This is a genomic window from Sinomicrobium sp., from assembly GCA_029266035.1.
In the GTDB taxonomy this organism is placed as follows: Bacteria; Bacteroidota; Bacteroidia; order Flavobacteriales; family Flavobacteriaceae; genus Sinomicrobium.
On the sequence record JAJUFH010000009.1, the window covers coordinates 1 to 57,671 of the forward strand.

The following is a 57,671-nucleotide window of genomic DNA, read 5'->3' on the forward strand; positions in this document are numbered from 1 at the left end:
CAGTGATTTACATATAATTTTCAAGTGAACGGACTTCAATTCATGAACTTGTAATTCAAAATTCAAAAGTGCGTTTTGGACATTCTAGAGTGTGATATTTGTTGGTTTTTAAACATCTTTTAATTTTATGGGACACTAGTGATTCTATTTCTCAAACAAAAATACAATATTAAACGATGACATGCTCCTAAGCTCAATGGAAAAACAACAACCTAACAAATAACGACAAAATGACACATTTTCTTTTTAAATAAATGACATTATGGCAGTTGAATAGCATTGGAACGAGAATTGACTACTCCAAATTCCGAAACAACAATTGATTAAAAACATAAAAAAGTATATATGAACTTGAACAATTTCACCATAAAAACCCAAGAGGCTATCCAACGGGCTCAACAAATAGCTCAGGGATATGATCATCAGCAAATAGAAAACGAACACATCTTTAAGGCCATATTTGAAGTAGACCAAAACGTACTTCCTTTTTTACTAAAAAAACTGCAGGTAAATATAGGTTTGCTACAACAGATTCTGGACAATACCCTAAATAGTTTTCCAAAGGTAGACGGCGGTGAATTAATGCTGTCGAGAGATGCCGGAGGTACTTTGAACGAAGCCAGTATTATAGCCAGAAAGATGGACGATGAATACGTCTCTGTAGAGCATCTCATCCTAGCGGTATTCAAATCGAAGAGTAAGATTGCCCAGATTTTAAAAGATCAAGGTGTGACAGAAAAAGGATTACGAGCAGCCATAGACGAATTGAGAAAGGGAGAAAAAGTCATTTCGGCAAGTGCAGAAGACAACTACAACGCACTGGACAAATACGCTATCAACCTCAATCAACTCGCCAACAATGGCAAGCTAGATCCTGTGATAGGTCGTGACGAAGAAATACGAAGGGTACTGCAGATACTTTCGAGGCGAACCAAAAACAACCCTATGTTGGTCGGCGAGCCTGGAGTAGGTAAAACGGCTATTGCCGAAGGAATAGCACATCGTATTATACAGGGAGATATCCCAGAAAACCTTAAGGATAAGGAAATCCGTTCGCTAGATATGGGTGCTCTTATTGCAGGAGCAAAATACAAAGGTGAATTTGAGGAAAGGCTTAAATCCGTTATTAAAGAAGTTACCTCCTCGGATGGTAGAATTGTACTCTTTATCGATGAGATACACACCCTTGTAGGTGCCGGAGGCGGTGAAGGGGCTATGGATGCAGCCAATATCCTCAAACCAGCACTGGCACGGGGAGAACTCAGAGCCATAGGAGCCACTACCTTAGACGAATATCAGAAGTACTTTGAAAAGGACAAGGCTTTAGAGCGTAGATTCCAGAAAGTATTGGTCGACGAACCCGATACTGAAAGTGCTATTTCCATACTCCGCGGAATCAAAGAAAAATACGAAACCCACCACAAAGTGAGGATCAAAGACGAGGCTATTATAGCTGCAGTAGAACTGTCACAACGCTATATCACAAATCGTTTTTTGCCCGACAAGGCGATAGATTTGGTAGATGAAGCGGCCTCTAAACTGCGAATGGAAATCAATTCTAAACCAGAAGAACTGGATGTACTCGACAGGAAGATTATGCAGTTGGAAATAGAGATCGAGGCCATAAAACGGGAAGATGATCAGGACAAACTGAAATCTCTAAATGCCGATTTAGCCAATCTCAAGGAAGAACGCAACGAGATCTATGCCAAATGGCAAAGTGAAAAAGAGGTGGTAGATCGTGTTCAGAACACCAAAGAAGCTATAGAAAACTACAAACTCGAAGCCGAGAAAGCCGAACGAGAAGGTGACTATGGAAAGGTAGCTGAGATTAGATATGGAAAAATAAAGGAAGCTCAAGAGAAGCTCGATGCCTTACAACTGCAGCTGGAACAACAGCAACAAGGAGGAAGTTCTCTGATTAAAGAAGAGGTGACCAACGAAGATATCGCCGAGGTAGTGGCCAAGTGGACCGGGATTCCCGTAACCAAAATGCTACAGACTGATCGGGAAAAATTGTTGATGCTGGAAGAAGAGCTTCACAAGCGTGTCGTGGGACAAGAAGAGGCTATACAGGCAGTGTCGGACGCTATAAGACGAAGTCGAGCTGGATTACAAGATCAAAAGCGTCCCATTGGTTCTTTCCTTTTCTTGGGAACTACAGGAGTGGGAAAAACAGAATTGGCCAAGGCCTTGGCCGACTACCTGTTTAACGACGAATCGGCCATTACTCGTATCGATATGAGCGAATATCAAGAACGGCATTCAGTGAGCAGATTAGTAGGTGCTCCTCCGGGTTATGTAGGTTATGATGAAGGTGGACAACTCACTGAGGCGGTGAGGCGAAAACCCTACTCTGTAGTGTTGCTGGATGAGATTGAAAAGGCACATCCCGACACCTTTAACTTGCTGTTACAAGTGCTTGATGAAGGAAGGCTTACCGACAATAAGGGAAGGCTTGCCGATTTTAAAAACACCATCATCATTATGACCAGCAACCTCGGAAGCCAAATCATACAGGAAAAATTTGAAGGTTCTCAAGATATACATACTGCAACAGAAGCCGCAAAAGTAGAAGTTCTCGGATTGCTAAAACAAACCATAAGACCGGAATTTTTAAACCGGATAGACGACATTATCATGTTTAGCCCGCTCACAGAAGCTAACATTAAGGAAATTGTAGAGTTACAACTCAAAAATGTCACGAAAATGGTTGCCAAACAGCATATTGTATTCGATGCTACACAAGAAGCTGTTTCCTATCTAGCTCGCAAAGGCTACGATCCTCAATTTGGTGCCCGTCCGGTGAAAAGAGTAATTCAGAGAGATGTGTTGAACGAACTTTCAAAGGAAATACTAGCTGGTAAGATCACTACAGATAGTATTATACTCTTAGATGAATTTGACGACCAATTGGTGTTCAGAAATCAGCATAGTGAAAGCGAAAAATAAGGACAAAAAAAAGCGGGGTTTTTTCACCCCGCTTTTTTAGTATCTCTTCGACAATAACTATTGCTCTAAGCCGTCTAGTTTAGTCTTTAACTCCTTGTATTTGCCATCCTCACCTATTGAACCGTAAATATTCATCAAGGTTTTGGTAGCATCATAACTCTTAGGATTCAACTCTAGAATCTTTTCCAAATAAGGGATAGCTTCTTTGTAAAGATCTTCGCGTTTCTTTTTTAACTCGTCGTAACGCTTGTTGTCGGCCTGTGAAGTACCCAAGCTGTTCATCTCATCTACAATCGATACTTCATCGCCCAATATCACCGAAGCCATATTCATATAGCTAGCTTCGTATGTATCGTCGAGTTCGATAGACTTTTCGTAATACTCTCTGGCCTTTTGCGTATCTCCTTGTTCGGCAGTAATAACCCCGAGGTTGTAATAAAGCATAGGGTTATTCGGATCCTTTTCAATGGCCTCCTCCATAATATCTTTAAACTTGTCTTTCTGATCGAGTTTAATGTAAAGGTTAGCTTCGGTCATCAGTAAATTAACGTCTTCAGGATCTACTTTTCTTGCCTCCTTCACGGCTTCTATTGCCTTTTCATTATCTCCTTTATCAGCGTAAATCAAGGCGATATTTTTAACGATCTCAGGGAAACGAGACTCTGTTTTCTCATCCTGAGGATTACTGTATGTTCCCGCTTTTACCATAAGATCTCTCTGTTCTTTCGGCAATTCTTCACGCTCGCCAGTATCCTTATTGGTCGCGTAGTATTTTACAGTTTCTCCTGTATACTTCAATTCCTTGAGCTTTTCATAGTACTCCAAGGCAGTGTCGAAATCCCTTCCATTAACAGCACTAGAGGCTGCATAGTAAAGGTAGTCTTGGTTGTTGGTATCCAACTGATAAGCCATATACAACTTTTTGGCAGCATCGGCATAAGCCTCGTTTTTGTTGTCTTCAACAGCCGAATTGACAAGGTCAACTGAAATCGTCTGTATGAGCTGTGAAGCTTCAGCAGTATACTTTTTGGAAGATCCCTTTTCTACATCGATAAGCTTATTAAAGGCATCTACAGCATTTTGGTAGGAAGATTCTACATTTTCCCCGTTTTTGGCCTGAGAATAATTCAACTTTCCTTCCAAGTAGTAATAGTGTGCCTTACTGCGATCGTCGGCAGATGCAATTGTACCTTCTATGCTCTGCAGTGCAGACTTCGCTTCGGCAAGACTCCCATTTTTCAACGCTTTTTCCGCATCCCTAAGCTCTTTCTTCTGAGCGATAGACAAAGAAGAAATCAACAGTGCAGCGGAAAAGATAAAAATCTTTTTCTTCATGAGTTTTGTGTTAAATAAATTTCTTTTTAATTAAACCTTCAAAAACGGTGTGAGATTAGGTTTTATTTCTAATTTTTAACAAAGTTAATTATTTGTCTCCACATTTTCATCACCCGAAGTATCAATATCATCCACATCTTCCTCCTCTTTCATCACCTTGGCCACTGCAGCGATGGAATCTTTTCCTTTAATATTGATAAGACGAACACCCTGTGTAGCTCTTCCCATAACGCGAAGATCACTAACTTTAAGTCGTATGGCTATTCCCGATTTATTAATAATCATCAGGTCGTCTGTGTCAGATACACTCCTTATGGCTACTAATTTACCTGTTTTTTCTGTAATGGAAATAGTTTTTACACCTTTACCACCTCTATTGGTAATTCGATATATTGGAGTACCATCTTCCGGATCGTCGATAAAGGTACGCTTTCCATAACCGTTTTCTGAGACGACCAGCACGCTCTCCTCCTGCGGATTGTTTATGGTAATCATACCTACTACCTCATCGGAATCGTCTGCGAGAGTAATTCCTCTCACTCCCGAAGCATTTCTTCCCATAGGACGGGTTTTCTCCTCTTCAAAGCGGACTGCCTTACCCGATTTTACGGCCAGCATAACTTGGCTATTTCCGGTAGTTAACCTTGCTTCTAACAGTTCGTCGTCTTCGCGAATGGTAATGGCATTGATACCGTTTTGTCTCGGACGAGAATACTGTTCAAGAGAAGTTTTCTTAACCACTCCCCTCTTAGTGGCCATAATTACATAGTGACTGTTGATGTACTCTTCGTCTTTCAAGTCTTTAGTACATATAAAGGCTTTTACCTTGTCGTCCTGCTCTATGTTTATAAGATTTTGTATAGCCCTTCCTTTAGAAGTACGCGTTCCTTCGGGAATTTCATAAACCCTCAGCCAGAAACATTTTCCCTTTTGGGTAAAGAAGAGCATATACTGGTGATTAGTTCCCACAAAAAGGTGTTCTAAGAAATCCTCATTTCTAGTAGTAGAAGCCTTCTGTCCTACTCCTCCCCTGTTTTGTGTCTTGTATTCTGTAAGAGGGGTTCTCTTGATATATCCGGCATGAGATATGGTGATTACCACCTGTTCATCCGGAATCATATCTTCTATACTGAAGTCTCCTCCTGCATATTCTATAGTAGACCTTCTCTCATCTCCGTATTTGTCTTTGATCTCCTGAAGTTCTTCTTTTATAATTTCCATCCTGCGCTCTTTTCTAGCCAGAATATCCTTCAGCTCTTCAATCAATTTCTTGATATCTTCATATTCAGCTCTCAGTTTGTCCTGTTCCAATCCGGTGAGCTGTCTCAATCTCATTTCAACAATTGCACGAGCCTGAATCTCGGAAAGAGAAAAACGCTCGATAAGTTTTTCCCTGGCTTCATCGGCATTGCTGGAAGCACGGATTAAGGCAATCACCTCGTCTATATTGTCTGAAGCGATGATCAATCCTTCCAAGATATGCGCTCTTTCTTCGGCTTTCTTGAGCTCATATGTGGTACGACGAACTACAACCTCATGGCGGTGCTCGACAAAGTGGTAAATCATGTCTTTGAGGTTAAGCAACTGAGGCTTACCATTGACCAGCGCAATATTATTCACGCTGAAAGATGACTGCAAGGAAGTGTATTTATACAGCGTATTCAATACTATATTAGGTATAGCATCGCGCTTGAGTACATAAACGATACGCATCCCTTTTCTATCCGATTCGTCTCGTATATTAGAAATTCCCTCCAGCTTTTTCTCGTTGACCAGTTCAGCGGTCTTCTTAATCATTTCGGCCTTGTTCACCTGATACGGAATCTCGGTAACCACGATACATTCTCGTCCTTGTACCTCCTCTATCTGGGCTTTCGCACGTATTACTACCCGTCCCTTTCCAGTTTTAAAGGCCTCGCGAACTCCGTCATAACCATAAATGACTCCGCCTGTTGGGAAATCTGGAGCCTTGACATACTGTATGAGTTCATCGATCTCAATATCGTTGTTGTCAATATACGCTATAGTACCATCTACTACTTCACTTAAATTGTGTGGTGGCATATTGGTAGCCATACCGACTGCAATTCCCGCAGCTCCGTTTACCAAGAGGTTCGGAACCCTTGTTGGCAATACTGTAGGCTCTCTTAGTGTATCGTCAAAATTGAGTCGGTGATCTACGGTATCCTTATCGATATCTGCCAGCAATTCTTCAGATATCTTGCGCATTCTAGCTTCGGTATAACGCATCGCCGCAGGCGGATCGCCGTCTACAGAACCAAAGTTTCCCTGTCCGTCTACAAGCATATAGCGCAAACTCCACTCCTGTGCCATCCTCACCATAGTATCGTAGACTGACGAATCTCCATGAGGGTGGTATTTACCCAATACCTCTCCTACTATCCTTGCAGATTTTTTATAAGATCTGTTGCTAAGTACCCCTAACTCGTACATCCCGAATAAAACCCTACGGTGAACAGGCTTGAGCCCGTCCCTTACATCGGGTAGTGCACGTGACACAATGACCGACATCGAATAATCGATGTAAGCCGACTTCATCTCATCCTCAATATTGATAGGGATCAGCTTTTCTCCTTCTGCCATATCAAAAAAATTAATTAATCATGTTAATTTTCAAATCGAGCCAATATACGCATTTTATTAGCTTTGGCCGTATTTGGCCTCAGGCTTTTTTAAGTATTTTATCAACATTAGAATAATCAAATAGCAAACGCTTATTCCCTCTGATTTCCAGAAACTTTCTCAATCGGACAATACGTCAGTCTCTACTGTCGTATGGTGTGGCATCGCTGTTGTTGGAAAGTTTCGCAGCGTTTCATCGAAATACTGAAGCCATTAATGGGAGAATAAGCCCGACAAATCAGTACAACAAGACCTACAAGCACTAATCGGTACTCCCTTTGTAAAGCCGTTGATAAATTGCCCTAGAAAAATTTTTGTTTTTCAGAGATTTTTCGTCTATTAGCAATACGGGCACTTCAAAAGGTACGGTTTTTGTAAATAGCACCGTAGTTTTATTTTTAATCCAAATTCCCGGCCACTATATGGCTTATTGGGAGAATATCGAAAGGAGATAAATCATGGATGACAATTTTTCACCAAGAGTAAAAGATGTAATTGCTTATAGCAAAGAAGAGGCGCTGCGTCTCGGACACGATTTTATAGGTACGGAACATCTTATGTTGGGACTATTGAGAGACGGAAGTGGTAAAGCGATCAATATACTCAGTTCTATGGAAATCGATCTGGATATGTTGCGAAGAAAAGTGGAAATACTGAGTCCGGCTAATTCCAGCACCTCATTGACCGCCAATAGCAAAAAGAACTTACACCTCACCAGACAAGCGGAGCGAGCGCTTAAAACGACTTTTCTGGAGGCAAAACTCTTTCAGAGCACCTCTATAAATACCGCACACCTTTTGCTGTGTATTTTGAGAAATGAAAACGACCCTACCACAAAGTTGCTGAACAAGCTAAAAGTGGATTACGACAGGGTTAAAGATCAATTCAAATTTATGAGTGCAAGCGAAGATGAATACATCGACCTCCCTACGGCAGAATCCTATTCAGATGAGTCGGGATCTTCAGAAGAATCGTCGAGAGACAATCCCTTCAACAATCCGACAGGGAGCAAACCCGGTAAGAAATCTAAGACACCTGTACTGGACAATTTTGGTCGCGACCTGACTCAATTGGCAGAAGAGGGAAAACTCGACCCTGTGGTAGGACGAGAAAAGGAAATCGAAAGGGTATCTCAAATCCTCAGTAGGAGAAAGAAAAACAACCCCTTGCTAGTAGGAGAACCTGGAGTGGGTAAAAGTGCTATTGCTGAAGGACTTGCGCTCAGAATTATAAAGAAGAAAGTATCGAGAATACTGTACAACAAGAGAGTAGTAACTCTCGACCTCGCCTCGCTCGTTGCCGGAACCAAATACAGAGGGCAGTTTGAGGAACGGATGAAAGCAGTGATGAACGAGTTGGAAAAAAACGACGACATCATCCTCTTCATCGATGAGATTCACACCATAGTAGGTGCCGGAGGTGCTACGGGTAGTCTCGACGCATCGAATATGTTTAAACCCGCCCTGGCTCGTGGAGAGATACAATGTGTTGGAGCTACTACACTAGACGAATACAGACAGTATATAGAGAAAGACGGAGCATTGGAAAGGCGGTTTCAAAAGGTAATTGTGGAACCTACCAGTGTGGAAGAAACTATCGAAATCCTACACAATATCAAGGAAAAATACGAGGAGCACCACAATGTAGATTATACCGACGAGGCTATCGAAGCCTGTGTAAAACTCACCAATAGGTATATGACCGATCGATATCTCCCGGACAAGGCTATAGACGCCCTCGACGAGGCGGGATCGCGAGTTCACATTACCAAAATGGAGGTGCCTAAACAAATCCTAGAATTGGAAAAACAACTGGAAGACGTAAGGGTGCTTAAAAACTCGGTAGTTAAAAAACAGAAGTACGAGGAAGCTGCCAAACTCAGGGACGACGAAAAACGACTGGAAAAAGAACTCGCTACCGCCCAAGAAAAATGGGAAGAAGAGAGCAAACTTCACCGGGAAGTAGTCACCGAAGAAAGCGTAGCCGACGTAGTTTCCATGATGAGTGGAATCCCCGTAAACCGCATTGCTCAGGCCGAGAGCAGCAAACTGGCACAACTGCCGGAACGCATCAAAGGCAAGGTAATTGGGCAGGACGAAGCGGTAGACAAAGTGGCCAAGGCCATTCAGCGAAACCGAGCCGGACTCAAAGACCCTAACAAACCTATAGGCTCATTTATATTTCTCGGACAAACCGGTGTTGGTAAAACACAACTCGCGAAAATACTCGCTAGAGAATTGTTCGACTCTGAAGATTCTCTGATACGGATCGATATGAGTGAATACATGGAAAAATTTGCCATATCTAGACTTATAGGAGCACCTCCCGGATACGTAGGTTATGAAGAAGGTGGACAGCTCACCGAAAAAGTGCGCAGAAAACCCTATGCCGTAATATTGCTAGACGAGGTAGAAAAAGCGCACCCTGATGTGTTTAATATGCTGCTACAAGTATTAGACGACGGTTTCCTCACCGACAGTCTCGGTAGAAAAGTAGATTTTAGAAACACCATTATTATAATGACCTCCAATATTGGAGCCAGACAGATTAAAGATTTCGGACAAGGGGTTGGTTTCGGAACTTCTGCGAGAAAGGCACAAGCCGACGAGCACCAGAAAAGCGTAATCGAAAATGCTCTGAAAAAGGCGTTTGCACCCGAATTCTTGAACCGTATCGACGACGTCATTGTATTTAACCCCTTGGAAAAAGAGGATATACACAAAATCATCGATATCGAACTGGAAAAACTCTATCAACGCATCAGCGATATCGGATACAAATTGGAACTCAGTGACAGTGCCAAAGATTATATCGCTGAAAAAGGCTTCGACAAGCAATACGGAGCAAGACCTTTGAAAAGGGCTATTCAGAAATATATTGAAGACAGCCTTGCCGAAGAGATTATCAACTCCAAAGTGTCGGAAGGCGACAGCATCTTTATGGATCTGGATTCAGACAGAGACGAACTCACTGTAGTCATTAAAAAGGCTGAAGAACCTACCAAGAGCTGATCGTAGAAATTAATCTCAAGCAATTTCTCAAAGAGGCTGCCAGAAACGGTAGCCTCTTTTTGTTTCTTAGTTTGAGATAAGTAACTGTACGTTCTTCGTTTAAGAAAAATATGTGACTTCGGCTTTAATCGTTTACGCTTAGGAACTATTTTGTCACCGTGCATTGCTCCTTTTCAAATAAAAAAATGAACTAGGTCGTTTTTCTGTAATTCCAAATGGCAAAACCATTTAAGGCTATGGCAAATAATGCCAAGTAAACTAATTCCCTCTTTAACTGTGCAAATTCAGCTCCTTTCAAAACAATTAGTCGGACAACCTTTATAAAATGAGTAACTGGTGTGAGGTTGGATACAGCAATTGCCCAATCCGGCATACTGTCAGTACTGGTAAAGAAACCACTCATCAGCATAAATATCATCATAAAGAAAAAGGCGATGAACATCGCTTGCAATTGAGTATCGGCAAAGGTTGAAATCAATAATCCGAAACCTAACAAAGCGATTAGATAAACTGCACCAAATGTATAGAGTATCAACAAACCGCCCTGTGGAGAAATACTGTAAACCAAATACATAACCAGGAGTCCGAGTGTAAATACGATCATACCGATCAGCCAAAAAGGGATAAGTTTTCCCAAAATAAACTGCCACTTCTGAATAGGTGTTACATTGATTTGCTCAATGGTTCCTATTTCCTTTTCCCTCACAATATTCAAGGCGGTAATAAAACCTCCTATCAGTGTTAACAACAGCACTAAAATGCCCGGAACCATATAATATTTGTATTCCGCTCTCGGGTTGTACCAATTGATGTTTTTTACCGAAATTTTTGCCCGTGGTACCGCTGTTTTACCATTGGGCGACTTTATGTTTACGTCAAGATTACGGTTGAATTCGGCAATAACTTGCATTAGATATACACTGCCTAAAGAAGATTTTGTACCGTTGATGGCGTCGACGGAAAGGTTTACTTTCTGGTATTTTTCACGCACCAGATTTCTTTCAAATCCGGATGGTATTTCGAGTACTAAATCGGCAGTACCATACTCAATCATTTCCAGTGCTTCTCCGTACGAACTACTATTTCCAAGCATTTTAAAATAGCCAGATGAGGCAATTTTATCAGCCAATTCTTTGGAATAACTACTGTGGTCGTGGTCTACATAGGCCACATTTACATTTTTTACTTCAAAATTGGCCGCCAAAGGCAATATAACTAACTGCATAATCGGCATGGCAAACATCATTGCCAATATGGTTTTGTCCCTCAAAATCTGACGGAATTCTTTCTGTAAAATAAAGCCTAATGTCTTCATTGCAAGCGGTTTTTAAAATTCTTTAATGCAATAAATAACAACACTGTGGACATTCCCACTAATACGAGGGTTTCTTTCCAAACGTAACTAAATCCAAGTCCTTTGAGCATTACGCCTTTCATAATGGCATAATAGTATTTTGACGGCAGTATATTGGAAATCCATTGAAAAATTTTTGGCATATTTTCCAAGGGAAACATAAAGCCTGTAAGTAGCATGGTTGGCAACATCATTCCCATCATTGAAATTAGCATAGCTGTTTGTTGCGAATTGGTTACATTGGATATGAGTAATCCGAGTGAAAGACAAGTGATGATAAACAGTGTGCTTTCCACAAAAAGTAAGGGAAGACTTCCCCATATTTCCACGTCGAGAAAGAATACCGAAAGCAATAAAATAATGATAAAATCAATCAATGAAAGCACCAAATAAGGTATTGCCTTGGCTAGCAGCACCAATACAGGCTTGAAGGGCGATACCAATAATATTTCTAAAGTCCCCATTTCTTTTTCCCTGACAACCGAAACCGATGTCAATGCCGTACTGACAATCATGAATATCAACGCAATAACACCCGGAATAAAATTGAGTGAGCCGTTCTGTTCTTCATTGTACAATTGTCTTATTTCAGGAATGATTTGGTAAGACAGTTGTGTATTGGGATTTAGTTCTCCTTGATAATTTCTGACAATGACATTCAAGTAATTGGCTACTGTGGTTGCGGTGTTGGGGTCGGACGCGTCGGCTATAACTTGTATCTGTGCGCCTTCTGCCTTGTATAGCTTAGAACCAAAATTTGCTGGAAACAAGACAGCACATTTTATTTCACCTGTTTTAAAGTGCTCTTCTATTTCTTTGTAATTCAGCTCATCTTCTTTTATCTCAAATTGGGCACTCGACCGTATTTTGGCAATAATCTGTTCCGATTGCACATCGCGGGCATTATCCATCACGGCAACACCAATATTCTTGACCTCGCTGCTCAATGCCAAACCAAAAAGTACGATTTGCACAATGGGCATCCCAAAGAGTATCAACAGTGTGCGTTTGTCCCGGAATACATGATAAAATTCTTTGCGTACAAATGCTAATAATTGTTTCATTGTTCTACTTTTAGCTATCGGCTCTTTTTGCTCCTCTTGCCAATTGGTAAAACACATTGTCCATAGTGTCAGTTTGAAACTTATTTTTCAAATTTGTGGGACTGTCCAATGCTTCCACACGTCCGTCTACCATTACACTAATACGGTCGCAATACTCGGCTTCGTCCATATAGTGTGTGGTGACAAAAACGGTAATTCCACTTTCTGCAGCTTGATAAATCATATCCCAAAACTGCCGCCTAGTCACAGGATCAACACCGCCTGTGGGTTCGTCCAAAAAAACAATTTTAGGACGGTGGAAAATAGCCACCGAAAAAGCTAGTTTTTGTTTCCAACCCAAAGGCAATTCACCTACCAGTTTTTTAGCTTCTTTTTCCAACCCCAATGTGCTAATCAATTCGTCGCTCCGGATTTTTATGTCCACTCTAGAAACGCCGTACACCCCACCGTAAAACACGATATTTTCCAATATGGTCAGATTGTCGTAAAGTGAAAACTTCTGACTCATATAACCGATATTTTTCTTGATCTGTTCCTGTTGTTTGTACACGTCAAATCCAGCTACGGTAGCTTCTCCTGATGTCGGAAAAGACAAGCCGCAAAGAATACGCATGGCCGTTGTTTTTCCCGCTCCGTTTGCTCCTAGAAACCCGAAAATTTCGCCCTGCTCCACATCAAAAGTAACACGGTCTACCGCTTTGAAATCTCCAAACTGTTTTGTCAAATTTTTACAGCTAATCGCTTTATTTTCCATCGGCTTTTTCTTTTGTGTTTTCCTTTACATTGTCTTCGTTCATCAGGCGGATAAAACTGTCTTCAATCGTCGGTCCTATCCGTTTCACTTCCAATCCATTTACAGTATCTTTTCCAGCAATCTGTTTGATACTATCGATGTCTGAAGTAGCTGTTTTCACGGTCAGATGAAGATATTCACCAAACGGATAACAGCTTTCCACTTCGTCAGCCGAACGCAAATCCTGTAAGAGGGTGTAAATATTATCGGCCTTAGCGGCAAATAGTGGTTTTGGAAAACTTTTTACGATATTATCTGGTGTATCAATAGACATTATACTTCCGTTCTGAATCAAAGCAATACGGTCACAAAGCGTAGCTTCGTCCATATAAGGAGTAGAAACGACTATCGTAATACCCTGCTTTTTGAGCCTATCCAACATTTCCCAAAACTCTTTCCGAGAAACTACATCTACACCAGTGGTCGGTTCGTCCAAAAACAGTACTGTAGGTTTATGGATTAAAGCGCAACAAAGTGCCAACTTCTGCTTCATTCCACCCGAAAGTTTCCCAGCTCGGCGATTGTTGAAAGGTTTTATCTGGTCGTAAATATCTTTAATCAACTCGTAATTGTCTTCAATGCTCGTTCCGAAAACCGTAGCGAAGAACCTCAGATTTTCCTCAACGGTCAAATCCTGATACAAGGAGAATTTACCAGGCATATACCCGACCATATTTCGAATTTCCCTATAATCGTTTGCAACATCCAACCCCTCTACCCTAGCGGTCCCGCTGTCTGCGAGTAACAAGGTTGTGAGGATGCGAAAAATAGAAGTTTTTCCTGCCCCATCGGGACCGATTAAACCAAACAATTCTCCTTTTTGCACGTCAAAGGAAACGGCATTCACGGCTTTGACTTCGCCTTTGTTGTAGGTTTTGACGATATTTTTACATATAACGGACAACTGAGAGTTGGCAGCTGACAAATGAGAATTATGTACTTCGTTTTTCATTTTTACATCCCTAATTAATGTTGTTTTCAATTGACGATTGAAAATTCTTTTTTCGTTGTCCAACTCAATTACATTCTCAACAGTTCACTATTTCACGTCAATCTCTTTCGATCTTACCTTATACATTCTCTTTGCTACGAAGTCCCTATCAATTGAGAAGACTAACTAGTTTTCACTTAATTTAATGCGACTACAAAAAATCAAATGAACGATTAAAGCTAGAACGCCCATTGTTGCGCCCACTGCACAAACACCCCCCCACTCTGCGTAATTCCATGCGACAGAAGCTGCCCAAGTTCCCAGAGACCCACCGATAAAATACGCGACCATATAAACAGTGTTCAGGCGATTGACTGCATCGGACTTAATTAAGAAATAATTGGTTTGATTCATAATATGACTCGATTGCACCCCTAAATCAATGAGGATTACCCCTGCAATCAGTCCCCAATAGGTTTCACCTGCAAAATATGTAAATGCCCAACTTCCAAAAAGGATGATGAGTGAATAGGTAATAATCTCGTTCAAGTCTAAAAAGTTTTGCAGTTTTCCAACCTTTGCTGCGGCTAAAGCACCGACTGCACCCGCCAATCCGAAACTACCGACAATGGAAGAACCAACATTAAAAGGCGGGTTTTCCATGTGAAAAACCAAAGTGGTAAACAAGGCACACATCGAACCAAAAGCCATTGCACCGCGAAAAGAAGCCAATCGCAAAACGGGTTGTGTTTTGGCAAGATGCCAAACCGAATACATCAGCTTGCCGTAGGTTCCTTTAAAATTGGGTTTGAGTTCCGGCAACATCTTGTACACCGCTATCCAAACCAAAATCATCAATCCGGCAGCGATGCCGAACATCGTGCGCCAACCCCAGATTTCACCGACAATACCGCCGATAAATCTCGACAACAAAATTCCCAAAAGCAATCCCGACATCACAATTCCAATATTCGTCGATTTCTCTTTATCTGAAGACAATTGAGCCGCAATCGGCACGAATAATTGCGGAATAACGGAGGTTGCCCCTATGAGCAAACTCGCTGCGTACAACATCCACAATTCTCGCCCAAAAGTCATCCAAACCAAAGAGAGAAAAACGAATACGAGGTCGATGAGAATTAAGTTTTTTCGTAGAAATTTATCGCCTAAAGGAACGATTAGTAATAAGCCTGCGGCATACCCCAATTGTGTAAGCATCGAAATTTTGCTGGCTGCACTTTCTGTAACTCGTAAATCCCTGCCTATGAGCCCCAACAAAGGTTGATTATAATAATTATTGGCAACGACCAATCCGGAAATGGTAGACATCAACCAAACAACAGTTCGGGAAAGTTTTCCTGTGGAATTCATTTTCATAAAGAGCTTTTTGCCTGTAAAAATACTTAATTAAGCTTGTCCGTTATCTCAAGTCTATTGTCCTGCTAAAAAGAACCTCTCCATACATACCTATTTTTAAATAGCCGTCATTCACAACATTTACTTTTATAGCGTACACCAGGTTGGCTCTTTCGTCTTTGGTCTGAATAGACTTAGGTGTAAATTCCGATTTGTTGGAAATCCAAGTGATATATCCGGAATATTCTTTATAACTATCTTTACCATTGTCAATACGGACTGTAACTTCTTGTCCCAATTTTATCTGTGGCAATTGTGTTCCGGTGACATAGGCTTTCAAATCAAGCGTTTCTGTATTGGCTATTTTATACAATGGTTTTCCCACCACCTGCATTTCGCCTGGTAAGGCGTAGTTCACCAATACTGTTCCAGTAATAGGATTGATAATTTTTCCTTTATCTATTTGCTCCTGAAGCTGTGCTACCGCTCTTTCCAGCGGAACTTTCTCGCTCAGAATGCTTCGGTTCTGGGTGTTGGTATTGTAAATATTCAATTTTAATTGTTGCTCGGTAACGGCTATCTGTTTTTTCAATTGGTCAATGCTCGCGTTGATATCGTCCAACTGTTTGCGCGTGGCGGCATCTGCTTTTACCAAATTTTCGGTTCGCAACTTTTCTCTTAATTGTTGTGTCAATTGTGATTTTTGTACATCCAACTGCCTACGTACCAATTCGATTTGGTCGCTTGGGGCACTGGTTTTTTCATTCAATGCGGCAATGCTGGCTTCGGTTTGTTCCTTTTGGAGTTCTATTAGTCTAACATCAATTTGCCCCACCTTGTCGCCTGTTTTAAGCAGCTTGCCTTCTTTCACTTCGTAGGAAAGTAACACTCCGTTTTGCTGTGACGAAACTATGACTTCGTCTGCCTCAAAGTTTCCGGAAGCATCGTAATCGCTTTCATTGGTACAGGCATTTAGAAGTACTACAACCGAAATAATTATTACCGATATTTTCATTTCCCAAGGTTTATTATTAATTACCTGATTTGAATTTTAAATTGTACTGTGACTGCAACAACTGTATCTGATGAAGAATTAGTCTTTGTTTAGCTGCAGTTTCGTTATTGACTTTCTGAAGGTATTCGTGGGTGGTAATGACACCGTTTTCTAATTGAGCTGAGGCTGATTGGGTCACAGCTTCTCTCAACGCAATTGTCTTGTTGTCTCGTTCAATCATTTCTGTGTATTTCTGTATGTTTTCATCTTGCTGGACAATTTCCATTCTCAAGTTACGGACAAAAGTTTCTTTATCGGTATCAGCTATTTGACTATTTACATCGTAAATATCACGTTGATTTTTTAGAGTGTAAAAACTGCCAAGCGACCAATTCAAACGGATACCTGTGATATACCAAGTTCCAAAATCATTGGAAATAGGATTGAGTGTCGGACGCCCGTAAGCCCCCTGAAAAAAGGCTTTTACAGTTGGCAAATAGCTAGACTGCAATTTTCTTTCCTTGACTTCATATTTTTTCTTCTGCAATTCAAATAATTGAAGTTCGGGGCGGTTGATCTCCCGAGAAATAAGCATAGGTTTAGGTTTTACTAGCTCGGAGGAAGAAACCACTTCTCTCCCTATAAAAATGGAAAGCATCTTCAAAAAAGCAGAACGATTTCCTTCATAATCTATATTGATAGATTTCGTATTTTCAATTTCGGCTTTGATTTCGTTTAAGTCGCTGGCATAAGCCGTTCCATATTTATAAGAAGCCTCTGCCTTTTCGAGTTGGTTTTGAAGACTAGCTATTTTCAACGTATTGAGTTCCAACTGTGCATCTATCATGAAAATCGAAAAGAAAATGGAATTGATACGGTCGTTTATTGCATACAATTCTACCTCCACATTTTGTTTTTGTAATTCAGCATTGGTTTTGGTTATTTCGTTTTGGGATTTGGTATTTCCTCCGTCAAAAATCAACTGCTCGATCTCTCCGGAAATACGATATTGGTCCTTGCTGAATTCAGGTGGTGTAAATTCCATAGATGACGAAACTCCTCCAAGTAAATCGGCATATTCGACTACCTGAGATTGATAGCTTGCCTGTCCTGCGATATTAAACTGTGGCAAGAACTTTTTGTTGGTATTTCGTACGGTGTAACTTGCCGATTTGGCAACTAAATCCATCTTTTTAAGCGCGGGATAATTTTCCCTTGCCAAGCGATAGCACTCTTCCAAAGTGAGCCCAGATTGCGCATAGGCAAAGCTGAAGGCTGTGACCCAAATTACAAAAACTAAAAACACCTTGTTAATCATACTATTTATTATTTAGTTTTAATCATTTGATTAAATTAAGCGTAAAAAATTTTATTCTGTTTTTATCATGGCTTTCACCCAAATCGGAATCAGTTTTTTTCTCTCCTGCATCAACAGATTAAATTCGGGTGTTTTCAAATCGTTAATTGCCATAAGCATAGGTTTGGCAATGAAGGGAAAAATAATCAACCCCAACAAGTTCATTAAAAAGTGAAGTGGATTTGGCTCTGTGATTTTTCCGAGTTCAACGGCTTCTCGATGCTGCTCAAAAAATATCGAATTGGCGATGATTTCTCTTACGGGTAGCTTTTTCAGCAATTCTTCGGGATTATTTCGAACCTCAGTAAGGATAAAGGTTGGTATTTCAGGTTCTTCTAGTATAAAATCAATGTAGTTACGAGCAAGTGCTTCAATTTTTTGTTCCAAGTTTGTCTCTTTGTCATTGAGAACAACTTTTATAGTTTTAACAAAACGCGTCAATGCTTCTACGATAATAATATCGAATAATTTTTGCTTGCTTCGGAAATAATAATTGAGCAAAGCCAAATTAATATTCGCCTCTTCAGCTATATCCCTCGTTCTTGTCGCCGCAAAGCCTTTTTTATAAAATACCACACGAGCCGCTTCTTTTATCCTTTCTTCTGTAGAGCTATCCGATTGCATTGTTTCTTTTGTCCTTGACATTTTAAACTTTTGAAAGTTTCTTTTCCGACAAAAATATAAATAAAAATCAATTTAATCAAATATATTAATCGTTTGATTAAAACAATTACATACTGATCAACTTCATTACAAGTAATTTTCATCTTCATAAGCTTTACATATTTTTACCAAAATTTAATTTTATATTTATAACATAATGTAGTTAATTTGTTTTTGAAAGATATAGTATCTTTTAATAGCACAAAACGAGTAGATGGCTGATCATAAAATTGTAGTAGGCAGTGAAGAGTGGGTTGGACTTACCCAACTCAATATTCCTGCGATTAAAGTTCGCGTAGATAGTGGAGCAAAAACTTCCGCTCTTCACGCGATGAATATAAATCCCTTTCAGCGCAATAATGAGACTTGGGTAAATTTTGATGTATTTCCCATTCAACACAATGGCAAGAAACACATCAGCTGCGAGGCAAAGGTTATAGACCGCAGAATTATAAAAAGTTCGACAGGAACCCGTGAAAACCGTTACGTGATAAAAACGGCTTTGCACATCAACGGATCTTCATGGGATATAGAGCTTACCCTGACCAATAGAGACAGTATGGGCTACCGTATGCTGTTGGGTCGGGAGGCCATGATGGGTAGAATGCTCGTAGATCCTGAAAGCAGCTTTCTCTTGGGAAATTTCTCTGACGAGGATGTAAACAGCAAATACCTGTTAAAACAAGAAAACCGCAATGGTCTGAAAATAGGCCTACTCGCCAGTAATCCGGATTTGTACAGCAACCGGCGTATCATTGAAGCGGGGGAATTGTTGGGCCACGATATCCAGTTTTTTAACATCAGACAGTGCTATATGAAACTGGACGCTCAAACACCGGAAATACACTATCGGGGAGGTAAAATACTAAACGATTTGGACGCGGTAATCCCTAGGATCAAGCCTTCGATGACTTTCTACGGCTGCACCCTCACCCGGCAGTTTGAAGCCCTCAATATATTCTGTCTGAACAGTGCTGCGGCTATCAGTCAATCGAGAAACAAACTCTTCTCTCTACAATTGCTGCTCAACAACGGAATAGACATACCCACTACCGGTTTTGCAAACTCGCCTTTAGAAACCAGCGACCTCATAAAAATGGTAGGTGGTTCTCCTCTCATTATCAAGTTATTAGAAGGAACACAAGGTAAAGGGGTAGTTCTCGCAGAGACTAAAAAAGCTGCTGAGAGTGTTATAAATGCTTTTAAAAGCCTGAATGCCAACATACTGGTACAAGAATTTATCAAAGAGGCTGACGGCAAGGATATTCGCTGCTTCGTGATAGACGGCAAGGTGGTCGCCGCTATGCAGCGCGAAGCTCCTCCTGGTGAATTTCGCGCCAATATGCACCTCGGAGGAACGGCTTCACTCATCAAAGTAACAGCGGCCGAGAAGAAAATGGCCATAAAAGCTGCTAAGGCTATGAAATTACAGGTAGCCGGAGTAGATATCATACGTTCTTCCAAAGGCCCTTTACTTCTAGAAGTCAATTCGTCACCAGGCCTGGAGGGAATAGAAGCCGCAACCGAAAAGGACGTGGCAACACTGATGATTAAAGCTATCGAAAAGCACGTCAAATTCTCTTCAAAGCTATAGACTAGCTCACAGTGTTTATGGAGTAATACAATTGTTCGAGAATTCAAAAAATTTCAAAGCCTGTCAATCCAACAACATTTCTGCAGTAATCTCGTAATCTTTTAGAAAACGGATTGCTGCAGTAATATCTTCGTGAAGTATGCGATCTTGAGCAATAAAGGGGACTACCTCTCTGAACTTTTCCAAAACGGCTTCCAGAAAGGGGGAAGTTCGCTCCGGTTTTCGAAATGCTAGAGCTTGAGAGGCATTTAGTAATTCTATAGCTAGTACACGCTCTGTGTTGTCTAATAGCTTCAAGCATTTAGTCGCGGCATTAGCTCCCATACTCACATGGTCTTCTTGTCCATTCGACGACACTATGCTATCTGTACTCGCCGGAACTGTGAGTTGTTTGTTCTGACTCACGATACTGGCAGCGGTGTACTGAGGAATCATAAGTCCGGAATTGAGTCCAGGGTCATTGACCAGAAATACGGGCAACCCTCTCAGTCCGGAAATGAGTTGATAAGTTCTCCGCTCCGAAATATTTCCAATTTCCGCCATGGCTATACTCAAATAGTCTAAGGCTAGAGCAAGAGCTTGTCCGTGAAAATTTCCTCCCGAGATAATCTTGTCCTCCTCGACAAAAATATTGGGGTTATCGGTAACGGAATTGATCTCTGTCTTAAATGTCTTTCTCACAAAGCCAAGTGTATCTTTAGTCGCCCCGTGTACCTGAGGCATACAGCGAAAAGAATACGGGTCTTGTACATGCTTCTTTTCTCGCTTAATAAGAGTACTCCCTTCTAGAAAAAAACGTATGCGCTCGGCCGTTTTTATCTGTCCCCGATGTGGTCTGATAATGTGTATAGATTTGTCAAAAGGCTCTATCCTTCCGTCATAGGCTTCGAGCGACAAACTCCCAATAAGGTCGGCCAAATACGACAGTTTATAAGATTTTAATATAGCATACACGCCATAGGCACTCATAAACTGTGTCCCATTGAGCAGGGCAAGTCCTTCTTTAGACTGTAGCTTTACAGCCTCCCATCCCATATTTTCCAACACCTTAGCTGCAGCTGTAATCTCACCCTGATAATACACCTCACCTTTCCCGATGAGCGGCAGTGAAAGATGGGCCAAAGGTGCGAGATCTCCGGATGCTCCCAGAGATCCCTGGGTGTATACTACTGGAAGTATATCAAAATTGTAAAAATCGATTAGTCTGAGTACGGTAGACAACTGCGCCCCACTATGCCCGTATGACAACGACTGTACCTTGAGTAGCAACATCAACTTTACAATATCGATCGGCACTCTTTCTCCGGTGCCACAAGCGTGAGAAACCACCAGATTTTCCTGCAGGCGGTTGAGATGCTCTCCCGAAATTTTAATATTGTACAGCGAACCAAAACCGGTATTGATTCCGTAAACCGGTTCTCTCTGGCTCTTTAATTTAGCATCTAGATATTCGCGACACTTACTTATATTTTGTTTGGCTTCTTCTGAAAGCGCTATTTTTTTATTCTTTTGTACAATATCGTGCAGCTGTTCCATGCTGAGTACATCCGTACTGATATAGTGTGTATCTCTCATACTTATCTCGGTTAAAATCGATCAAAATTTACAGTATTCAAAGTTTTATTACGCTTCCACGCCCCTAGTTTTCAGCAGCTTTGGCAGGTGCTGCAGGCCTGGCGAAGAGATCGGTAAAGGCTGAGCCGACAAACTCTATCAAAGTCGTTGCAGTCAGTGCTTCATATCCCTTTTGAGAAGCTCCGATATCTCCGGCTCTTCCGTGCAGATACACCCCAAATATCGCTGCCTGTAATGGGGTATACCCCTGACTGATAAGCCCGGTAATTATTCCGGCCAATACATCTCCGCTCCCAGCTGTGGCCATACCCGGATTGCCCGTACTGTTTATAAAAATATTATCCCTGTTAAAAATAGCGGTATGGGCACCCTTAACAACAAGTACCAGCTTGTATTCCCGAGCAAAAGCCCTCGCTTTGTTTAGCTTGTCAAAATCGTCTTCCCACTCCCCTATTAGGCGTTGCAATTCGCCTTCATGTGGCGTTAATACCGTATCCTCCGGAAGGAAATTGAGGTATTCCCTTCGCGCTGCGATAATATTCAGTGCATCGGCATCCAACACCAGCGGAGCTTTGTTTTGCTTCAAAAATATCCCCAGGGCATCTGCAGTTGCCCGATGTGTTCCAAGCCCTGGCCCCAACCCTATCGCAGCAGGAGAAATATCGCTGTTTATCGCTGTGATATGATCTTCATTGGTGTCGGTAATGGTCATCACCTCTGGGACTAAGGTTTGGAGTACGGTATACCCACAGCGAGGGATATAAGCCGTGACCAATCCGGCCCCGGAATGTAGGCAGGCTTTGGCTGAGAGTCCGGCTGCTCCCATTTTCCCATAGCTTCCCGCTACTAGAAGGGCGTGCCCCATAGTACCCTTATGCGCGTATTTATCACGAAATCTATACATAGGTAAAACTTCCTGCTTACCTATAAGTGAAGCGAAGGGAACAGTGTTTTGCACGTATTCGGCATCGAGTTTTATATCCAATACTTCCCACGAATCTGTATACTTAGCGGTATCCGGAAGAAAAAAGATCAGTTTGGGAAACTGAAAACTAAGCGTGTGTCTCGCTTTTACTATTACAGCATCTTTGTCCGGACATCGCTCCATATACAGTCCTGAAGGAATATCAACGCTCAATACAAAGGCCTCCGAAGCATTGATGTGAGTCATAATAGCTTCTACCCACGCTTCCGGTCTTCTGTTGAGCCCTATGCCAAAAATAGCGTCGACCACGATATCGGAACTTCCTATCTCGGGGAATTCTTCTCCTTTTTTTCCACTAAAGTGCTCCGGCCAGTACTTCAAATTTTTTATCCGATCGAGATTTTCCAGAAACTCAGGGGAGCGCTTCTCCCCAAAATCGACGACATAGGCGTGTACATGATACCCACTCTCCATAAGGTGTCGCGCAACGACCAATCCGTCTCCCCCATTATTTCCAACACCACAAAACACGTGAATGGCGACGGGATTTCCTTTCAAGCTGCCATCCAGCCAAGCAAAGACACCTTCGCCCGCACGCTCCATCAATGCCAGGCTATCGATCTGTTGTTTTAAAATTGTCAATCTATCAGCCTCGCGTAGCTGTTGTGTAGAAAATATGATCATTATATACCGATTTAGGTGTATTATTAAAGATTCTGCAAAAGTTAAAAAAATGTTTGCATATAGATACAAAAGTACTACATTTGAAACGTCAATAATTCAATATTATGTCTGAAACTATCAACATAGCACCATCAACTTCTACCGGACGTCTTTCCGTACTTGGGCTTACTTCTTGTTTCGGCATTATTATTATCACCGGGATTACCCCTCTTGGGGTATAATTCTATTCATATAATCCGCTTGCTATTTGTCTGAATTTTGTTCAGACCCGAGACCATTATATCAACTCAAGCTTTTAAACCAATGAAAGTCTTAAAATTCGGAGGTTCCTCCGTGGCAGATGCCGAAAGTATAAAGTCAGTAAAAAACATCGTTGCCAACAAGGCAGTAAAAGACAAACAAGTTATTGTAATCTCTGCCTTTAAAGGCGTTACCGATTTGTTGCTACAAGCAGCAGAAAAGGCTTCTCTTCGCGATGAAGATTACTCTAAAATTTTCGCAGAGCTGGAAGAGCGCCATCTAAGTGTCGCACAACAACTACTTCCTATAGCCTCTCAAAGCAAAACCCTCAGCTATATAAAAAGGGAACTCAACAAACTCGAAACACTACTCGAAGGTGCATTTCTTATCGGAGAGATTACTCCTAAACTCTTAGACAGCATCCTTTCGTATGGCGAACAATTATCGTCTTATATCATAAACGAATATTTCACTGTAGAGGGGTTAAATACCATTCGCAAAGACAGTCGTTCGCTGATAATATCTGACGAACATTACGGAAGGGCTACCGTCGATTTCACTACGACCAATACGCTTTGCGACACTTATTTCGGTACCGTCACCTACGATATTGTGGTAGTTCCAGGGTTTACAGCCGCATCCGCTTCCGGAAACTCCACCACACTCGGAAGAGGGGGGTCCGACTATACTGCAGCGATTATAGCCGGTGCTATAAACGCTTCTGCACTGGAGATATGGACCGATGTAAGTGGAATGTATACCGCCGATCCTAAACTGGTAAAACAAGCTTTTACCATTCCTCATATCTCATATGAAGAGGCTATGGAACTCTCCCATTTCGGAGCAAAGGTACTGTATGCTCCAACGATACAACCAGTATTGCTCAAAGGCATTCCTATATACATCAAAAACACCTTTAAACCTGAACTAGAAGGGACTAGAATACAGAAAAACACCAATGGAGCCTCTCACCCTGTAAGAGGAATAAGTCATATAAACGATATAGCACTACTCTCTTTGGAAGGAAGTGGAATGGTAGGCGTATCTGGAATCTCCAAACGCTTCTTCGGAGTACTATCCGATTGCGATATCAATGTGGCTCTTATCACTCAGGCGTCATCAGAACATTCCATCTGCGTTGGTATCGCACAAAAGGAGGTCGAAAAAGCGGAAAAGGCGGTCAACAAAGCCTTCGAATACGAAATTGTATCGCGAAAACTGAACCCGGTTAGTGTAGAAAGTGATCTGGCGATAATAGCCCTTGTAGGAGACAATATGAAAAGTCATCAGGGATTGAGTGGAAAAATGTTCAGCGCTCTCGGTCAGAACAACGTAAATATTAGAGCCATCGCTCAGGGGGCTTCCGAACGCAATATCTCAGCGGTTATCAATAAATCTGATGTAAAAAAAGCGTTGAATACGCTACACGAGCGCTTTTTTGAAGACAACGTAAAACAGCTGAATATCTTTGTGATGGGAGTGGGTAATGTAGGAGAAAAATTTCTGCAACAAATTGAACACCAGAAAAAATATCTCAGAGAAAAACTAAAGCTAAACGTGCGAGTAGTGGCGTTGTCTAACTCGAGAAAAATGTATTTCGACGAAGGAGGTATCTCTCTCAAAAACTGGAAAGAGCTATTGGAACAAGGTGAAAAAGCCGACATAGATACCTTTTCAGAAAAAGTCAGATCGCTAAACCTTCGCAACAGTATTTTTGTGGATAATACGGCAAATGAAGTAGTCGCTTCAACCTACGCCAGGTATCTGGAAAACAGCATTGCGGTAGTAACCTGCAATAAGATAGCGAGTTCTTCGGGATATGAAAACTACTCCCTGCTCAAAGAACTATCCCGTAAATACAATGCTCCTTTCTTGTTTGAAACCAATGTAGGTGCGGGACTCCCCATTATAGACACCTTAAAAAACCTCATAGCATCAGGAGATAAAGTGCGCAAAATACAGGCTGTATTATCCGGTAGTCTCAATTTTGTATTCAACAATTTTGACGACAATACACCCTTTGACGAAGTGGTAAAACAAGCTCAACTTGAAGGCTATACTGAACCCGATCCTAAAATAGACTTAAGTGGTATAGATGTGATGCGAAAGATACTCATACTCGCTAGAGAAAGCGGCTATGCCTTGGATATTGAAGATATTGCCAACGAATCCTTCCTTCCCCAAGAAAGTCTGGATACCGAAAGCGTAGATGATTTTTACGATGCTCTGATAAAACATCGATCTCATTTCGACAAGATATACGAGCAAGCTGTTTCAAAAGGATGTCGCTTGAAATACGTAGCCTCATTTGAAGATGGGAAAGCTAGTGTAGGCTTACAACACATCCCTAAAGATCACCCCTTTTACAATCTAGAAGGAAAAGACAATATCGTACTGTTTTTCACCGAGAGGTACTGCGACCAACCCCTATTGGTAAAGGGCGCAGGGGCCGGTGCCGATGTCACTGCCTCTGGTATATTTGCAGATATCATTCGGGCGGGAAACTTTTAAATAGAAAACTATGAACGAATTACGTGTATTTTGCCCTGCCACTATTGCCAATGTAGCCTGCGGATTTGATGTCCTCGGCTTGTGCTTAGATCACATAGGTGACGAAATGGTGGTTAGAAAAACCGACAATGGCAAGCTCAGCATATCCCGCATAGAAGGACAGGATTTACCATTTGAGGCAGACAACAATGTGGCCGGTGTTGCTGCAAAGGCTTTGCTCGAAGCCCTGGGCAGCGAGCAGGGTTTTGACATAGAGATCTATAAAAAGATTAAGCCCGGAAGCGGTATCGGCAGCAGTGCTGCCAGTTCGGCCGGAGCCGTATTTGCCGTCAATAAACTATTGGGAGAACCCTTTAGTCTGCAAGAACTCATTCCCTTTGCTATGGAAGGTGAAAAATTGGCAAGTGGGGCTTTGCACGCCGATAATGTGGCTCCTGCATTGCTCGGCGGATTTTCGCTGGTGAGGAGTTACGATCCTTTAGATGTGATAAAACTTCACAGTCCTAGTCAGTTGTACGCCAGCATAATACATCCACAAATAGAGGTGAAAACTGCCGATGCTCGCTCTGTACTCAAACAGTCCGTCCCCTTGAAAAAAGCCATAACGCAATGGGGAAATGTGGGCGGATTGGTAAGCGGACTCTACACGGAAGACTACGATCTCATAGGCAGATCGTTGCACGACGTTATTGTAGAACCTCTACGCAGCTTGCTGATCCCAAGGTTTAATCAAGTGAAACAGGCTGCAGCAAAAGCCGGAGCACTGGGCAGTGGTATATCGGGATCGGGCCCTTCCATTTTTGCGTTGAGCAAAGGAGAGCAAACAGCAAAAAAAGTTGCAGAAGCTATGGGACAAGTCTATTCCGACAGCGGTGTGGACTTCGACCTACACGTATCCCGAATCAGTCACAAAGGAATCCATCCCATCATCTCCAACACGCCATGACAAGCAAAAACGAAAGACATATAAATCGTTTTATTGTGTTTACCGGAGGACCGGGAGCAGGTAAGACCACTACACTGCTGGAGCTTCACAGAAGAGGATATGTATATATGCCCGAAGTGGCACGTAAAATCATCCGTGAGCAAATGGATTCCGGAGGAAATGCCCTGCCCTGGGATAATATTACCGCGTACAGGGATATGATGTGGCACCGTTCGGTAGCGATTTTCGATGAGGCTATGACTCATTGCGAAAAACAAGTCGTGTTTTTCGATCGGGGGCTGCCGGATACACTGGCCTATTCCGTACTGGAAAACATCCCCATACCAAATATATTCAACGAGCAACTTGGCAATTATCATTACAATACTGAAGTTTTCCTATTTCCTCCTTGGAAAGCAATATATGATACAGATACCGAAAGAAAACAGGATTTTGACCTTGCCATAAAAACCTGTAAGCTCGTAAGAGACACCTATATCCGATTAGGTTATAAAACTATCACCGTCCCGAAGGCAAGTCCGGAACGGCGTGCAACATTCATATTGAACCATCTCAATGTATAAAGTACAATGAAATACTACAGTTTAAACAGAAATAGTGAACAGGCTTCTTTCAGCGAAGCCGTAATACGGGGGATTGCTCCAGACAAGGGCTTGTATTTTCCAGAGTCGATCACTCCCCTTCCCGACGCTTTTATAAACGAACTGGAAAAACTCGACAACGACGAAATAGCTTTCAACGCCATCCGCCAATTTGTAGGAAACGAGATTCCCGAAAACGAGTTGAAAAAGATTGTAGCAGAAACCCTCTCTTTCGACTTTCCTCTATGCGAGATAGAAGACGATGTCTTTGCCTTAGAATTGTTTCACGGACCTACCATGGCCTTTAAAGATGTAGGTGCACGATTTATGGCGCGATGTCTGGGATATTTTAACCGCAACAGAAAAAGCGAAGAAAAAGTCACTGTATTGGTAGCCACTTCAGGAGATACCGGAGGTGCTGTAGCCAGCGGGTTTCTCGGGGTGGAAGGTGTTGAAGTAATCATTCTCTACCCTTCAGGTAAAGTGAGCGATATACAGGAAAGACAACTCACTACACTGGGACAAAATATCATTGCCTTGGAGGTAAACGGCACCTTCGACGATTGTCAGGATATGGTAAAAACCGCTTTTCTCGACGAAAAATTGAGTGGGAAACAACTCACCTCCGCAAATTCTATCAACGTAGCTCGGTGGTTGCCACAGATGTTTTATTTTTTCTTTGCTTACAAGCAATTGAAAAACAAGGAAAAAGAGGTGGTATTTGCCGTTCCCAGTGGAAACTTCGGAAATATCTGCGCCGGAATTATGGCCGGTAAACTGGGGCTTCCCGTTTATCATTTTGTTGCCGCAACTAACATCAATGATACGGTACCTCAATACCTGCACAACGGTATATATGAGCCAAAGCCGTCAAAGCAAACCATTTCCAATGCCATGGATGTAGGTAATCCTAGCAACTTTGTTCGCATACAACAACTCTTTGACAACGATATAAAAACACTTAAATCACGTTTTTCCTCCTATAGCTTTACCGATCTGGAAACCCGTGAAGCTATGAAGAGTATCTATCAGTCTTCTGGATATATTGCAGATCCACACGGAGCAGTTGGCTATCTCGGGCTAAAGGAATATCTAAAAGACAAGACGAGCAAAACAGGTATCTTCCTCGAAACGGCACATCCAGTAAAATTCCTGGATATCGTAGAAGACACTTTGGATACTCGCATAGCCATACCCGAACAGATACAAGCGGTAATGGAGAAGGAAAAGGTAAAACAAGGCATAAGCACCTATGAAGAACTCAGGGAGTTTCTTCTCAAATACTAATCCAACAACCCGTGTGATAATGTGCCAATCGGTCAATTCCAATTGGCACATTATCTATCGTAAAGCCTCCTTTAATACAGTTGCCGGATGCAAGGCCTTTCTGCCTGTTCCATCTAATATTTGATGTCGGCAACTGGTACCATTAGCAGCGATAATCGTTTGATCGTCAGCTTTGTTTACTGCGGGAAACAAACGTAGTCCGCCCACCTTCATACTCACTTCATAGTGTTCTTCCTCATAACCAAAAGATCCGGCCATTCCGCAACAGCCACTATTTATAATGCTAACCGTATAATTTTCGGGTAGATTGAGCATATCGAAAGTCACTTTCTGATTGGACAAAGCCTTTTGGTGACAGTGATTGTGAATCTTTACTCTTTTTGCTTCATCGGTAAAATCAGCTGCCGTAATTCTGCCTTCTTCTACTTCGGCCGCTATAAATTCTTCCAACAATAAACTGTTTTCAGACAAGTGTTTTGCCCCCTCTCTATCGGTAGCCAGTTTTAAATACTCATCCCTAAAAGACAGTACAGCTGACGGTTCCAAGCCCACCAAGTGACATTCGGAACCTATGCGATTTTTGAGGGCGGCTATATTTTTATCTGCCAATACTCTCGCCTGTTTTAAAAATCCCTTAGAGAGAAAACTCCGCCCGCTGTCTCCACTGTACAAACTCACCTCATACCCCAAACGCTGTAAGAGTTCAAGGGCATCCTCTCCTACATTTCCATCCAGATAAGCCGTAAATTCATCGATAAACAAGACTAGTTTGGCTTTCGGTTTGTCACTACTTTTAAAGGGCTTAGTCCGAAAGCGATGCAATGTGGGAAAACTGCGTTGAGAGGCCATACCCATTATGTTTTTCAGTATCCCTGAGGTAAAGTGGTTGCGGTATACAGCATTGGCCAAAATCGGAAAAACAGACATTATTCTGTTGATTCTAATATTATAGGCAAATGCTTTTTCTCGCAATGTGCTGCCATTGGCTAGATGGTATTGATAAGTGAATTCAGCCTTTAAGATAGCCATATCCACATTGCTCGGACATTCGCTTCCACAGGCTTTACAACTCAAACAAAGATCGAGCACTTCTCTCAGTTCGGGCTGGTCAAACCTATTGGTTTTATCCGAATTGGTAAGAAACTCCCTCAGTGCATTTGCTCTCGCTCTTGTAGTGTCTTTTTCGTCCTTTGTAGCGTGGTAACTCGGACACATAGTTCCCGCAGACTGATGTGTCTTTCGGCAATCCCCACTACCATTGCACTGTTCCACAGCCCTGAGTACTCCTTCAGTACCCGAAAAATCCATAAAAGTTGATATCTCAGGCTCCTTTCGCTCGGGCACATACCGCAAAGACTCGTCCATTGCAGGCGCATCGACAATTTTACCCGGATTAAAAATATGCTCCGGGTCGAAAACTGTCTTGACGCCTCTGAGCAATTGGTAATTAGCATCTCCCAGCATCAAGCGGATAAATTCTGAACGAACGATACCGTCGCCGTGTTCCCCGCTCAGTGATCCCCTGTATTTTTTTACCAAATGGGCAACATCGGTAGTGATTTGTCGAAACAAGTCTACATCTGCAGACGATTTTAGATTGAGTATCGGTCTGAGGTGCAATTCTCCCGCACCTGCATGGGCGTAATACACCGCGCGTTGCCCGAAATTTTTCATCAACTGTGAGAATTCAGCAATATACGGAGCGAGATCCTCCAAAGCTACAGCAGTGTCTTCTATACAAGCCACGGCCTTGCTGTCTCCTGTAATGTTGCCTAACAGTCCAAGTCCTGCCTTGCGCAATTCCATAGCCATTCCGATTTCTTCTCCTCGCAAAGCGGGATAGGCATAGGCCTCTGTATCCTTCTCCAACACTTGCAACAACAATTCCCGCTTTTTTTCCAGATCTTCCTTTTCATCCGACCTCAGTTCAAGCATCAAAATCGCTTCGGGATCTCCCTCTATAAAAAAGCGGTTTGGCAATTGGCTTTTGTTGGTTTTAGTACAGTCCAGAATTACCTTGTCCATCATCTCACAGGTATAGAGATGATGCTGCATCACCGGAGCCACTGCCTGAAGACAATCTGAAATACTGTTGAAATGCGCCGCTATCATAACGCTCTTTGCAGGAGGAAGAGGTTCCAAACGCAAACGAACACGGGTAATCAAGGCAAGTGTTCCCTCACTACCGCAAATCAGTTTGCACATATTAAACTTTTCTCCCCTTTTTGCAAAGGGCTTCATCTCTATAATCCGATCCAAGGCATAGCCATTATTCCTGCGGTGAATTTCAGGTTTTGGAAAGCTCTCCCTGATTTGCTTTTGTATAGTATCTGAATTTAATTTATTATATAAGTATCTGTATATATTACCCTCTAAACTATTTAATTGAAGTTTTTCTTTAAATTCATTTTCATCCAATTCTCCAAAAGTAACTTCCGAACCATCGGAGAGTATCACATCCATTTCCAGTACTTTATCCCTCGTAACCCCGTATTGTATGGAAGTCGTTCCACTCGAATTATTACCTACCATTCCACCTATCATACACCGATTGGATGTAGAAGTATTGGGTCCGAAAAACAATCCATACGATTCCAATACAGCATTGAGTTCATCTCGTATCACTCCCGGTTCTACATCCACCGTTGCATTATCCGGATCTATGTTGAGGATACGAGTAAAGTGCTTTGATACATCAACGACAATCCCATCGCCCACACATTGCCCTGCCAGAGATGTACCAGCAGTGCGAGGTATCAGTGACAATTTCCTTTCCCGAGCGTACTGCAGCAGTTTTTTCAAGTCTCCACTGTGCTTCGGGTAGGCCACAGCCTCCGGATATTTTCGGTATACCGAAGCGTCGGTGGCGTAGATCGAACGGTGGAGCATATCCTCTTTAAATTCTCCCTCCAACACTATATCGGGTAATTTTGTCATAATGGAATACGATTTTTGTAAAAACAGCGTTTTAAGGACGTACACAAAATTAAGAATAAGGAGTTGAATACTTCTTCAAAACCTTTACTTTTACCGCATAATTATTAACATAACAATCCCATACTTATGAAAAAATTCATGCTATTTACCACTGTACTTTTCGGTTTCATGGCTAGCTCATTCGCTCAGGAAATTTCTACTAATGCACTCGGACTTCGATTAGGAGACAGCGATGGTTTTGGTGCTGAAATTTCGTATCAGCGTCACTTGAGTTCCAACAATCGTATAGAGGCAGACTTGGGATGGCGCAACTCTAAGCATGTCGATGCTTTTAAGCTTACAGCACTCTACCAATGGGTGTGGAATCTGGAGGGTAACTTTAACTGGTATGCCGGTGTAGGTGGCGGATTGGGGAGTTACGATCACAGTAAAGCTGATGTGAGCGGTACCTTTTTATTTGCTGCAGGAGATATAGGAATTGAATACGATTTTGACATTCCCTTAATACTTTCGTTGGATTTCCGGCCGGAACTCGGTTTTACAGATGAGTACAGAGATGGCCTTGACCTCGATATAGCATTGGGTATACGATATCAATTTTAAAGTGAAAATTATAGCAAAACTCCTGTCAGTTAACACTTTCGGGAGTTTTTGTTTATATACGCCGTATTCCTAATTCAGGCATTAGGATTTTAAGGCTTTATTATTAACTTTAGCCAAAATCCTGTTCGATGAATTTCAAAAAGCTTATTCACTATGGTATTAGGAGCGTCTTCGCAGGTATAATATTGTCCTGCCAGACGAACACCAAAGAAAAAAACGCAGAGAATCAGATCGATACTCTCGTACCCGATACGATGACTTCTTGTGAGAGCAATCTTCCCAATAGATTCACCGTACAACGTGACACCACCCTAAACATCCCGACAGGAGAGACCTCTCGTGAGGGTATGGTGTGGATACCCGGAGGCACTTTTACCATGGGAGCCACCGACAACGAAGGCCGAAGGGACGAATACCCCGCTCACCAAGTAAAAGTAGACGGATTCTGGATGGATAAAACAGAGGTGACCAATGCCCAGTTTCGCGCTTTTGTAGACGCTACAGGATATATAACCACCGCTGAAAAAGTGCCCGACTGGGAAGATATGAAGTCGCAATTACCACCGGGTACTCCAAAGCCTCATGACAGTGTTTTTGTGGCGGCATCTCTGGTATTTACCCCGCCCTCTCATCCGGTTCCTCTAAACAATGCGGCACAATGGTGGAGTTGGGTAAAAGGTGCCAACTGGAAACATCCGGAAGGGGAAGGTAGTAGTATTGAAGGGAAAGACAATTATCCTGTTGTTCACATTTCGTGGGACGATGCCCGTGCCTATGCTCAATGGGCAGGAAAAAGACTTCCCACCGAAGCTGAATGGGAGTTTGCCTCTCGAGGCGGATTAAAAGAAAACAAATATCCCTGGGGTAATGAAGATATAGAAACTGGAAGTCCGAAAGCCAATACCTGGCAGGGCACTTTTCCCAACGAAAACACTGACTGGGATAAATTTAATCTCGCAGCTCCTGTAGGCAGTTATGAGCCAAATGGGTACGGGCTGTACGATATGGCCGGAAATGTATGGGAATGGTGTTCAGACTGGTATAGAGACGATTATTACCAAAGCTTGTCAGACACTGTTCACAATCCACAAGGGCCTGATAACAGTTACGACCCTATGGAACCCACTGTGGCAAAAAAAGTGGTGAGAGGAGGATCATTTTTGTGTAATGCTTCCTATTGCAAGGGATATCGGGTAACTTCTAGAATGAAATCTTCTCCCGATACCGGATTACAACACACAGGTTTCCGATGTGTGTCGTCTAAATAAAAATATCAAGCTATGAAAACCATAAAGATTACCGGTGTACCGGAACACTTCAACCTTCCGTGGCACTTTGCCATCGAAGAAGGTGCATTCTTGCAGAGAGGCATTGATTTACAGTGGATAGACACCCCTGAAGGAACGGGAAAAATGTGTAAAATGCTACGCGATGGAGAAGCCGATATTGCCATTATTCTCACCGAAGGTATAGTGCGGGATATCGTTTCCGGCAATCCCTCGCGCATCGTTCAAACCTATGTAGGTTCTCCTCTGATATGGGGAATACACGTTGCGGAAGCTTCGCCTTTCCAAACTGTTGAAGACCTTAAAGATAAAAAGGTAGCCATAAGCCGCTACGGCTCGGGCTCCCACCTAATGGCCTTTGTGAATGCCAAAAAAATGGGTTGGGACACTTCTACACTCAATTTTGAAATTGTCAATACCATTGATGGAGCCGTCCAAGCGCTCACTGAAGGAAGAGCAGACTACTTTATGTGGGAGGGCTTTATGACCAAACCTCTGGTAGACCAAGGGATATTCAGACGAGTGGGCGACTGCCCTACCCCTTGGCCTTGCTTTGTAATTGCCGCAAGGGAAGAAATACTACAAAAAGAAGCCTCTCTTGTAAAACACATCCTCGAAGTCATCAATATTTATACAGACGATTTCAAACAAATCCCGAGTATAGACCGAACTCTGGCAAACCGCTTTGATCAACGACCTGAAGACATACGGCAATGGCTTTCCCTTACAAAGTGGAGCCAGTCTGTGCCTGGAGTAGAAATATTAGACGCCGTTCAGGACGAACTGTTAAGTCTCAAACTAATCGAAGAGAAAAAAGCATACGACCAACTAGTCAAATAGGTTGAACAATATAGTAAAGACCGTTTTAAGGCATTGACACATTGAGATCACCATTTAACAGGAGTCTTGCCCTGTTTTCTCAAATAAGTATCAGCCTTGCTGAAATGCTTATTCCCAAACCACAAGCCTCTGTTGGCACTCAGGGGTGAAGGATGTCCTGTTTCCAGCACCAAGTGTTTGGAGCGGTCTATACTATTTCCTTTCTTGCGAGCATATCCTCCCCACAGCATAAAAACCACTCCTTCCTTTTTGTCAGATATTTTTTTAATCACTTCGTCGGTAAAGGTTTCCCATCCCTTGTTCTGATGGCTCCCCGCCTCACGCGCCCTTACGGTAAGGGTAGCATTGAGCAAAAGCACCCCTTGGTTTGCCCAGCGTTCTAAGTTACCACTTGCGGGATAAGGTATTCCGAGATCGGATTCAATTTCTTTAAAGATGTTGACAAGAGAGGGTGGGTGTGCCATACCTTCATTTACCGAAAAGCAGAGCCCGTGAGCCTGCCCCGGACCGTGATAAGGGTCTTGCCCGATGATTACCACTTTTACATCTTCAAAATTACAATATTCAAATGCTGCAAAAATCTGAGATCCCTTCGGATAACATGTAAACGAATTGTATTCCTGCTTCACAAATTTTACTAGCTTTTCAAAATAAGGCTTTTCAAATTCCGACTCTAGCAGATCTTTCCAGCTCTTGTCAATATTTACATTCATGACTTACAATTTACAACAGCCAAAAATAATCAGAATAAAAAACACTTCCACTACCATTGTTAGGTTATTCATATAACCCCGCTTAAAAAAAATAAGTGAAGGCGCAATTTTACCAACCATCAGTTGGCACCAGACTTCACACTCACTACAAGAGGAGCTGCAATTACCTCGGCTTGTCGTTTTAGCATGGCATCCCACTCTTCTACTGAAGATACCTGTCCGCTTTTCTCCCAGGCAAATCCGGCGTAGAAAGTAGCCTCGTCACCTGGTTTTGTAAGGACGATAAGATTGCTTTGATCTGGCACTTCACTCTGTCGGGCAAAAGCAGAATCTATAATCGTAGGAGCCATCACTATTCCCTCTCCTACTTTAGTACTGTCTATAGTTTCCCAATACCGGAACCAGCCCTCCTCTGTGTTGATTTTGTGTTCGCCCTCATTTTTGTGCAAAGTGATGCCTACCGCGTAATTCGGGATATCTTTTGTCGCATACAAACTGATGTCGAACTTGGAAAAATTAGAACCGAGGTCGAGAGTAACCTTTTTGGTCTCTTCTACACCGTAATCACTCCACGGTTCATATTTCAATTCAAATACCGTGCGCAGTGGTCCAGCGGCAATGGTATTGTAGGAAACATAATTTTCAGACACATAGAGGCTGTCGTTTTCCCATATTCCGGTTCCTCCGGTTCCCCTGCTATCGCCTACGTGATAGGGGTCATAGCCCTCACCGTGGTCTATGTGGTAATATCCCGGAGTTTTTACGTGTTCGCCATACCATTTGTCAATCACCGATTTGTCTGTTCGTTTCAGCCAAATATCTACCCCGCTAGACAAGGTACTTCCGGCTACTCCCGCCAGGGCTTCCCGCTGTCCTGTAGGTCCGTAAACCCTGAAAGCAACCTTGTCGTTTTCCCAAGTATAGTCGTCTGTGCGCTCTGGAACAAACCTCGAATAGGCAATCACATCGCTTTCCGGTTCTGGATTTACACTATCTACTACAGCGGTGTATTTTGCAGTTCCAGAAGCCGGAACATCGGCCTGAAACAACCATTCGTCGGCAATGCCGTCTTGATTGTAATCGATCCATTGTGTACGGATATTGGCTTCTTCTCCATCTTTTCTCAACCGAAGATGTTTTTTATCTGTTCCGTCAAACACAGAGAGTTCCGATACGGGGATGGCGACTACTTCTGTCCTTTTAAAATCGAGCTGATTAGCAACTTCTACCGAAAGCTCTGGGGCTTTCTCAACAGTATTACAGGAAAATAAAAGTGCAGAAACAGCAACAGCCAGACCACAACTTTTAAGTACATCCTTAATACAGGTGGTATTGTTCTTTTTTTTCATAGGTTTAGTTTTCATGATTATAGGTTTAAACTTTAAAAAGAGAGTTACTTTTTAATTTGCCGTGCCTTCGATATGTATCACTCAAAAAGTCCCGGCAACCACAAACTGATAGCGGGAATAAAAGTCACCGCCAACAATACTAAGGCCATTACCAAATAAAGCGGTAAAAGCGGTCTCATCACCTTTTGTATCGAGGTTTTGGCCACTCCCACTCCGATAAATAAAACCGAGCCTACGGGAGGAGTACACAATCCTACACAAAGGTTCATCAACATAATAACTCCAAAATGTACTGGGTCTACTCCAAGATTTTTCAGTACGGGCAAAAAAATTGGTGTAAATATCAGTACAGCCGGGGTGATATCCATAAAAGTTCCCACCACGAGCAACAGCAAATTGATAATTAAAAGAATGACGTATTTATTGTCGCTAAGTCCGAGGAGTACGTCTGTAACAGATTGTGGAATATTTTCATACGACATCACCCACGACATACTCATAGAAGTTGCTATAAGCAGAGCTACAATAGCGGTGGTACTAACCGAGCTAAGAAATACGTCAAACAGTCGTTTCAAATCCATTTCGCGATAAATCATCGCCAATATCAGAGTGTAAAGCACTGCTACTCCCGAGGCTTCTGTAGCGGTAAAAGCTCCGGAGACTATCCCTCCGATGACTACGACAAGGAGAAGCAAGCTAGGCAGCGCATCGAGAAAAGTTCCGGCTATGGTGCGGATATTACTGCGTTCACCTGCAGGATATTTTTTCTTGCGTATCCAATAAGTCGCTGCGAGCATCAAGGCCAACCCCATAAGAATACCAGGAAGATAGCCCGCGAGGAACAGCGCAGCTATAGAAACCCCGCCACTGGCCAAGGAGTAGACGATAAAAACATTGGAAGGTGGTATAATCACTCCGGTAGTAGATGCAGTTATATTGATAGCAGCTCCAAACTCTTTAGAATAACCTTCCTTTTCCATTCTCGGAGCCATTATCCCACCTATGGCCGAGGCAGCTGCAACTGCCGAGCCCGAAATGGCACCAAACAACATAGCCGCAATGACATTCACATATATAAGTCCACCAGGGAGTGCCCCTATTAGTGATTTGGCAAAGTTGATAAGCCTGCGAGCTATTCCTCCCTGATTCATAATCTGCCCTGCGAGAATAAAAAACGGAATGGCAAGCAACGAAAAGCTATCCAATCCGGTAGCCATACGCTGAGCTACTGTAGTAAGTGCAGGAATAGAATCAATGGTGAGTAACATAGTACATACACAGGAAATTCCGATAGACCAGGCTACGGGAACCCCTATGCCGAGGAGTACTGTAAAAGTTATAACTAATACGAGAATCTCAGATATCATGACAGCTCTTCTTTTGCGTTAAACAATTCATCTATCTTATAAGTTATTATCAACAAGCCGCTGATCGGAACAACCGTATACACCAGATAAAGTGGTATGTGTAAGGCAGAGGAATGCTGCCCCAACTCGTAATTGACGTACACTAAATTCGCTCCTCCAATAAGGAGGACAAAAAAGGCAAAGAATACGATGAGCAGGTTGATAAATATGTTTAGCCTTATTTGTTTCGACTTGTTTAATCTAGAGCTCAACAGATCTATGGCCAAGTGTTCTCGTTGTCCCGAAGCATAAGCCGCCCCGAGTACACCGAGCCAGATAAGCAGATAACGCGACAACTCTTCGGTAAATGCACTCGGAGATTGCGCTATGTAACGCGAAGCCACCTGCCACAATACAGACAGTACCATTAGTGCCATGAGTATCACGAGAAAACTCCCCAACAATTTGTTTAGAATTCGTTTCATACCGGTATATTAGTTGTTAATTGCCTGAATGCCCTCTATAATCCTTTTCATGTCGAGATCCTGCATAAAATCTTCGTACATGGGTTTTACCTTATCTCGAAAAACTTCTTTTTCCGGATAGATAACCTCCACCCCTTTTTTCTTTATCTCTTCCAGAGCATATGCTGAGGCTTCTTTCCACAGTTTCTTTTCGTATACAGCCGATTCTTGAGCAGCTTCTGTAACCCACTTTTTTTCCTGTTCGTCCAACTGATTCCAGATAGTAGTGCTCATCATAAGTACGTCGGGAATGGATGTGTGTTCGTCTACAATAAAGTACTTACACACCTCGTAGTGATAAGACAGATAAAAGCTGGGCAGGTTGTTTTCCGCACCGTCTACTATGCCTTGTTGCAGAGCAGTGTAGAGTTCGCCCCAGGCTATAGGCGTAGGTGCCCCCCCCAAACTCTTCATCATATCTACGGCTGTCTGACTTTCCATAACACGTATTTTAAGTCCTTTGAGATCGTCGGGAGTGTGCACAGGTGTTTGGGTGTAGAAACTTCTGCTTCCGGCATCGTAAAAGGTGAGTCCCTTTAAGCGTTTGGGAACGCTGGCATTTAGCAGCTCTTTCCCTATTTCACTGTCAAATACTGCAAAGCGGTGTTCCTCATCACGAAAGAGAAAGGGCAAGCTAAACACCCTCATGCTGGGCACAAAATTTTCCAGTGCACCTGCAGACACCTTGGTCATACTAAGACTGCCTATTTGCAGCAGTTCTAACAACTCTCGTTCCGATCCTAATTGCTGACTCGGATAAATCTCTACACTGAGCTTTCCCCCCGATTTTTCCTCTAATCGGTCTGCCATAAACTGCATCGCTTTATGTACGGGATGCGACACGTCTAATCCGTGTCCGAGTTTTAAGACTTTGTGATCCTTGTCAGACTTACAGGAAAAAGTAAGCAACACCACAAAAAACAAAAATATAGGGTATCTCATACAGTTCTATTTTCTAAGATTGGCAATAATATCCATCACTTCACTCACTTTGGCGGTCACTGCTTGCCAATTGTAATTTCCGTCGGAGTCAGTTACAAACAGCTTTCCTCCCATTCCCACACAGTGCACTCCTGCATCGAACCAAGCTTTAAGTGCTTCTCTTTCGGGTCTTATTCCACCCGTAGGCATTATACTAACCCAAGGCATAGGTCCCTTTACCGCCTTTACAAAGCCGGGGCCTCCTACCTGAGTTGCTGGGAATATCTTGACGACTTCCGCTCCCAGTTCTTCCGCATAACCGATCTCTGAAGCCGAGCCACAACCCGGTATCCAAGCTACTTTGCGACGATTACAGCAATGGGCCATATCAGAATTGACCAAGGGTGAGACGACAAAGTCTGCCCCCAATTGAAGGTAAAGCGATGTGGTTCCGGCATCTACAACAGAGCCTACACCGAGTATCATACCCGGAAGTGTTTGGTTTACAAACTCCTTGAGTTCTCTAAACACCTCATGAGCAAGGTCACCTCTGTTGGTAAATTCAAACACTCTTACCCCTCCGTCGTAGCAAGCCTGGATTATCTTTTTACATATTTCCGGATCAGGATGATAGAACACAGGAACCATCCCTCCCGATTTCATAGTCAAGACCACATCTATTCTTGAATAACTCGCCATTTTTTACAATTTTTTACGTTGATTTCAATCATTTAAACCCTCTATCTATCACTTACCAACACTCTTCACCTCTTTATTCTCCCCCCTGTATCGCCCTGCATCACCTCGAGCACCTCTTCTACACTGACCAGGTTGGAATCGCCGGGAATAGTGTGTTTCAAAGCACAAGCCGCATTGGCATAGCTCAAGGTATCTCTGTCGTCAAAATGAATGAGTCCGTATATCACCCCGGCTGCAAAGGCATCGCCCGTTCCTATGCGATCTACCACCTGCGATATTTCGAGTTCCTCACTCAAAATATACTCACTACCAGTCCAAGCTTGTCCATAAACTTTCTGCCAACTAGCACTAAGTCCGGTTCTTACCTTGTCAAAAACCTTAGTGATATTCGGACAATCGCTCTGCAAACGCTTACAAGCACTTATAAAACCATCTTTCGAGTGGTCGAAATCGGTTCCCAGCACTTCGTTTATTTCGTTAACTCCTCCTATTAGTATATGAGAATAGTGCATCAATTCTTTCAGCACCTCAGTACCTTTTCGTCCGTATTGCCACAAATTGCTCCGGTATGCCGGATCGGCAGTCACGGTAACTCCGAGTTGATTGGCAACTTCCAGCCCTTTTCTGAGCGTTTGATATGCCCCTTCAGATATCGCCGGAGAAATACCAGTCCAATGTAAATAATCTGCATCCATGAGTGCCCTCTCCCAATCTACCATATCAGGACGAATATGAGCAAAGGCTCCGTGTAGTCTGTTGTAAGCTATACGGCTAGCTCTCATACCCGATCCTGTTTCCATAAAATAAAGTCCTAAAGGATGTGGTACCCTGTTTACTTTTGACACATCTATACCGTGACTTCTCATCACCGAGATAGCGGCATCGCCCACCAGATCGTCGGAAACATTAGTAATTTGCTGCGTATACAACCCAAAATGAGAGAGTGATACCGCCACATTCATTTCAGTCCCTCCGAAATAGTATTCTAAGGTATCAGACTGTACTAGTTTGCGATAATCTGGAGGTGATAAGCGCATCAGCACCTCTCCGAAAGTGACAATTTTAATTGGATTTTTCATTTGCATCACAGTGTCAGCTCTATCTATTCTCCAGCCGGTTTTCCAATAGTAGCTAGGATTCCCCCATCTACGTACACCACCTGTCCATTTACAAAATTGCTGGCTCCGGAAGCCAGATAAATGGCCGTTCCTGCCAATTCGTCGGGTTCACCCCAACGCCCTTCAGGAGTGCGGTTGATAATGAATTCGTTAAACGGATTTCCGTCTACCCGTATAGGTTCGGTTTGTGAAGTAGCAAAATAGCCCGGCCCTATACCGTTTACCTGAATATTGTATCGGGCCCATTCGGTAGCGAGGTTTTTGGTCAGCATTTTCAGTCCGCCTTTAGCGGCGGCATAGGCACTTACATTATCGCGTCCCAATTCACTCATCATACTACACATATTGATAATCTTTCCCGATCTTCTCTTTATCATATCGCGAGCCACCAATTTCGACATGATAAAGGGTCCTACGAGATCTACGTCTATCACTTTCCGGAAATCGGCTACTTCCATATCTACAGCCATTTGCCTTGCAATAATCCCGGCATTATTGACCAGAATATCGATTTTTCCGTGCTTTTCAAGCATAACATTTACAGCCTTTTCCGCTCCTTCCTCATCGGTTACATCGAATAGATAGGGAGTGGCCTTATATCCTTTTTCTCTGTACTGCGTTATGGCGGCATCCATTTTTTTGGGCGTGGTACCCGTAATTATCAACTCAGCACCTACCGAAGCCAGTCCGTTGGCAATAGCCATTCCGAGACCGTGAGTACCTCCAGTAATAAGAGCTGTTTTCCCAGTCAGATCAAACAAATTCATAGTATTAAGCTTTTGTAATTTTATATTATTTCAGCGCATCAGGGGCAACTCCGTCCATATCTCCGTAGTCGAGATTTTCACCGGCCATACCCCAGATAAAAGTGTAATTGCTCGTCCCAGCACCAGCGTGAATAGACCATTCAGGAGAGATTACAGCTTGGTGATTTTTCATAAAAATATGACGCGTCTGCTCCGGTTGTCCCATAAAATGGCTGATGGTTTGTCCCTCTTCTAGGTCGAAGTAAAAGTAGACTTCCATACGGCGTTCATGCGTATGTGCAGGCATGGTGTTCCACACGCTTCCCTCCTTGAGCTCCGTCATTCCCATCTGCAACTGACAGGTTTGGACAACACTGTTTACCAACAGCTTGTTTATGGTGCGTTTGTTAGAGTATTTACCATCGCCCAATTCGACAATCTCTGCCTCTTTACGGGTCACCTTTTTCGTAGGATAACTGGTATGTGCAGGAGCCGAATTGATGTAGAAATATGGCTGCTCTCCTCCTTCCGCTTCAAATACCACTTCCTTGTGACCTCTGCCCACATAAAGCGCTTCTTTATGATTCAGTTCATAGACTTCTCCGTCTACAGTAATCTTTCCTTTCCCGCCTACGTTGATCACTCCCAGTTCTCTTCGCTCTAGGAAGTAGTCAGCTTTAAGCTCTTCTATGGTTTCCAATTTTAAAGCTTTTTCCACTGGAAATGCACCACCAGCAATATAGCGGTCGTACATGGTATAGGTAAGTCGTATCTCGTCTTTTACAAACAGTTTTTCAATCAGAAAATGTTCTCTTAATTCTTCCGTCGTATATCTCTTTACATCCTCAGGATGATGTGCATACCTGAATTCTGAATACGTCATAATCTCTTTTTTTAATTTTATAATTGATTGTTTTTATTTTTTATCAGTATAGATCGGTGGTTTAAGTATCGCTTTAATCTCGCATATTACCCTTAGTGTATATACAATTTTGGCATCTCATATTTCTACTTTAACTCCAACTGTTCTATAGTGCCGTAATCTTTTCCTCTTACCGCTTCAAAATCGGCTATCATCTCTTTCAGTTTTTCCGGTTCTTGCTCAGCGAGATTATGCTGCTGAGCTTTGTCGTTGTTCATATTGTACAGTTGAAATTCGTCGGCATTACCCAATTCTATATTTACCATTTCGTTTAGGGTTGGTCCTTTATAAGGAGGAATCATTATCCAATCGCCCTTTCTAAAGGCAGTTCTCGTAGTAGCTTCGAGTACCAGAGATTCCCTGCCCTGTTCACCTTTCCCCAACAAGACATCCAACATCTCTTCACTATCAGTACTGTTTTCCTGTGTTCCCGCCAATTTGGCTAATGAGGCCAGTAAATCTATCTGACAGACAAGAGCATCGGAAACACGAGGATCGATTTTACCTTTCCAATAGGTAATAAACGGCACTCTCATACCAGCGTCAAACAAGCTGTACTTACCGCCTCTGAGACCTCCATTAGGATCGTGTCCTTTTTTTAATTCTACAGCACCATCATCATAACCGTCGTTTAGAACCGGACCATTATCACTGCTAAAAATTACCAAGGTATTTTCAAGAACACCTTCCTCTTCCAAGGTTTTCATAAACTCTCCCACCACCCAATCGGCTTCGAGAATAACATCTCCACGTGGTCCGAGACCAGATTTTCCGGCAAAGCGGGGATGCGGCGTTCTGGGTACATGTGGCTGTTGCAGGGTATAGTGCAAAAAGAAGGGATCCTGTTTATGATCTTTCACATACTGCTTTGCCTTTTTCAGAAAATGATCGGCCATCTCCTCGTCTTTCCAGCGTGCGGCTTCCCCTCCTTTCATAAAACCTATTCTCGGAATACCGTTTATTATACTGTTGTTGTGGCCGTGATGCCATTTCATTTTCAACATTTCCGGATGTGTGAGTGCTGTGGGTTCTCCTTCAAAATTCTCTTCGTAATTCACCTCGATAGGATCGTCTGGATCAAGTCCGACTACATCGCCATTTTCAATATAAACTGTAGGCACACGATCTTGGGTGGCAGCCATTACATAAGAGTAATCAAACCCCACCTCGTTAGGACCTGGAGAGATATGTTCATTCCAATTTAGCTGTCCTTCTCCTAGCCCGAGATGCCATTTACCCACGATACCTGTAGCGTAGCCCTGTGATTTAAACATTTTGGGCAGGGTTTTCTGAGTGGTAGTAATCAGCAACGGGGCTGTTCCCGGAAGTATTTTAGCGCTCTTGTTGCGCCACGGATACGTACCCGTCAATATGGCATATCTACTCGGGGTACAGGTAGCTGAGGTGGCGTATCCATTGGTAAAACGCACCCCTTCATCAGCAAGCCTGTCGATATTGGGAGTCGCGATCTCCGTAGCTCCGTAACAGCTGAGATCGCCGTATCCCAAGTCGTCGAGGTAAAAGATAACCACATTTGGAGGCTGCTGTGCCTCCTGGTGGGTTGCCACCTCTTTTTTCTTCTCTTTACAGGCTGTAAATACCAGTGTAAATGCCATGACAAGGAAGTACAATAATTCTGGCTTCCTCATCCAAAAAGCCTTTTTTCTTGCTGAAATCATAGTTGATTGTTTGTGTTTGTAATACTTCTAATTTAATTCTCGAAATCGTTTAAAAGCAATGAATTATAATTCTGATGACTTTACGATATCAGCAAGGTATCATTTTTATAGAACATATTTCTTTATATCTAGCTGTACAAACAATTAAGCCATCAATTGTTAATCACCGGTGCCATGGCTGCGGTAGATGGCGTACCACTAGTGATATATGGCCATCCCTCCTCATCCCACTGAATTTGGTCGAGCATCAACACCCGGCCGGAAGGATCGCTAGTGCGAACACCGTGATAGAGTATCCAATCATTTCCTGCATCGTCTTGAACGATTTCCGAACTGTGACCATTCCCCACAAAGCTTTCGTTTTTATCGATAACCAGCGTATAACCGTTAACCATCATATCTGTTCCACTTCTATTAACATAAGGCCCTGCCAGATTCTCCGAACGCCCTACAACCAGCTGATAAGTACTGTTTATTCCTTCGCAACAAGAACCTATGGAAGCAAACATATAGTAGTAATTATCCCTTTTGTGGATGTTCACCCCTTCAAACCAGGTACCTGCCACCTGTTGTTTCTCTGCACCTTCTTTAACCGAAAGCCCATCATCGTTCATCTCTATCATATAAATACCCCGAAAACTTCCCCAAAAAAGATATTTTTTACCGTTGTCTTCTACCAAGTTGGGATCGATTGAGTTCTGAACACCGATATCTTCACTCTGGAATAGTTTTCCGTGATCGGTAAAGGGTCCTTCCGGACTGTCGGAAGTAGCCACACCAATACCACAGGTCCATTCACCACCCCATACCGACATGGAATAATACAATACATACTGCCCGTTGATAAACTGTATATCGGGAGCCCAAAGTCCGCCACCTGGCTCGAATGTAGGTCGGGTTTCATCGGTAAAAGCCGTACCGACCTGCTCCCACGACACCAGGTCTTTAGAGCGCATAATCGGAGTATTCCTAATATCTTCAGTAGCGTACAAATAGTACATTCCGTCTTGAGCTCTGATCACCGTAGGGTCGGGCAAGCTTTGAGCTACAACCGGATTGGCGTACAAATCGTCGAGGTAAGTAAAAGTAACTACACTCGATGTCTTCTCACCAACTTTTACTTGTACATCCATAGAAATGCTTCCAGACAAATCAGGTGCATTGACCTGTATCAAGGTATCGGCCACTGAAAGCAATTCTACATCCGCACCGCCAAAGGTCACTGTAGTATGTTCCGGCTTATTGCCAAAACCCGTACCCGATATTTTTACCAACTCGCCTATATGAGCATCTGTAATCGACGCTATAGACGGCTGTGAAAAACCATAGGTAAAGTAGTATTGATTAGACAAAACACCTGCAACCTCCAACTGTATTTTAGCATATCCCGCTTCGTCTGTATCCGGTGGTACTACGGCTTCGATACGACCAGCTGAAAATGCGACAATCTCAGCCTCTTCTTCGTCAAACATCACTTTTATCGCTCCTTCGTCAGATCCGAAGTTTACTCCGTTAATAATCACGTGATTGCCCGGCAAGGCTGTAGCAGGAGTAACCTTTCTAATACCGGCCATGGTACCGTTGTCTGTCACTTGATTACCGTTGTCATCGTCCGAACAGCCCAAGAACAATGAGAACGCAAATAAAAAAATTAAAGGGGTTTTTAATTTTAATTTCATAATGCAATCGTTTTTCGGTTTAGTTTATTAGTAATTATTATATACTGGTGACTTCGATACACCTAACACTCAGCTTCTTCACTCAGTCATTTTTGTTTTACCTTAACCCGCAAATTACAAGCTATTCAAGACAACTGAATCTCAGCAAACAGTCGGAAAACATCTAAGCCCTTACTTATCTGCCTTAGCCATTTTCTCCCAAGCTGGTCTCCCTCCGCTTTCCAAGAGAAACTTTAGCGATTCTCTATGTGCTATAAGCTGAGCATCAATCAGCATTTCAGGGGTGTGTACCGCCGGCTCTCCGGCTAGGTTGGTACCCGAAAAACCGTGGCTTGGAGATTCTATGACAACACTTAGCGCCCCGCATAGCAAGTTTAATGCAGAACCCAGGTTGGTACCAAAAGACATTTTTACTTTGGAAGGATCTGCTTCGACAGACAGGTCTTCACTTCCCAGCAATTTATTATGTGCTAAACTCGTTTTGGTTTTTCGGTATAATTGATCAAATACCGGCTGAAGACCGGGTTCGCAAAATGGCCGATGCACCTGCATAAAGTAATTATTCTTCGGTACTCCTGTGTGCATATTCATAATAAGATCGGGTTTTTCTGCGGCTGCAATGTCAAACAACATACGCGTTTCCGGTTGAGGGGAACCCAAAAAATCGTCGTGCATAATATTGACTCCGGCATCGTTGGGATAGCCTCCAGCAAAGCCAAAATCATCAAATTTCATAGGGATATACTTCTTCACATCTGGCCATCCGATGATGGTTCCGTCTTTCTTGCCACCAGTATTTAAATATTCGTGAACGGTAAAAGAGTCAGGGGCTCCACCGCGGTTTGGTTCCATAATAATAGGAACGCGGGCGCGTCCGTCGGGATTTACCAGAGGTATTAAAACAATGCGTCCTATTTTTTCGGGTAATACAGCTAGTTCTGGCCAAGCTTTGCCTTTCAGATCCTTGCCAGTTTCGAATACTTCTATCAGATTGAGCATACCTACTATACCCTCCAGTTCAAAACCGTGCACTCCGGCTATACCCATATATACCAATTTGTCACTGTCTTCTCCGCGATAAACAGATATATCGGAAACAGCTGTTGATCCCGAAAAGGTAGTACTCCCTCCCCCTTTTCGCTTTGTCCCGTATGAAATCGAGATAATAGGACGACCTCCTGCAGAAGTTCCACATACCTCTACCTGCCCTTTCTTTACTTTTTCTTTGGTGAAACGCTGAATATCGGATAAGGTACTCATCCAATAATCCGGTATCTGTTTTGCCTCGTCGAGATAGCCATCGGGCACATATTTGTATTTATCTTCCTGAGCCGGGACTTCCTTGCAAGAAAAAAATACTGCAAAAATCACAAGTCCGAAAAGAAGAGATTTCGATGGAATACTTGTTTTATTGTTCATTGTTTTATGATTTTCAATTTTTTTTAAGATCGGTATAGAGTAGACTTTGTTGTGGTGCTACTGTTGTGGTAAATTCTTCATCTGCTATTGTTTTACCTTGTTTACTTATTCGTATGCTTCCACCTACAGTACCGGTTTCTGTAAACATTATTTCGTAGTCTTTACCACGGTAATTAAACGATACCCCTTTCCGGTTTTTCGCAGTGATGGATTTAGACGAAACCATTTTGTGAAGTGCAGTATCCCCTACCTGAATCAGGTGTAAAAAACTGTCGTGTAACCTAGCTTTTCCAGGACTTATCTCCATACGCCACTGTCCGAGTAAAGGTTTGTTTTCCCACGATTTCTGTTTGCTATTTTTAGGATAACTCCAGTCTTCTGGGGTGAGTACCGGAAGTGGCCAATTCTGTCCATCCGACCAGAATTGTTTGCCTGGACCACCGATCTTAGTCAACTGCGCATCGGCTGGAAATATAGTTCGACAAAACAGTTTTCCGCCATCTCCCCCTTCAGAAAATTCCTTGCCGGACTGGTCTATAACCGGCTCAGATGCGGTGTGTAAAAGCCAAGTTTTCGGATAGTCGGCCACCTTGGCTCCAACTCGATCGAAGACCACAAACACATCCGGCTTGATAAAGACAAACTGCCGAATCACTTCTGAGGCCTTTTTTTGGTGATAAGCAACCGTAGCGTCGGATGCTGTGTAGACATAATTTTTGTCGTAACTGTAACCTATCAATTCAGAGCCCAACTTCACTCTTTGTCCACCGTCGTTCGGAATAGGCTTAGGAGTTTCCGTCGACGCTGGTCCGCCCCAGTATTTGGGAAAACGCTCACCGGGCATTCTGATAAGCACACAGTTATGAGCCACACTGCGGCAATAGTAATGTGTGAGGTGTTGCCCGGGTTCCGGTCTCGTACCCGAATCTACAGTTCTGTATCCGTTTTTGTAAATCACAAAATTATTGTTGTCGTAATGTCGGTGATTATCCATAACCCCGCCAGCGGCAAACATCACATAGGTATCGTCTTCTTCAGATCCGGAGCGCATAAATACCTGTCCCATATTTTCAAAATTCATAGCCAAAGGCAATTCGGGAAGGTGATATTCCTTTCCTCTTGCTGCAAGGCCATCGTTGTAATTGGGCAAGAGATAACGCGTAAACGGAATGATGTCAAAATTTTGCGGTCTTACTTGTGTAGCTATCCAGTTGATATAGGGCATCATCTCTGGATGATCCTCCTTGTAAAAGTATTCCAACTGACGCGAGTGCATATACATATCCCTCAAAGGGAGTTTGTTGCTCACGTGGTCTACATCGCCATAACCGAAATGGCGTTTTCCAGGCAACCAATTCCATACCAAGTAATAGAGAAAGTCAATAGGATAGGTAAATTGTTTAGAAAGATCTATACCCGTGGCCGATTGCACTGTGTGAAAAAAATTAAATTCTGCCCAGGGATAGGCTTTAATGGCGTATTCCATAACTGCAGATGAAGCTCCTCCATCATCCCCAGCCAAAGCCTTTCGATACTCCAGTAATTTCCAATAATCTTCAAAGCCCTTTTTGAGCAACTCTTCGGCTAGCCTGTCGTCTATGCCTGCTTTGTAAAATACCAATCCCGCATACCAGGCTAAAGACGGAGGTCCGTAATACCCTCCCTTATAATCTCCCCAATTGTCGCGAATAAAGGGTTTTCTGCTCCCATCGGGTACCATAACCCGTATTGCTTTGAGCAGAGGCAGACCTATTTCAATTCGCTCTTTCTTTGACAGCTCATCAAATATCCAGTCGTAAGCCGACAAAGCGCTAATTCTGGAATTGGCGCGCCAGTGTACATTGAGTTTTTGTTCATTTCTAAAAGTGTAATACCCCGCTAATGCTCGCAGTACCCTCTTAGTGTAATCGAGGTATTTTTGCTCACCGGTAATTAGGTATAGCAAAGCTCCATCGGAAGCGGCATAGCCATATTCGTGATCCTTGCTTTGTGAGCCGTCGGTTATGGTCGAATCTTTAAATAGTACCGGTAACTTTAACAGTGTATCGATCCGCTTTTTTGTTCGCTGAAAATGCCGGTGGTATTTGTGCCGTGCTCTCGACCTTATATCGTTTAGCATATCCTTGTTGATATATACCCTCGGATGCTCCTTTCGTATACGACTTACGACATTTTTATAGTTTTCTGGAATGACTTTCTCCCATTCCTTTATGTATTTTGCTGCGAAATCTACTGTTTCAGAACCTTTTGCATCCTGAAAACCGTAGCTCGCCAAGACATAGAAAAAAATACAACAATAGGTGATTATCTTTTTAAAGCATTTCATAAAAGTGCTATTAGTTATTTATTTTAAATTCAAAGCCGGTAATTCTAAAATTCCCTGCCTTGCTGGTATTGAACAAGGATAAGAAGTCTTCGTAGTTTGTCCCACCTTTTAGCGAAATCCCTAATTCTGAAACATCTACCATTTTTCGTTTGTGTGTTGATGTTATAGTCACTTCCTTAACCTTTGCATGATCTTTTCCGGTATACACCATCATTTTTCCCGGGAGCTGTCTGTTGACAATAGTACAGGATTCTCCTTCGCCTAAAAACAAAAAGCCTATTTTGGAAAGCTGAAAACTTACAGAAGTATCAATATCACTGAGGTCCAGCCCCAACATATAACCTTCATTTTTTTCTATACCATTGCCTTCCCCTCCCCTGACTCCCAACAAGCCACTGGCCGATCGATCGATACCGGCATTAACTATGCCTCCTGAATCAATTCTTTTAGCATTGATTCGGAATTTGAAAGACTTGTTGTACACACCTTTGATATCTATCTTTCCATAAGTATTCCAATCGGGAGTTTCTAAGGGGTAGACATCTCCTGAAGGCCCTATTCCTATGGGAGAAGAATCAGATGAAACCTTGTTGCCCTCAGTAGCTGTACTCGGATTTGGAGCGTCCAGAATAATGGTGTTGCTTTTTAATTTCAGATCTGATTCACCTTCTTTAAGGGTAACTGTAAATTTCACTTCAGTATTCGCAGGTACAACAGCATCAAACCCAAGCATTATCGTCCCCTTATTTTTCTGGTTGTAATCTCCGTACTTGTAATTGCCGAACTCACATTGGTACTGACTGGGATTTTCGGAAGGTCGGATGGCCAATTTTACCGGTATATCTGTATCTACCTTAAACAGCATGGTCTTTCCTTTCTGAGAGAGCTTGATAGTTCTTTTGTCAACAATTTCTACAGCTGCCCTAGTGACCATATTCCAACGGAGATCAACAGCTTTGTCATTAGTCTCTAGAACATCTTCTATCTTCAGATAATCTCCATCTACAATTACCGCTTTACGGGTTGCAGTCTTTAACTCATTATCAAAGTTAAGCACCGAGGTAAGATCTACTTTAGCCCCCATTTCAGCTTTCTTTTCAAAGGTTTCTACTATCTCTGCCTTGCCCTCAACATTATGACGTTGATTATTGATAGTCAATGTATTGTGATTCAGGTTATTGTATCTGAATATATCCCATCGCTGTGCATCCTGATCGAGGTTCCACAGATCTACTCCTTTAGATTCTAGGGTAATATAACTCTGAAGGCCAAAATCCATAGCCCATCGCAGATTGCCTGTATCGTACACAAAGGTGCCTTGATCCATATGCGAATGCCCGTCGGAGGCGCTACCGCCCTTGATACCGAGATATTTTACATCCGGACCCTCCCAGCCTGTACGAACAAAAGTTACCGGAGTGATCCCGTGACCGGTAAACATATTTTGAGTCGGTGTCTTCACCTCAGACAGTGTCAACCCTTTTCCGAAGACCAAGGCATTAGGCAATACTCTTTCGATATCTGAGGACACAACCTGGTTGTACACTCCGCTGCGGATCATATCGATTTCTTGATACACCAACGACGGATCGTCCAGTTTTTCGGCAAACCAAAACATAGAAGAACGTGCAGTTTGCCTAGGCCCACAGTCGTAATAATTAAAATAATCACCCGAAGGTCCTCCAGAAAAGAGCATATAGTAGGACGATTCGAGAAAGCCTGGAGCTTTTGAAAGTCCATTATCCGAACCCAAAGCACTCTCTAGGGCTGCAATCATCATAACCTGAAAGGTAGTACCATAATTCCAATATCCCGGTCCCTCCGGGTAATTTCCATCTGGAGCATAGGCCTCAAGAGGTAATAAATTGGACTTTAAGGAACGTTCTATAATGGCAATTGATTCGTCCTTTTCATCTTCCATTATAGCCAAGGCGCCAAAGACCAATCCGGCGTTACACACAGAATTCCAATTGCTGTTCTTGTCTAAAAACCAGGCATCTTTTTTCACATACGAAGGTTTAAAGGCCTTTTCCACTATAGCCTTCCTCACTTTTTCCTTAGTATTTTGCTGCAGATCGTAGTACAACCAATCGTAGGCAATAGACACTGCCATACACATCTCCCCGACATCGAGGAAATGCGAAGGGTTCCAGCTTTCAAAATCACAGACCGCATTGAGTTCTTCCTCCGCCTTGTTTAGGTACCTGGAATCTCCTGTTATGCGATACGAATACGACAGGTAATACAACCTAGTAAGTGCCTTACGGGAAACTGCCAGTAGTCTTTTCCCTCTCTTTTTAAAGATTAAGGGGGCTTCAGTGAGCAAATCGTCCGACACTTGCTGTATATAGCTATCAATCGCTTTAAACTCCGGATTTCTCTTTAGTGATGCTTTTAGCTCTTCCGATCCATCCTTGTTCAGCAATAACCTCGGATGTTCAGCTATATCAGCATAGTTATAAGAAAGCTCTGAAGTAGCGTTTTGTGCTAAGAGCTCTACACTTACAGCAAGAGCCAACACAGCAAAAACTCCCTTTAAAATCCTCTTATACTTACGGTTAAACACTCCAAATAAAGTCTTCATTTATCCAATTTTTTGAGCTATACACTACCAACCATCTCTTTGATCAAGTTGCTGATTTATAAGTGTTTCCTGTAACGGATAAGGCAAAAGAAGGTGTTTAGTTCTATCAAAATTTTCTCCTGCAGACAAATAGGTTTGATGATACAAATCACTTGCACTATACGCTTCATTGTTTTTAATAGCTGCATCGGTTTCCTGTAATTTTTCTTCTAACATATGCCACCGTATCAAATCCTGTTTTCTCAATCCTTCGAAACACAATTCCCTCAACCTTTCGTCTACTATTTCTTTAAAAAAATCATCGTGATTAAGGCTTCCTGTATAAGGTTCTAAACCAGCTCTTTCCCTTACGATATTAAGGCTGTTGACCGCTGCATCATTAGCTGGATTGGTTCCATATCTTCCTCCTATAATTGCTTCTGCATGCATCAATAATACATCTGAATACCTCAAAATTGGGAAATTGATACTAGTAAAATTAGGGTCCTTATCCGAACCTGGCGTTGAATTGAGGATGGTATAAGGGGCATCAACCATAGATCCGGCCGCTTTCAAAGCTTCCATATCTGCCGGTTCCCATCTTCTAAATTTGCCTATAGCGTATTTCTGATTTAAGGGCTTATCGAGATAATAGCGCATCGTATATCTTTGCGTAGAATTGGAATATTGGTTGCGATATCCGGCCAAACTCCACTCTCTCCTCGCATCTTCGCCAGAATACGCATTGTAAAGCGGTAGTGCAGCACTTACATTAGCAAAACCACGAGGAATATCGGCAGTCCCAGTAAATGACACCCCATTAATATTCCCCAATCTCCCGTCAACACGCAACCCCATTTGCTGAAAGTTACCAAAGGAAATCTCGAAGAGAGATTCCTTGAGGTCGTACCTATCTTGTAAATAAGTCAGAAAATGATTTCTATAACTCTCAGGATCTACACTGTAAGGTACAATACTATGCCAACCGTCATTGATAATAATCTCACACTGCTGCTTTGCCTTTTCAAAGTACTGTTGCCTATTCTCGAAGTAACAATCTGCATCGTTGGCTGCCAAATAAGGCTGAAAGCCTCCCATCTTTAAATAGAGTCGAGCAAGAAGCCCATGTGCCGCCATTTTATTGGGTTCACCGGGAACATAGTCTGGACTTTTGGAATGTAGCAAATGTTCAGCCGCAAACAAATAGTCTTTTTCTGCCTGGCTGTACACATCAAATACAGGAGACGGAGGTACGTGATTGTCTTCTTGTGAAGAACTTGGAGTAAGTCTCAAAGGTACCGGTCCGAACCAATTTGCAAGGGTAAAATATGAAAAGGCTCTCATAAAACGTGCCCTTGCAAGAAGATTGTTGTACTCTTCTTGTTCAAACATATTCGGATCCAAGTTGGTTTCAAACTGATTAACAAACTGAATTACTGTGTAAAACCTCAGCCATACATTACCAATTTTATCATTTGAAGGAGTATGTAAATACAAGGCAGGATCCCACGAGGTGTTATTAGGTGTATTTGTATAAGTCTCATCTGTTCCGGCTTCTATGACCACATTGAAATTCCAGCCGTATACATCGTCGTTAGCAATGGTTCCGTATATTCCTGCCAGAGCTAGCTCAGCTTCTTCTTTAGAAGAGTAAAAGGACTCAGCTTTCCAAGACGACTTCGGCTCTACTTCCAGAAAATCAGAACAGCCTGAAAAGACAAAGACCAAAAGGAGTATGGTTGCGAAGTAAATATTCTTTTTATTCATGTCAGTATCTTTATGTTTTTTAAAATGTAAGCTCTATTCCTCCAGATATCGTTATACTTTGCGGATAGGCGGAATAATCCAATCTCGGAGTCAAGGCTCCATACCTTCCCACCGATACATCGGGGTCATAACCCTCGTAATTCGTCCAGGTATATATATTTTGTGCAGAGACAGACAACCTACATCTCTTTATCTTGATCTTTTCAAGTAGTTCTTGCGGCAAGTTGTACCCTAACACAATGGTTTTGAGTTTCAAATAAGAGCCATCGTCAATATGCCTGCTATCCAATTTATAACCAAAAGGAGCTGTTAAATTCCTTCCGTCAAATCTCATTCCTCCTATATCTGTATCAGTATTGGTAGGAGTCCAGATATCGTTTAGAGAAGTCAATCCATTTCTTGTTATCTTATAGATACTTCCGAATTCGGATTTATTTCCGTTTAAAATATCGAAGTCATAGGCCCACTGTAGGAGAAATTGAAAATCAAAAGATCCAATTTTAAAACTGTTGGACAATCCTCCGATATGTTTGGGTTGCGGATTTCCTATTATAGTTCGGTCATCTTCATTGATCACTCCGTCTCCATTGAGATCTTTAAACTTTACCATCCCTGGACGCATTATAGTCCGATAAGTTGGCTGTCCTTCCTTTAATTGATAGTCACCTCCTACTATTTCAAAGTCTTCCATCTGATACAGTCCATCAAACTGAAGCCCGTACATCATCCCAACGGGATGACCTACACGGGTAGTATACTGGTATTCTGCTTGCATAAATTGGGCATCCCATTGAGGGTCGATAAGTATTTCATCCTGCCCACTGTTTAATTTTATTGTTTTAGTCCTATTAAAAGCAATATTAAAATCTGTACTCCAGCGGAATCGTTCTTTTCGAATATTGTCAAAGTTCAACGAAAATTCCACCCCTTCATTAGAGACCTCACCAACATTTTGTTGCACCGTGTTAAACCCTGTACTCAAAGCCATTTCGGCATTTAGCAACAAATCCTTTGTTCTCTTGTTGTAGTAATCAACCGTCAGACTAAAACGCTTTAAAAATTCTAAATCCAATCCGATATTCGTTTGGTCGGTTCTCTCCCAACGCAGATCAGGCACCGCCATATTGCTTTGGAAAGCTCCGGGTACAAACTCCTGGTTAGGACCTAATACGTATCCACTGGAAGAGTTGACAGCAAACATATTAAACGCATCAAAACTACCGATACGATTATTCCCGGTAGACCCCCACCCAGCTCTGATCTTAAGATCGGATATAGCATCTAATTTCTTCATGAACTCTTCTTGAGATATTCTCCATGCCACTGAAAAGGAAGGAAAGTAGCCCCATCTGTTTTCTTTTCGAAATTTTGAAGAACCGTCCGCTCTAAAATTAACTGTTGCGAGATATCGGTTTTTATAAGAATAGTTAAGTCGTCCAAAATAAGACAACAAGGCATTACTCGAATAGGAAGTCCCTGCTATTGTAGCCGTAGTTGCTATTCCTAAGTTATCTATACCAAATTGATCTGTGGGGATATTGGTATTCCTCAAATTTGAATTCCGCTGTGTCCATCGTTGAAGTTCAAGTCCGACAAGTGCACCATATCTGTGATCACCTTTCTGATCGTCGAATTTCAAGGTATTTGATGTTGAAAAAATATCCCGTCTATAATCATTTATCAAACCATTTATCCCTCTGTTTGTCCGAGTTGCTTCTTGAGTTTCTGCCTTATAAAACAAAGAATACTGATTAAAAGTAGCTCTGTAATTTCCACTTAGGCTAAGAGTGAATTTATCTAAAAATCTATATCTAAGTCCCAAAGTACCGGAAAGAAAATCATTCTTTACTTGCCGATCAGTATTATTTAATGTTTTGACAGGATCGAAAAGATAGGGATCTTGATCGTAAATATTTTCTTCGTCTGCGGCACTCCAATTAATAGGATCAACTGGCCTAAAAGAAACGGCATCTCTAATAACACTATTCCTCAAATTTGCAGACACTTGTAATCCCGTACTCCTTACATTACTGTAATCTATCTGTCCATTAACTTCAAGGTTTTCCTTTATTTTATGTGTAAACTTCAAGCGGTTATTAATTTTTCGATATCCGGTTGCTATAAGGGTTCCTTCTTGATCTAAGTAATTACCACTGTAATACAAGGTTGTTTTTTCATTACCTGTACTCAGGGAAAGACTGTGATTGGTAGTATATGCTGTTCTGAAAATCTCATCCTGCCAGTCGGTTCCTTTTACATTTCTATACAACTCGGGATCGACCCAGTTAGTTTCAAACATACTTACATTAATCCCAGGCACATAACCGTCGTTAGCATAAGCCAATTTCTCTCTGAATTTGGCGTATTCATAAGGCCCCATCACGTCCAGTCTGTTGGGGATTACCTGTATACGGGAGAAAGAACTTATATTGACATCAGTTTTTCCATCAGATCGTCCACCTTTGGTGTTAATTACGATTACACCATTGGCACCACGAGAACCGTAAATAGCCGTTGCAGAAGCGTCTTTTAGGATATCAAAACTTTCGATATCTCGAGTATTGATACTGGACGGATCGAAATCTTCAAGGGGAATACCATCTACCACATACAAAGGTGAATTGTCGCCCGTAATCGAGTTTCCTCCTCTAATAACGATTTGCAAAGGACTTCCCGGTGTCCCGTCATTAGCAGTAACCTGTACCCCAGCTGCCCTACCCGAAAGGGCTTCATCAAAATTGGAAGTCGGGGCTTGCACTAACTCCTCCGGGGTTATCACAGATACCGAACCGGTAAGGTCTTTTCGACGCACTTCATCATAACCGATAACTACTACCTCATTCAGCCTTACTTGATCCGGCTCCATCGAGACATTAATCACCGTTTGACTAAACACATTTTTTTCTACTGTCACAAATCCTATATAGGAAAACACCAGTATATCTGATTGTTCTATACGTTCAAGGACATAATTTCCATCAAAATCGGTTGTGGTTCCTCTTTGGGTTCCTTTTACAACCACGTTTACCCCCGGTATTGGAGCACCCTCATCGTCTGTAATCGTACCTGTAACAGTCGTTTGTGAGAAAGCGCAAATTACCGGTAAAAACAGTAATACTAATAAAAGTTTGATTGGTTTCATATATTTATTTTTTGCTTTGGAAAACCTGTAGTGTGCCCTATCTTCAAAAGAAGAGACTTATACTAAGGGTTGTGATTGCGGCACAATACCCTTAGTAACAGCTCTAAGAGCAGTCTTCAAATAATTTATTGGTTTTATAAATAATTCGGATACAATATCAGTCTATCGGAATTTCTACTCCTTTGAAGTTAAAGTCGGAGAAGAAATATATTCCTCCCCTTCCCGGAACAACATCATTGTTTAATATTTCTCCTTCGAAATAAGACCTTATATTAAAAGCAACCGTAAAGTTGGGA

At 42.4% G+C, this 57,671-nt stretch carries 40 protein-coding genes (1 of these 40 running past the window's edge); 10 read left to right on the forward strand and 30 right to left on the reverse strand.

Annotation, left to right across the window (positions count from 1 at the left end):
- The first annotated feature begins 345 nt into the window (after positions 1–345).
- Positions 346–2,952 carry an ATP-dependent chaperone ClpB gene (gene clpB, locus ACYZZR_RS06165; RefSeq protein ID WP_461533121.1) on the forward strand — a complete coding sequence of 869 codons (2,607 nt, stop codon included), beginning with the start codon at positions 346–348 and terminating at the stop codon, positions 2,950–2,952.
- A gap of 57 nt (positions 2,953–3,009) precedes the next feature.
- On the opposite strand, the gene ACYZZR_RS06170 is transcribed toward clpB, so the two are convergent.
- Both ACYZZR_RS06170 and gyrA read right to left on the reverse strand, forming a co-directional pair.
- Entirely contained in the window at positions 3,010–4,287 is a 1,278-nt protein-coding gene (locus ACYZZR_RS06170; RefSeq protein ID WP_461533122.1) for a tetratricopeptide repeat protein, read from the reverse strand.
- Between the two features lie 84 nt (positions 4,288–4,371).
- Complete coding sequence (gyrA, locus tag ACYZZR_RS06175; RefSeq protein ID WP_461533123.1) at positions 4,372–6,891, reverse strand: DNA gyrase subunit A; 2,520 nt, start codon at positions 6,889–6,891, stop codon at positions 4,372–4,374.
- 497 nt (positions 6,892–7,388) lie between these two features.
- Here gyrA and ACYZZR_RS06180 point away from each other — a divergent pair, with 497 nt between their 5' ends.
- Positions 7,389–9,941, forward strand: a complete 2,553-nt coding sequence (locus tag ACYZZR_RS06180) for an ATP-dependent Clp protease ATP-binding subunit (RefSeq protein WP_461533124.1) — start codon at positions 7,389–7,391, stop codon at positions 9,939–9,941.
- 190 nt (positions 9,942–10,131) lie between these two features.
- Here the strand turns inward: ACYZZR_RS06180 and ACYZZR_RS06185 are convergent, their stop codons facing one another.
- From ACYZZR_RS06185 to ACYZZR_RS06220, 8 genes are all read right to left on the reverse strand, one after another.
- On the reverse strand, positions 10,132–11,256 hold the full coding sequence (locus ACYZZR_RS06185; protein ID WP_461533125.1) for an ABC transporter permease: 1,125 nt from the start codon (positions 11,254–11,256) through the stop codon (positions 10,132–10,134).
- Positions 11,253–12,359 carry an ABC transporter permease gene (locus tag ACYZZR_RS06190; RefSeq protein WP_461533126.1) on the reverse strand — a complete coding sequence of 369 codons (1,107 nt, stop codon included), beginning with the start codon at positions 12,357–12,359 and terminating at the stop codon, positions 11,253–11,255. Before ACYZZR_RS06190 ends, ACYZZR_RS06185 begins: the two co-directional genes overlap by 4 nt.
- 10 nt (positions 12,360–12,369) lie before the next feature.
- The gene (locus ACYZZR_RS06195) at positions 12,370–13,113 is read right to left on the reverse strand and encodes an ABC transporter ATP-binding protein (protein WP_461533127.1); all 744 of its coding nucleotides are present in this window, start codon (positions 13,111–13,113) and stop codon (positions 12,370–12,372) included.
- On the reverse strand, positions 13,103–14,104 hold the full coding sequence (locus tag ACYZZR_RS06200) for an ABC transporter ATP-binding protein (RefSeq protein WP_461533128.1): 1,002 nt from the start codon (positions 14,102–14,104) through the stop codon (positions 13,103–13,105). The genes ACYZZR_RS06195 and ACYZZR_RS06200 overlap by 11 nt, the downstream gene beginning before the upstream one ends.
- A 165-nt stretch (positions 14,105–14,269) precedes the next feature.
- The gene (locus tag ACYZZR_RS06205; protein ID WP_461533129.1) at positions 14,270–15,460 is read right to left on the reverse strand and encodes an MFS transporter; all 1,191 of its coding nucleotides are present in this window, start codon (positions 15,458–15,460) and stop codon (positions 14,270–14,272) included.
- A gap of 43 nt (positions 15,461–15,503) precedes the next feature.
- On the reverse strand, positions 15,504–16,454 hold the full coding sequence (locus ACYZZR_RS06210; RefSeq protein WP_461533130.1) for an HlyD family secretion protein: 951 nt from the start codon (positions 16,452–16,454) through the stop codon (positions 15,504–15,506).
- 16 nt (positions 16,455–16,470) lie between these two features.
- Positions 16,471–17,751: a TolC family protein gene (locus tag ACYZZR_RS06215; RefSeq protein ID WP_461533131.1), complete on the reverse strand. Its 1,281-nt coding sequence runs from the start codon at positions 17,749–17,751 to the stop codon at positions 16,471–16,473.
- Between the two features lie 51 nt (positions 17,752–17,802).
- Positions 17,803–18,435, reverse strand: a complete 633-nt coding sequence (locus ACYZZR_RS06220; protein WP_461533132.1) for a TetR/AcrR family transcriptional regulator — start codon at positions 18,433–18,435, stop codon at positions 17,803–17,805.
- A gap of 232 nt (positions 18,436–18,667) precedes the next feature.
- Here ACYZZR_RS06220 and rimK point away from each other — a divergent pair, with 232 nt between their 5' ends.
- A complete protein-coding gene (rimK, locus tag ACYZZR_RS06225) occupies positions 18,668–20,047 on the forward strand; it encodes a 30S ribosomal protein S6--L-glutamate ligase (RefSeq protein WP_461533133.1) in 1,380 nt (459 codons plus the stop codon).
- A gap of 63 nt (positions 20,048–20,110) precedes the next feature.
- Here rimK and hutH read toward each other — a convergent pair whose 3' ends face one another.
- Both hutH and ACYZZR_RS06235 read right to left on the reverse strand, forming a co-directional pair.
- The gene (gene hutH, locus ACYZZR_RS06230) at positions 20,111–21,622 is read right to left on the reverse strand and encodes a histidine ammonia-lyase (protein ID WP_461533134.1); all 1,512 of its coding nucleotides are present in this window, start codon (positions 21,620–21,622) and stop codon (positions 20,111–20,113) included.
- Between the two features lie 64 nt (positions 21,623–21,686).
- The gene (locus tag ACYZZR_RS06235; protein WP_461533135.1) at positions 21,687–23,231 is read right to left on the reverse strand and encodes an NAD(P)H-hydrate dehydratase; all 1,545 of its coding nucleotides are present in this window, start codon (positions 23,229–23,231) and stop codon (positions 21,687–21,689) included.
- A 303-nt stretch (positions 23,232–23,534) separates the two neighbouring features.
- Between ACYZZR_RS06235 and thrA the strand changes: the two genes are divergently transcribed.
- The 4 genes from thrA to thrC are packed head-to-tail and all read left to right on the forward strand — an operon-like array spanning position 23,535 to position 28,796.
- Positions 23,535–25,982, forward strand: coding sequence for a bifunctional aspartate kinase/homoserine dehydrogenase I (thrA, locus tag ACYZZR_RS06240; protein WP_461533136.1), 2,448 nt, complete (start codon positions 23,535–23,537; stop codon positions 25,980–25,982).
- A 10-nt stretch (positions 25,983–25,992) separates the two neighbouring features.
- Positions 25,993–26,928 carry a homoserine kinase gene (locus tag ACYZZR_RS06245; protein WP_461533137.1) on the forward strand — a complete coding sequence of 312 codons (936 nt, stop codon included), beginning with the start codon at positions 25,993–25,995 and terminating at the stop codon, positions 26,926–26,928.
- Complete coding sequence (locus ACYZZR_RS06250) at positions 26,925–27,491, forward strand: AAA family ATPase (RefSeq protein ID WP_461533138.1); 567 nt, start codon at positions 26,925–26,927, stop codon at positions 27,489–27,491. The genes ACYZZR_RS06245 and ACYZZR_RS06250 overlap by 4 nt, the downstream gene beginning before the upstream one ends.
- 6 nt (positions 27,492–27,497) lie before the next feature.
- Positions 27,498–28,796, forward strand: a complete 1,299-nt coding sequence (gene thrC, locus ACYZZR_RS06255) for a threonine synthase (RefSeq protein ID WP_461533139.1) — start codon at positions 27,498–27,500, stop codon at positions 28,794–28,796.
- A 54-nt stretch (positions 28,797–28,850) separates the two neighbouring features.
- Here the strand turns inward: thrC and ACYZZR_RS06260 are convergent, their stop codons facing one another.
- A complete protein-coding gene (locus ACYZZR_RS06260; protein WP_461533140.1) occupies positions 28,851–31,733 on the reverse strand; it encodes an FAD-binding and (Fe-S)-binding domain-containing protein in 2,883 nt (960 codons plus the stop codon).
- Between the two features lie 126 nt (positions 31,734–31,859).
- Between ACYZZR_RS06260 and ACYZZR_RS06265 the strand changes: the two genes are divergently transcribed.
- The 3 genes from ACYZZR_RS06265 to ACYZZR_RS06275 all read left to right on the forward strand — a co-directional run bounded on the left by ACYZZR_RS06265 (position 31,860) and on the right by ACYZZR_RS06275 (position 34,462).
- Positions 31,860–32,336, forward strand: a complete 477-nt coding sequence (locus ACYZZR_RS06265) for a hypothetical protein (RefSeq protein WP_461533141.1) — start codon at positions 31,860–31,862, stop codon at positions 32,334–32,336.
- Between the two features lie 128 nt (positions 32,337–32,464).
- A complete protein-coding gene (locus ACYZZR_RS06270) occupies positions 32,465–33,604 on the forward strand; it encodes a formylglycine-generating enzyme family protein (RefSeq protein ID WP_461533142.1) in 1,140 nt (379 codons plus the stop codon).
- Between the two features lie 12 nt (positions 33,605–33,616).
- Positions 33,617–34,462, forward strand: coding sequence for a substrate-binding domain-containing protein (locus tag ACYZZR_RS06275; RefSeq protein ID WP_461533143.1), 846 nt, complete (start codon positions 33,617–33,619; stop codon positions 34,460–34,462).
- A 47-nt stretch (positions 34,463–34,509) separates the two neighbouring features.
- On the opposite strand, the gene ung is transcribed toward ACYZZR_RS06275, so the two are convergent.
- The 17 genes from ung to ACYZZR_RS06360 all read right to left on the reverse strand — a co-directional run.
- Positions 34,510–35,175 (reverse strand): uracil-DNA glycosylase, encoded by a 666-nt coding sequence (ung, locus tag ACYZZR_RS06280; protein WP_461533144.1) that lies wholly within the window; start codon positions 35,173–35,175, stop codon positions 34,510–34,512.
- Between the two features lie 119 nt (positions 35,176–35,294).
- On the reverse strand, positions 35,295–36,539 hold the full coding sequence (locus tag ACYZZR_RS06285) for a DUF4861 family protein (RefSeq protein ID WP_461533145.1): 1,245 nt from the start codon (positions 36,537–36,539) through the stop codon (positions 35,295–35,297).
- 62 nt (positions 36,540–36,601) lie between these two features.
- A complete protein-coding gene (locus ACYZZR_RS06290) occupies positions 36,602–37,891 on the reverse strand; it encodes a TRAP transporter large permease (protein ID WP_461533146.1) in 1,290 nt (429 codons plus the stop codon).
- Positions 37,888–38,355, reverse strand: coding sequence for a TRAP transporter small permease (locus tag ACYZZR_RS06295; RefSeq protein ID WP_461533147.1), 468 nt, complete (start codon positions 38,353–38,355; stop codon positions 37,888–37,890). The genes ACYZZR_RS06290 and ACYZZR_RS06295 overlap by 4 nt, the downstream gene beginning before the upstream one ends.
- Before the next feature lie 9 nt (positions 38,356–38,364).
- Positions 38,365–39,336 (reverse strand): TRAP transporter substrate-binding protein, encoded by a 972-nt coding sequence (locus ACYZZR_RS06300; RefSeq protein ID WP_461533148.1) that lies wholly within the window; start codon positions 39,334–39,336, stop codon positions 38,365–38,367.
- A 6-nt stretch (positions 39,337–39,342) separates the two neighbouring features.
- Positions 39,343–40,014 (reverse strand): bifunctional 4-hydroxy-2-oxoglutarate aldolase/2-dehydro-3-deoxy-phosphogluconate aldolase, encoded by a 672-nt coding sequence (locus tag ACYZZR_RS06305; protein ID WP_461533149.1) that lies wholly within the window; start codon positions 40,012–40,014, stop codon positions 39,343–39,345.
- A gap of 65 nt (positions 40,015–40,079) precedes the next feature.
- Entirely contained in the window at positions 40,080–41,093 is a 1,014-nt protein-coding gene (locus tag ACYZZR_RS06310; protein ID WP_461533150.1) for a sugar kinase, read from the reverse strand.
- A 23-nt stretch (positions 41,094–41,116) separates the two neighbouring features.
- On the reverse strand, positions 41,117–41,899 hold the full coding sequence (locus tag ACYZZR_RS06315; RefSeq protein WP_461533151.1) for a gluconate 5-dehydrogenase: 783 nt from the start codon (positions 41,897–41,899) through the stop codon (positions 41,117–41,119).
- Positions 41,900–41,924: 25 nt separating this feature from the next.
- Complete coding sequence (kduI, locus tag ACYZZR_RS06320) at positions 41,925–42,761, reverse strand: 5-dehydro-4-deoxy-D-glucuronate isomerase (protein WP_461533152.1); 837 nt, start codon at positions 42,759–42,761, stop codon at positions 41,925–41,927.
- 125 nt (positions 42,762–42,886) lie between these two features.
- Positions 42,887–44,449: a sulfatase family protein gene (locus ACYZZR_RS06325; protein WP_461533190.1), complete on the reverse strand. Its 1,563-nt coding sequence runs from the start codon at positions 44,447–44,449 to the stop codon at positions 42,887–42,889.
- A 182-nt stretch (positions 44,450–44,631) separates the two neighbouring features.
- Entirely contained in the window at positions 44,632–46,158 is a 1,527-nt protein-coding gene (locus ACYZZR_RS06330; RefSeq protein WP_461533153.1) for a family 43 glycosylhydrolase, read from the reverse strand.
- Positions 46,159–46,329: 171 nt separating this feature from the next.
- The gene (locus ACYZZR_RS06335; RefSeq protein WP_461533154.1) at positions 46,330–47,577 is read right to left on the reverse strand and encodes a hypothetical protein; all 1,248 of its coding nucleotides are present in this window, start codon (positions 47,575–47,577) and stop codon (positions 46,330–46,332) included.
- A gap of 13 nt (positions 47,578–47,590) precedes the next feature.
- Positions 47,591–49,903, reverse strand: coding sequence for a heparinase II/III domain-containing protein (locus ACYZZR_RS06340; RefSeq protein ID WP_461533155.1), 2,313 nt, complete (start codon positions 49,901–49,903; stop codon positions 47,591–47,593).
- Between the two features lie 10 nt (positions 49,904–49,913).
- The gene (locus ACYZZR_RS06345) at positions 49,914–52,487 is read right to left on the reverse strand and encodes a heparinase II/III domain-containing protein (protein WP_461533156.1); all 2,574 of its coding nucleotides are present in this window, start codon (positions 52,485–52,487) and stop codon (positions 49,914–49,916) included.
- Positions 52,488–52,511: 24 nt separating this feature from the next.
- Positions 52,512–54,233 (reverse strand): RagB/SusD family nutrient uptake outer membrane protein, encoded by a 1,722-nt coding sequence (locus tag ACYZZR_RS06350; RefSeq protein ID WP_461533157.1) that lies wholly within the window; start codon positions 54,231–54,233, stop codon positions 52,512–52,514.
- Positions 54,234–54,252: 19 nt separating this feature from the next.
- Positions 54,253–57,375, reverse strand: coding sequence for a SusC/RagA family TonB-linked outer membrane protein (locus ACYZZR_RS06355; RefSeq protein ID WP_461533158.1), 3,123 nt, complete (start codon positions 57,373–57,375; stop codon positions 54,253–54,255).
- A gap of 157 nt (positions 57,376–57,532) precedes the next feature.
- Positions 57,533–57,671, reverse strand: partial view of a hypothetical protein gene (locus tag ACYZZR_RS06360; protein ID WP_461533159.1) — the 3' portion only. Its footprint extends 1,460 nt past the window's final position; the window shows 139 of its 1,599 coding nt (coding positions 1,461–1,599); the start codon falls outside the window, past its right edge — the gene reads right to left on this strand; it ends in the stop codon at positions 57,533–57,535.

Coding starts and splice junctions, on each gene's coding strand:
- ACYZZR_RS06245 (WP_461533137.1), top strand. CDS start 25,993: ATGAACGAATTACGTGTATTTTGCCCTGCCACTATTGCCAATGTAGCC.
- gyrA (WP_461533123.1), bottom strand. CDS start 6,891: ATGGCAGAAGGAGAAAAGCTGATCCCTATCAATATTGAGGATGAGATG.
- clpB (WP_461533121.1), top strand. CDS start 346: ATGAACTTGAACAATTTCACCATAAAAACCCAAGAGGCTATCCAACGG.
- ACYZZR_RS06270 (WP_461533142.1), top strand. CDS start 32,465: ATGAATTTCAAAAAGCTTATTCACTATGGTATTAGGAGCGTCTTCGCA.
- ACYZZR_RS06220 (WP_461533132.1), bottom strand. CDS start 18,435: ATGTCAAGGACAAAAGAAACAATGCAATCGGATAGCTCTACAGAAGAA.
- ACYZZR_RS06210 (WP_461533130.1), bottom strand. CDS start 16,454: ATGAAAATATCGGTAATAATTATTTCGGTTGTAGTACTTCTAAATGCC.
- ACYZZR_RS06300 (WP_461533148.1), bottom strand. CDS start 39,336: ATGAGATACCCTATATTTTTGTTTTTTGTGGTGTTGCTTACTTTTTCC.
- thrC (WP_461533139.1), top strand. CDS start 27,498: ATGAAATACTACAGTTTAAACAGAAATAGTGAACAGGCTTCTTTCAGC.
- ACYZZR_RS06340 (WP_461533155.1), bottom strand. CDS start 49,903: ATGAAATGCTTTAAAAAGATAATCACCTATTGTTGTATTTTTTTCTAT.
- ACYZZR_RS06310 (WP_461533150.1), bottom strand. CDS start 41,093: ATGAAAAATCCAATTAAAATTGTCACTTTCGGAGAGGTGCTGATGCGC.
- ACYZZR_RS06180 (WP_461533124.1), top strand. CDS start 7,389: ATGGATGACAATTTTTCACCAAGAGTAAAAGATGTAATTGCTTATAGC.
- hutH (WP_461533134.1), bottom strand. CDS start 21,622: ATGAGAGATACACACTATATCAGTACGGATGTACTCAGCATGGAACAG.
- ACYZZR_RS06215 (WP_461533131.1), bottom strand. CDS start 17,751: ATGATTAACAAGGTGTTTTTAGTTTTTGTAATTTGGGTCACAGCCTTC.
- ACYZZR_RS06335 (WP_461533154.1), bottom strand. CDS start 47,577: ATGAACAATAAAACAAGTATTCCATCGAAATCTCTTCTTTTCGGACTT.
- ACYZZR_RS06170 (WP_461533122.1), bottom strand. CDS start 4,287: ATGAAGAAAAAGATTTTTATCTTTTCCGCTGCACTGTTGATTTCTTCT.
- ACYZZR_RS06330 (WP_461533153.1), bottom strand. CDS start 46,158: ATGAAATTAAAATTAAAAACCCCTTTAATTTTTTTATTTGCGTTCTCA.
- ACYZZR_RS06265 (WP_461533141.1), top strand. CDS start 31,860: ATGAAAAAATTCATGCTATTTACCACTGTACTTTTCGGTTTCATGGCT.
- ACYZZR_RS06315 (WP_461533151.1), bottom strand. CDS start 41,899: ATGAATTTGTTTGATCTGACTGGGAAAACAGCTCTTATTACTGGAGGT.
- ACYZZR_RS06290 (WP_461533146.1), bottom strand. CDS start 37,891: ATGATATCTGAGATTCTCGTATTAGTTATAACTTTTACAGTACTCCTC.
- ACYZZR_RS06350 (WP_461533157.1), bottom strand. CDS start 54,233: ATGAATAAAAAGAATATTTACTTCGCAACCATACTCCTTTTGGTCTTT.
- ACYZZR_RS06190 (WP_461533126.1), bottom strand. CDS start 12,359: ATGAAACAATTATTAGCATTTGTACGCAAAGAATTTTATCATGTATTC.
- ACYZZR_RS06195 (WP_461533127.1), bottom strand. CDS start 13,113: ATGGAAAATAAAGCGATTAGCTGTAAAAATTTGACAAAACAGTTTGGA.
- ACYZZR_RS06275 (WP_461533143.1), top strand. CDS start 33,617: ATGAAAACCATAAAGATTACCGGTGTACCGGAACACTTCAACCTTCCG.
- ACYZZR_RS06295 (WP_461533147.1), bottom strand. CDS start 38,355: ATGAAACGAATTCTAAACAAATTGTTGGGGAGTTTTCTCGTGATACTC.
- ACYZZR_RS06355 (WP_461533158.1), bottom strand. CDS start 57,375: ATGAAACCAATCAAACTTTTATTAGTATTACTGTTTTTACCGGTAATT.
- ACYZZR_RS06205 (WP_461533129.1), bottom strand. CDS start 15,460: ATGAAAATGAATTCCACAGGAAAACTTTCCCGAACTGTTGTTTGGTTG.
- thrA (WP_461533136.1), top strand. CDS start 23,535: ATGAAAGTCTTAAAATTCGGAGGTTCCTCCGTGGCAGATGCCGAAAGT.
- ACYZZR_RS06345 (WP_461533156.1), bottom strand. CDS start 52,487: ATGAAGACTTTATTTGGAGTGTTTAACCGTAAGTATAAGAGGATTTTA.
- ACYZZR_RS06200 (WP_461533128.1), bottom strand. CDS start 14,104: ATGAAAAACGAAGTACATAATTCTCATTTGTCAGCTGCCAACTCTCAG.
- ACYZZR_RS06235 (WP_461533135.1), bottom strand. CDS start 23,231: ATGATCATATTTTCTACACAACAGCTACGCGAGGCTGATAGATTGACA.
- ACYZZR_RS06305 (WP_461533149.1), bottom strand. CDS start 40,014: ATGGCGAGTTATTCAAGAATAGATGTGGTCTTGACTATGAAATCGGGA.
- rimK (WP_461533133.1), top strand. CDS start 18,668: ATGGCTGATCATAAAATTGTAGTAGGCAGTGAAGAGTGGGTTGGACTT.
- kduI (WP_461533152.1), bottom strand. CDS start 42,761: ATGACGTATTCAGAATTCAGGTATGCACATCATCCTGAGGATGTAAAG.
- ACYZZR_RS06325 (WP_461533190.1), bottom strand. CDS start 44,449: ATGAGGAAGCCAGAATTATTGTACTTCCTTGTCATGGCATTTACACTG.
- ACYZZR_RS06260 (WP_461533140.1), bottom strand. CDS start 31,733: ATGACAAAATTACCCGATATAGTGTTGGAGGGAGAATTTAAAGAGGAT.
- ACYZZR_RS06250 (WP_461533138.1), top strand. CDS start 26,925: ATGACAAGCAAAAACGAAAGACATATAAATCGTTTTATTGTGTTTACC.
- ACYZZR_RS06185 (WP_461533125.1), bottom strand. CDS start 11,256: ATGAAGACATTAGGCTTTATTTTACAGAAAGAATTCCGTCAGATTTTG.
- ACYZZR_RS06285 (WP_461533145.1), bottom strand. CDS start 36,539: ATGAAAACTAAACCTATGAAAAAAAAGAACAATACCACCTGTATTAAG.
- ung (WP_461533144.1), bottom strand. CDS start 35,175: ATGAATGTAAATATTGACAAGAGCTGGAAAGATCTGCTAGAGTCGGAA.